Source organism: Nitrospirota bacterium (assembly GCA_004296885.1).
Classification (GTDB): Bacteria; Nitrospirota; Nitrospiria; order Nitrospirales; family Nitrospiraceae; genus SYGV01.
The window spans coordinates 1-56,461 of record SCVN01000014.1; the positions used below are offsets into that span (position 1 = coordinate 1).

At 62.7% G+C, this 56,461-nt stretch carries 56 protein-coding genes and 2 tRNA genes (1 of these 58 cut by a window edge); 46 read left to right on the forward strand and 12 right to left on the reverse strand.

All coding sequences use genetic code 11. The features are described from left to right. The coding region (locus EPO61_06880; protein ID TAJ09135.1) for a tryptophan--tRNA ligase at positions 1–312 on the reverse strand (312 nt) is incomplete at its 3' end. Between the two features lie 10 nt (positions 313–322). Continuing rightward, positions 323–2,326 (reverse strand): hypothetical protein, encoded by a 2,004-nt coding sequence (locus EPO61_06885; GenBank protein ID TAJ09078.1) that lies wholly within the window; start codon positions 2,324–2,326, stop codon positions 323–325. Positions 2,327–2,475: 149 nt separating this feature from the next. Between EPO61_06885 and xerD the strand changes: the two genes are divergently transcribed. From xerD to EPO61_06975, 18 genes are all read left to right on the forward strand, one after another. Then, complete coding sequence (xerD, locus tag EPO61_06890) at positions 2,476–3,396, forward strand: site-specific tyrosine recombinase XerD (GenBank protein ID TAJ09079.1); 921 nt, start codon at positions 2,476–2,478, stop codon at positions 3,394–3,396. A 169-nt stretch (positions 3,397–3,565) separates the two neighbouring features. After that, positions 3,566–3,641: transfer RNA gene (locus EPO61_06895), tRNA-Val, on the forward strand. A gap of 101 nt (positions 3,642–3,742) precedes the next feature. After that, positions 3,743–3,821: transfer RNA gene (locus EPO61_06900), tRNA-Asp, on the forward strand. A 72-nt stretch (positions 3,822–3,893) separates the two neighbouring features. Continuing rightward, positions 3,894–4,613: a hypothetical protein gene (locus tag EPO61_06905; protein ID TAJ09080.1), complete on the forward strand. Its 720-nt coding sequence runs from the start codon at positions 3,894–3,896 to the stop codon at positions 4,611–4,613. Then, positions 4,610–5,056: a protein TolR gene (gene tolR, locus EPO61_06910; protein TAJ09081.1), complete on the forward strand. Its 447-nt coding sequence runs from the start codon at positions 4,610–4,612 to the stop codon at positions 5,054–5,056. Before EPO61_06905 ends, tolR begins: the two co-directional genes overlap by 4 nt. 628 nt (positions 5,057–5,684) lie before the next feature. Further along, positions 5,685–6,152, forward strand: coding sequence for a TonB C-terminal domain-containing protein (locus EPO61_06915; GenBank protein TAJ09136.1), 468 nt, complete (start codon positions 5,685–5,687; stop codon positions 6,150–6,152). 4 nt (positions 6,153–6,156) lie between these two features. Then, entirely contained in the window at positions 6,157–7,458 is a 1,302-nt protein-coding gene (tolB, locus tag EPO61_06920) for a Tol-Pal system beta propeller repeat protein TolB (GenBank protein TAJ09082.1), read from the forward strand. Between the two features lie 68 nt (positions 7,459–7,526). Then, positions 7,527–8,180, forward strand: coding sequence for a peptidoglycan-associated lipoprotein Pal (gene pal, locus EPO61_06925; GenBank protein ID TAJ09083.1), 654 nt, complete (start codon positions 7,527–7,529; stop codon positions 8,178–8,180). A 42-nt stretch (positions 8,181–8,222) separates the two neighbouring features. Further along, positions 8,223–9,752 carry a tol-pal system protein YbgF gene (gene ybgF / locus EPO61_06930; GenBank protein TAJ09084.1) on the forward strand — a complete coding sequence of 510 codons (1,530 nt, stop codon included), beginning with the start codon at positions 8,223–8,225 and terminating at the stop codon, positions 9,750–9,752. 4 nt (positions 9,753–9,756) lie between these two features. Then, on the forward strand, positions 9,757–10,602 hold the full coding sequence (gene ybgF / locus EPO61_06935; protein ID TAJ09085.1) for a tol-pal system protein YbgF: 846 nt from the start codon (positions 9,757–9,759) through the stop codon (positions 10,600–10,602). After that, the gene (mutL, locus tag EPO61_06940; GenBank protein TAJ09086.1) at positions 10,538–12,526 is read left to right on the forward strand and encodes a DNA mismatch repair endonuclease MutL; all 1,989 of its coding nucleotides are present in this window, start codon (positions 10,538–10,540) and stop codon (positions 12,524–12,526) included. The genes ybgF (EPO61_06935) and mutL overlap by 65 nt, the downstream gene beginning before the upstream one ends. Before the next feature lie 49 nt (positions 12,527–12,575). Beyond that, positions 12,576–13,607, forward strand: coding sequence for a tRNA (adenosine(37)-N6)-dimethylallyltransferase MiaA (miaA, locus tag EPO61_06945; protein TAJ09087.1), 1,032 nt, complete (start codon positions 12,576–12,578; stop codon positions 13,605–13,607). An 83-nt stretch (positions 13,608–13,690) separates the two neighbouring features. Beyond that, positions 13,691–14,524, forward strand: a complete 834-nt coding sequence (gene mtnP / locus EPO61_06950; GenBank protein ID TAJ09137.1) for an S-methyl-5'-thioadenosine phosphorylase — start codon at positions 13,691–13,693, stop codon at positions 14,522–14,524. A gap of 1 nt (position 14,525) precedes the next feature. After that, complete coding sequence (locus tag EPO61_06955) at positions 14,526–15,440, forward strand: sugar kinase (protein ID TAJ09088.1); 915 nt, start codon at positions 14,526–14,528, stop codon at positions 15,438–15,440. A 20-nt stretch (positions 15,441–15,460) separates the two neighbouring features. After that, positions 15,461–16,111, forward strand: coding sequence for a tetratricopeptide repeat protein (locus EPO61_06960; protein ID TAJ09089.1), 651 nt, complete (start codon positions 15,461–15,463; stop codon positions 16,109–16,111). A 16-nt stretch (positions 16,112–16,127) separates the two neighbouring features. Continuing rightward, positions 16,128–17,045, forward strand: a complete 918-nt coding sequence (locus tag EPO61_06965; protein ID TAJ09090.1) for a helix-turn-helix domain-containing protein — start codon at positions 16,128–16,130, stop codon at positions 17,043–17,045. A gap of 60 nt (positions 17,046–17,105) precedes the next feature. Continuing rightward, entirely contained in the window at positions 17,106–17,936 is an 831-nt protein-coding gene (locus tag EPO61_06970; GenBank protein ID TAJ09091.1) for a purine-nucleoside phosphorylase, read from the forward strand. Between the two features lie 167 nt (positions 17,937–18,103). Continuing rightward, on the forward strand, positions 18,104–18,514 hold the full coding sequence (locus tag EPO61_06975) for a cytochrome c (GenBank protein TAJ09138.1): 411 nt from the start codon (positions 18,104–18,106) through the stop codon (positions 18,512–18,514). Positions 18,515–18,775: 261 nt separating this feature from the next. On the opposite strand, the gene EPO61_06980 is transcribed toward EPO61_06975, so the two are convergent. Further along, positions 18,776–20,107 carry a hypothetical protein gene (locus tag EPO61_06980; GenBank protein ID TAJ09092.1) on the reverse strand — a complete coding sequence of 444 codons (1,332 nt, stop codon included), beginning with the start codon at positions 20,105–20,107 and terminating at the stop codon, positions 18,776–18,778. Between the two features lie 9 nt (positions 20,108–20,116). Here EPO61_06980 and EPO61_06985 point away from each other — a divergent pair, with 9 nt between their 5' ends. The 3 genes from EPO61_06985 (at position 20,117) to EPO61_06995 (ending at position 25,798) form a co-directional block, all read left to right on the forward strand. Then, a complete protein-coding gene (locus tag EPO61_06985; protein ID TAJ09093.1) occupies positions 20,117–22,660 on the forward strand; it encodes a hypothetical protein in 2,544 nt (847 codons plus the stop codon). Continuing rightward, the gene (locus EPO61_06990; protein TAJ09094.1) at positions 22,657–24,204 is read left to right on the forward strand and encodes a hypothetical protein; all 1,548 of its coding nucleotides are present in this window, start codon (positions 22,657–22,659) and stop codon (positions 24,202–24,204) included. Before EPO61_06985 ends, EPO61_06990 begins: the two co-directional genes overlap by 4 nt. Before the next feature lie 103 nt (positions 24,205–24,307). Next, positions 24,308–25,798, forward strand: coding sequence for a pentapeptide repeat-containing protein (locus EPO61_06995; protein TAJ09095.1), 1,491 nt, complete (start codon positions 24,308–24,310; stop codon positions 25,796–25,798). A gap of 61 nt (positions 25,799–25,859) precedes the next feature. Here the strand turns inward: EPO61_06995 and EPO61_07000 are convergent, their stop codons facing one another. Continuing rightward, positions 25,860–26,591, reverse strand: coding sequence for a glycosyltransferase family 2 protein (locus EPO61_07000; GenBank protein TAJ09139.1), 732 nt, complete (start codon positions 26,589–26,591; stop codon positions 25,860–25,862). Positions 26,592–26,769: 178 nt separating this feature from the next. On the opposite strand from EPO61_07000, the gene EPO61_07005 reads away from it, so the two are divergent. From EPO61_07005 to EPO61_07050, 10 genes are all read left to right on the forward strand, one after another. Further along, a complete protein-coding gene (locus EPO61_07005) occupies positions 26,770–27,558 on the forward strand; it encodes a hypothetical protein (GenBank protein ID TAJ09096.1) in 789 nt (262 codons plus the stop codon). Between the two features lie 288 nt (positions 27,559–27,846). Continuing rightward, complete coding sequence (locus EPO61_07010) at positions 27,847–29,346, forward strand: Do family serine endopeptidase (GenBank protein TAJ09140.1); 1,500 nt, start codon at positions 27,847–27,849, stop codon at positions 29,344–29,346. Between the two features lie 52 nt (positions 29,347–29,398). Then, positions 29,399–30,337: a twin-arginine translocase subunit TatC gene (gene tatC, locus EPO61_07015; protein ID TAJ09097.1), complete on the forward strand. Its 939-nt coding sequence runs from the start codon at positions 29,399–29,401 to the stop codon at positions 30,335–30,337. Positions 30,338–30,595: 258 nt separating this feature from the next. Further along, positions 30,596–31,078: a MogA/MoaB family molybdenum cofactor biosynthesis protein gene (locus EPO61_07020; GenBank protein TAJ09098.1), complete on the forward strand. Its 483-nt coding sequence runs from the start codon at positions 30,596–30,598 to the stop codon at positions 31,076–31,078. A gap of 99 nt (positions 31,079–31,177) precedes the next feature. Beyond that, positions 31,178–32,050, forward strand: coding sequence for an ATP-binding protein (locus EPO61_07025; GenBank protein TAJ09141.1), 873 nt, complete (start codon positions 31,178–31,180; stop codon positions 32,048–32,050). A gap of 45 nt (positions 32,051–32,095) precedes the next feature. After that, positions 32,096–33,376, forward strand: coding sequence for a molybdopterin molybdenumtransferase MoeA (locus tag EPO61_07030; protein ID TAJ09099.1), 1,281 nt, complete (start codon positions 32,096–32,098; stop codon positions 33,374–33,376). A gap of 19 nt (positions 33,377–33,395) precedes the next feature. Continuing rightward, complete coding sequence (mobB, locus tag EPO61_07035) at positions 33,396–33,902, forward strand: molybdopterin-guanine dinucleotide biosynthesis protein B (GenBank protein TAJ09100.1); 507 nt, start codon at positions 33,396–33,398, stop codon at positions 33,900–33,902. Beyond that, positions 33,899–34,603, forward strand: coding sequence for a cytochrome C (locus EPO61_07040; protein ID TAJ09101.1), 705 nt, complete (start codon positions 33,899–33,901; stop codon positions 34,601–34,603). The genes mobB and EPO61_07040 overlap by 4 nt, the downstream gene beginning before the upstream one ends. Positions 34,604–34,610: 7 nt before the next feature. After that, positions 34,611–35,336: an ABC transporter ATP-binding protein gene (locus EPO61_07045; protein ID TAJ09102.1), complete on the forward strand. Its 726-nt coding sequence runs from the start codon at positions 34,611–34,613 to the stop codon at positions 35,334–35,336. A gap of 87 nt (positions 35,337–35,423) precedes the next feature. Continuing rightward, positions 35,424–36,215: an ABC transporter permease gene (locus EPO61_07050; GenBank protein ID TAJ09103.1), complete on the forward strand. Its 792-nt coding sequence runs from the start codon at positions 35,424–35,426 to the stop codon at positions 36,213–36,215. A 307-nt stretch (positions 36,216–36,522) separates the two neighbouring features. Here the strand turns inward: EPO61_07050 and EPO61_07055 are convergent, their stop codons facing one another. Continuing rightward, positions 36,523–37,416, reverse strand: a complete 894-nt coding sequence (locus EPO61_07055) for a DUF2806 domain-containing protein (protein ID TAJ09104.1) — start codon at positions 37,414–37,416, stop codon at positions 36,523–36,525. Positions 37,417–37,907: 491 nt separating this feature from the next. Between EPO61_07055 and EPO61_07060 the strand changes: the two genes are divergently transcribed. Beyond that, positions 37,908–38,378, forward strand: a complete 471-nt coding sequence (locus tag EPO61_07060; protein TAJ09105.1) for a hypothetical protein — start codon at positions 37,908–37,910, stop codon at positions 38,376–38,378. 67 nt (positions 38,379–38,445) lie between these two features. Continuing rightward, a complete protein-coding gene (locus tag EPO61_07065) occupies positions 38,446–39,429 on the forward strand; it encodes a class I SAM-dependent methyltransferase (GenBank protein ID TAJ09106.1) in 984 nt (327 codons plus the stop codon). A gap of 262 nt (positions 39,430–39,691) precedes the next feature. Here the strand turns inward: EPO61_07065 and EPO61_07070 are convergent, their stop codons facing one another. Further along, entirely contained in the window at positions 39,692–39,964 is a 273-nt protein-coding gene (locus tag EPO61_07070) for a hypothetical protein (protein TAJ09107.1), read from the reverse strand. Between the two features lie 229 nt (positions 39,965–40,193). On the opposite strand from EPO61_07070, the gene EPO61_07075 reads away from it, so the two are divergent. Next, on the forward strand, positions 40,194–41,609 hold the full coding sequence (locus tag EPO61_07075) for a TAXI family TRAP transporter solute-binding subunit (GenBank protein TAJ09108.1): 1,416 nt from the start codon (positions 40,194–40,196) through the stop codon (positions 41,607–41,609). Between the two features lie 80 nt (positions 41,610–41,689). Here EPO61_07075 and EPO61_07080 read toward each other — a convergent pair whose 3' ends face one another. Then, positions 41,690–43,147 (reverse strand): fibronectin-binding domain-containing protein, encoded by a 1,458-nt coding sequence (locus EPO61_07080; GenBank protein ID TAJ09109.1) that lies wholly within the window; start codon positions 43,145–43,147, stop codon positions 41,690–41,692. A 368-nt stretch (positions 43,148–43,515) separates the two neighbouring features. Here EPO61_07080 and EPO61_07085 point away from each other — a divergent pair, with 368 nt between their 5' ends. Both EPO61_07085 and EPO61_07090 read left to right on the forward strand, forming a co-directional pair. Next, positions 43,516–43,749 carry a hypothetical protein gene (locus EPO61_07085; protein ID TAJ09110.1) on the forward strand — a complete coding sequence of 78 codons (234 nt, stop codon included), beginning with the start codon at positions 43,516–43,518 and terminating at the stop codon, positions 43,747–43,749. Positions 43,750–43,893: 144 nt separating this feature from the next. Then, entirely contained in the window at positions 43,894–44,220 is a 327-nt protein-coding gene (locus tag EPO61_07090; GenBank protein TAJ09111.1) for a hypothetical protein, read from the forward strand. 21 nt (positions 44,221–44,241) lie between these two features. On the opposite strand, the gene EPO61_07095 is transcribed toward EPO61_07090, so the two are convergent. Continuing rightward, on the reverse strand, positions 44,242–44,544 hold the full coding sequence (locus EPO61_07095) for a hypothetical protein (GenBank protein TAJ09112.1): 303 nt from the start codon (positions 44,542–44,544) through the stop codon (positions 44,242–44,244). Positions 44,545–44,776: 232 nt separating this feature from the next. Here EPO61_07095 and EPO61_07100 point away from each other — a divergent pair, with 232 nt between their 5' ends. Then, on the forward strand, positions 44,777–45,676 hold the full coding sequence (locus EPO61_07100; GenBank protein TAJ09113.1) for a diguanylate cyclase: 900 nt from the start codon (positions 44,777–44,779) through the stop codon (positions 45,674–45,676). A 358-nt stretch (positions 45,677–46,034) separates the two neighbouring features. Then, complete coding sequence (locus tag EPO61_07105) at positions 46,035–48,485, forward strand: endonuclease MutS2 (protein TAJ09114.1); 2,451 nt, start codon at positions 46,035–46,037, stop codon at positions 48,483–48,485. Positions 48,486–48,488: 3 nt separating this feature from the next. Here EPO61_07105 and EPO61_07110 read toward each other — a convergent pair whose 3' ends face one another. Both EPO61_07110 and EPO61_07115 read right to left on the reverse strand, forming a co-directional pair. Next, a complete protein-coding gene (locus EPO61_07110; GenBank protein TAJ09115.1) occupies positions 48,489–49,379 on the reverse strand; it encodes a DMT family transporter in 891 nt (296 codons plus the stop codon). Between the two features lie 21 nt (positions 49,380–49,400). Further along, the gene (locus EPO61_07115) at positions 49,401–49,724 is read right to left on the reverse strand and encodes a PilZ domain-containing protein (GenBank protein ID TAJ09116.1); all 324 of its coding nucleotides are present in this window, start codon (positions 49,722–49,724) and stop codon (positions 49,401–49,403) included. Positions 49,725–50,092: 368 nt separating this feature from the next. Here EPO61_07115 and EPO61_07120 point away from each other — a divergent pair, with 368 nt between their 5' ends. The 8 genes from EPO61_07120 (at position 50,093) to EPO61_07155 (ending at position 55,612) form a co-directional block, all read left to right on the forward strand. After that, the gene (locus tag EPO61_07120) at positions 50,093–51,067 is read left to right on the forward strand and encodes a hypothetical protein (GenBank protein TAJ09117.1); all 975 of its coding nucleotides are present in this window, start codon (positions 50,093–50,095) and stop codon (positions 51,065–51,067) included. Positions 51,068–51,094: 27 nt separating this feature from the next. Then, positions 51,095–51,274, forward strand: a complete 180-nt coding sequence (locus EPO61_07125) for a hypothetical protein (protein ID TAJ09118.1) — start codon at positions 51,095–51,097, stop codon at positions 51,272–51,274. 99 nt (positions 51,275–51,373) lie between these two features. Next, complete coding sequence (locus EPO61_07130; GenBank protein ID TAJ09119.1) at positions 51,374–51,553, forward strand: hypothetical protein; 180 nt, start codon at positions 51,374–51,376, stop codon at positions 51,551–51,553. A gap of 89 nt (positions 51,554–51,642) precedes the next feature. Next, entirely contained in the window at positions 51,643–52,008 is a 366-nt protein-coding gene (locus EPO61_07135; GenBank protein TAJ09120.1) for a hypothetical protein, read from the forward strand. Between the two features lie 52 nt (positions 52,009–52,060). After that, complete coding sequence (locus EPO61_07140; protein ID TAJ09121.1) at positions 52,061–52,447, forward strand: hypothetical protein; 387 nt, start codon at positions 52,061–52,063, stop codon at positions 52,445–52,447. Positions 52,448–52,547: 100 nt separating this feature from the next. Then, entirely contained in the window at positions 52,548–53,057 is a 510-nt protein-coding gene (locus EPO61_07145) for a hypothetical protein (protein TAJ09122.1), read from the forward strand. Positions 53,058–53,201: 144 nt separating this feature from the next. Then, positions 53,202–53,990 carry a DUF3365 domain-containing protein gene (locus tag EPO61_07150; protein ID TAJ09123.1) on the forward strand — a complete coding sequence of 263 codons (789 nt, stop codon included), beginning with the start codon at positions 53,202–53,204 and terminating at the stop codon, positions 53,988–53,990. Beyond that, positions 53,987–55,612 carry a trypsin-like serine protease gene (locus tag EPO61_07155; GenBank protein ID TAJ09124.1) on the forward strand — a complete coding sequence of 542 codons (1,626 nt, stop codon included), beginning with the start codon at positions 53,987–53,989 and terminating at the stop codon, positions 55,610–55,612. The genes EPO61_07150 and EPO61_07155 overlap by 4 nt, the downstream gene beginning before the upstream one ends. 36 nt (positions 55,613–55,648) lie before the next feature. Here EPO61_07155 and EPO61_07160 read toward each other — a convergent pair whose 3' ends face one another. Continuing rightward, positions 55,649–56,338: a hypothetical protein gene (locus EPO61_07160; protein ID TAJ09125.1), complete on the reverse strand. Its 690-nt coding sequence runs from the start codon at positions 56,336–56,338 to the stop codon at positions 55,649–55,651. Positions 56,339–56,369: 31 nt separating this feature from the next. Continuing rightward, on the reverse strand, positions 56,370–56,461 hold the 3' portion of the coding sequence (locus EPO61_07165) for a response regulator (protein TAJ09126.1). 1,294 nt of this gene lie beyond the right edge of the window; the window shows 92 of its 1,386 coding nt (coding positions 1,295–1,386); its start codon lies off the right edge, out of view; the stop codon is at positions 56,370–56,372.

The window sequence follows — 56,461 nt, forward strand, 5'->3', positions numbered from 1 at the left end:
CACCATCATCGAGAGCAGCAGGTGCAGGATCGCATGGTCGGGGACGCGCGATTGGATGAAGACCGTGGCGCGCTGCGGATCGATGCCGGCGGCGAGCCAGTCGATGAGCAGCTCGCGCGAGAATTCCTTGATGCGGCTGGTGTCGGCATAGTTGGTGGAGAGGGCGTGCCAGTCGGCGACGAAAAAGAAGCAGTCGTACTGTTCCTGCAGCGCCTTCCAGTTTTCCAACGCGCCGAGCCAGTTGCCCAGGTGGAGGAGCCCGCTGGGCTGCATGCCGCTCAATACTCGTTTTTTTGCGTGGTGGGTCGTCATCATGCTCCTGTTATTCGAGCTGGATCAGTTTGCCCTGTTTGACCTGAATGAGAAAAATCCGCCGCTCCAGTGTGCCGCCGGGACCGAAGGACGCCAGCCCGCCCAGCGAGGGCAGGTCCTGGCCTTTTAAGAGCTGCTCGCGCAGGCCTTTCCCGTTCGTGGCGCCCCTGCGAATGGCCTCCAGGGCCAGCCGCGCCGCGTCGTAGGCCTGGGCGGCGAACAGGGTCGGATTGTTCTGGTACTTCCGCCGGTACTGCTCCACGAAGTCACGCATCGCCTGGTCCTGGCTCTCTTGAAACCAGCCGTCCACGAAGACGCTGCCGTCGATCGAGCGGTCCGCCAGGCGCAGCAAGTCCGGCGTATTCCAGGCATTGCTGCCCAACAGCGGGACCTTGATGTCGTAGAAGCGCAGTTGCGGGGCCAGCAGGGAGACCTCGCCGGCGCTGCCGGGCAGGAAGAGGGCGTCGAAGCCGGCCGTGTAGGTGATCTTGGTGGCGCCTTTGCTCGTCTGGCTCGTCGTGGCGGTCCCGTGCCGTTTCAGGTCTTCGGCTTTCAGATGCTTGATCTGCGGGCCGAAGTCCGTGGTGTTTTCCGGATAGGATTCGATGGCGATGATCTCGCCGCCTCGCTGGCGGACCTCCTGGCTGAACAGACGGGCCAATTCCTGTCCGTACGCGGTCTCCGGGTGGAGGATGCAGAGGCGTTTGTATCCCAGTCGCCCGACCGCATAGTCCGCCAGGCGGCGGGCTTGCTGCGGATAGGTGAGCGCGGTCGTGAACAGGTAGGTTCCCAGGCGACGCACGTCGGACGTCGTGGCCGCGGGGGTCAGAAAGGGCGTGTCGGTTTCCTCGGCTACGGCGGCGGCCGTCGGCAGGTGGCGCGAGAGGAGGGGGCCGATCACCGCCTGCGGGTGATATTCCGAGACCAACTCGAGCAGTTCGGTACGGAGCGTCGCCTTTTCCAGGCCGGTTGTGTCTTTGACGACGAGCCCGACGGAGGTCAACCCGGTCTCCTTGGCTTTCTCGATGGCCAGCCGAATGCCGTTCAGCGCCTCGGTTCCGAAGGGGCTCAGACGTCCCGAGGTCGGCACCGCCGCCGCCAGCACGTACTGGCTGGTCTTGAGCTTCGTCTTGTGTACGCGCAATTGCTCCGCGGCGGACTGGGCATAGTCGTGGGAAGGAAAATGCGTGAGGAAGAGGCGCAGATTACGCTCGGCCAGATGCTCTTCCCCCCGCGCCTGGTGCATCTCGATCAACCGAATCAAGACGAGGTCGCCGGGAAATGTCGTCGGGTAGGCGTCACGCAGATGTGCCAGCGCCGTGCGATCGGCTTGTTCCTGCACGAGGCGCCTGATGCGCTCGCGCGCCTCGGCGGTGCGCTCGGCCGGGCCGATGGACATCTCCTCCAGCCAGGTTTGAGCGGCCCGCACGTAATCCTTCTTGATGGCCTGGACTTCTCCGATCGCCTTGAGGACGTCGCGCTTGGTCTCGATGTCCTCCGCCTGCGCGCGCACGTCGGACAGGAGGGAGAACGCCTGGTCCGTCTTGCCCAGGTGTGCCTGCACGGTGGCGAACAGCATGCGGCTCCGGACGGCCACCTCGGCCTTCGGGAATTCGGTCAGGAGGCGGTCTAAGTAATCGGCCGCCGCGGCATAGTCTTTCTTGTCGTTGAGCGCGCCGGCCATGAGGAAATAGACCTGGGCTAACGAGTCGCCCTTGGCCGAGGCCAGGAGCGGCTTGAGGGTTTCGATGGCTTCGTCGTCTTGTTGGGCGTCGAGCAGGGCTTTGGCTTTTGCCAGGGGCCCGTCATCCGGCTTCTGCGGAGGAGCGTTCTTGATATGGGGGGGCGGCGGAGCGTCGGCGTCGGCGCCGTAAATGGTCGGGGGTTGGCTCAGCGAGGCGAGCAGCAGAATGGACAGAGACAGACCGGCGGCCAGGCCGCGCACAGAGAGGGAGCGGACCAAAGGGCACGTGGGGGAAGGGGGGTGTTGTTGTGAAGGACTTGAAACGACCATCGGCTCCTAAGTATTGCGCCGGTTTGTGCGCGAAGGCTTCTGTACTATAGGGGGCAGGTGCGGGGCTGTCAAGGCAACGACGAAGCGTATCATGTTGTTTTCACAGATGTTCATGCGTATAGTCGGAAAATGTCCAGCAGGGTGGGCTGATGGAAAGACTTGACGGGTTGGTGGATCGCTACCTCGCCGATTTGCGGGTCGAAGCGGGACTGGCCGGCAACACCCTCGAGGCCTACCGGCGCGATCTGCAGAAGCTGCAAGATTTTTTCGCCGCCCGCGCGATCCGTGATCCGGCGGGCGCGACCCGTCCGGTCATGTCCGAATTTCTGGCGCATTTGCGGCGCACGAATCTCTCGCCTGCGTCCGCCGCCCGATGCATGGCCGCGTTGCGGGGCTTCTTTCGCTTCCTCTGCCGCGAGCGGTTTGTTCAGGAGAACCCGCTGCTCAACTTCAAAACTCCGCGCCCCTGGGTGAGGCTGCCCAAGGTGCTCTCGCAAGCCGAGGTCTCCAAGCTGCTCGAGCTTCCGGCGGAGACGCAGCCGGAAGGCAAGCGCGACGCGGCGATGGTGGAATTATTGTATGCGACGGGGTTGCGGGTTTCGGAATTGGTGAATCTGGAAGTGGCGCATCTGAACATGAGCGTCGGGTATGTGCTGGCGTCGGGCAAGGGGGCGAAGCAACGGGTCGTGCCGATCGGCGAAGTGGCCCGGCAGAGACTGGAGGCCTATCTGGAGCAAGCCCGTTCGGCCATGGTCAAGGGCCGTCAGGTGCGGCACCTGTTTGTGACCCGGCGCGGCACCAAACTCACGCGCCAGGGGTTTTGGAAAGCGCTCAAGGCGCGGGCGCGGCGCGCCGGGATCACGAAACCCATCTCGCCCCATATGCTCCGCCACTCCTTCGCGACCCACTTGCTGGATCGCGGGGCCGATTTGCGCTCGGTCCAGACGATGTTGGGCCATGCCCGGATCACCACGACCCAGATTTATACGCATGTCGAGCGCGAGCGGCTGAAGCGCGTGCATACGAACCTGTTCCCGCGGAAGCAGCGACGCGGCGTCAAGGCGAAATGATGAATGCTGAACGATGAACGGATGACGGGACATGCAGCAACTCCGCGGCCAGGTCGTTCATCATTTATCATTTATACTTCATCGTTGCTTGTCGCGCGGTTGACAACCAGCGGCAGACTTGATACCATCCGAACACTCTCGCGCAACTGCTCGGCAAGCTTAAGAATTCGGGCGGATAGCTCAGTTGGGAGAGCGCTGCCCTTACAAGGCAGAGGTCACAGGTTCGATCCCTGTTCCGCCTACCAAACCTGTGACGCGATCGAAGAGTGGGCATCTCACGGAGTCGAACGGTAGTATCGAGGTGCCGGGCACAGAATTTTATCTGCACATCATCTATCCGAACTATGGGGCCGTCGTTCAGCTTGGTTTAGGACGCCAGATTGTCAATCTGGAGGTCGCGGGTTCAAATCCCGTCGGCCCCGCCAATTTCCCCCAATGGGTTGAGTGGTTTCGGTATTGTAAGCCCTGCATGATGCGGGAGGAGATGTACTAGCCTGATGATGTCTCAGACCGGTCCTCTTGGGCTCGTCGGTTCGCTTGGGACGGTATCGAAAGTCGTTCTGCTGGTGCTCTTCCTCTTCTCCGTCGTTTCCTGGACCATCATTCTGCTCAAATGGCGGACCTTCCGCGCCGGAGACCGGGACGACCGGCGCTTCATGAACGCCTTCGCCAAGACGCAGGACCAGGAGGACCTCCGCCGGCAGGCGCGTCGATTGCCGGCCAGTCCGACGGCCATGCTTTTTCTCGGGGTCACGGATCGGCTGCAGGGGGAGTCCCGTGAAGGTCGAGATGGACTGACGGTCGGCTCCGCCGATCCGGTCGAGGAGCAGTCGCCCGCGGACCGCCAATATATGGATCGGGTCGTGGCGCATCTGGTGCAAGACCAGATTGCCAAGCAGGAGACATACCTGCCGTTCCTGGCCACGACGGGCAATATCACGCCGTTCGTCGGGCTTCTGGGCACGGTAATGGGGATCATCGACGCCTTCGGGGAAATCGGCAAGCAGGGAACCGCCAGCATCTCGGCGGTGGCTCCCGGCGTAGCGGAAGCTTTGGTCGCCACTGCCGCCGGTCTCTTTACGGCGATTCCGGCGGTCATCGCCTACAATTACTTCCTGAATCGGATCCGCAAGTCTTCGTTCCGGGCAGAGGCGTTCAGCATCGAGCTGATGCACCGGCTGCAGGCCAAGCCCAAGGCCGCGGGGGTGCGCGGGTGATCTTCGAAAGCCGGCGCCGCCGGTTCATGGCCGAGATCAACGTGGTCCCGCTCGTGGATGTGGTGCTGGTGCTGCTGATCATTTTCATGGTGACGGCGCCGATGCTCTACCGCGGCATGGACATCAAACTGCCGACCTCCGCCAGCAATACGATCAAGCCCGAGGAACGGCTCGTGCTCACGATCGAACGGGATCAGAAGCTCTATCTCGACAAGGACCGGGTTTCTCCGGCTCAGCTGGAGACCCGTCTGCGGGCGGCGAAGCAACGGAATCGCGAGGTGTCGGTGTTCCTGCGGGCCGACCGCGAGGTGCCCTACGGCACCGTCGTGCAGGTGATGGACGGGGTCAAGCAGGCGGGGATCGACAAGCTGGGCATGGTGACGGACCCCGTCGGGCCGGAGCGTGTGACGGACGGGCTCGCGAAGGAGCCGGGCAGGCCATGAGCGTCGGGGAGGGCGCGCGCGCATCTGAGGTGGCGCGACGGCGGACATGACGGCGGACGCCTGTTCAGATTCGTCGCTCTGGTGGCAGGGGACGGCGCCGCAGCCCTCGCGTCCGGGCGCGATGCTCGTCCTGTCGCTGCTGCTGCACCTGGCGGTGCTGATCATCGCCGGCGGATTCAAGTTGCCGAGCAAGATGGACCGGCCGCTGGCTTCGTATCAGGTCTCGCTGGTCACCTTGCCTCCGGCGCCGCCACCGGCTCCGGTGCAGCGGGCCGTGGAGGCGGAGGTTCCGGTCTCCCCGCCTCCGGCGCCGGCCGCGCCGCCACCGGCTCCGGTGCCGCACGTGGTCAAGCCGGCGGTCGCGCCGCCCGTCACGGTGCCCAAACCGCCGCCGGCTCCTGCGCCCTCCAAGTCGGAGGCGCAGCTCAAGGATCTTTTGCGCGGGATCAAGTTGCCGCCGCAGGCGCCCGCGTTGGGCGATGTGGCGCCTGCGCCGAAATCGGCGCCGGTCCAGCGGGTGCAACCGGCCAAGACCGACGCGTCGCAGCAGAAGTTCAAGCGGGAGATCGACGACCTGCTCAAGAACGTGGCGGTGCCCGAGTCCCAGCCGGTGGCCGTCGGACCCACCATGCCCAAGGAGAACCAGGCCAAGCAAACCTTGACCCAGCAGATGCAGAACCTGGAGCCGCAGACGTTGAAGCCCGCTCCGGAAGAAGCCATTCTGAAGCGGCCGGCGCCGACGCAGCAGGCCAAAGCGGCGGCCAAGATTCCCGCCACCAGGATGCAGGTGCTCGGCGTCGCAACGGGATTCAACTGGTATCTTGCGCAAGTCCAGCGGTTGATCAGCGCGCAGTGGGTGGCTCCGCCGGTGGACTTGACCGGCAGGATGTACAGAGTCGTGATCAAATTCCGGCTGGACCAGTCCGGGGGCGTGAGCGCGGTGGCGGTGGAGACTTCGTCCGGCAACGGCTATTTCGACGATGCGGCCACCCGCGCGGTGCTGAAGGCCGACCCGCTCCCGCCGTTCCCGAAGGATTTGGCCGAGTCGTCCTTGGACGCGCATTTCAGTTTCGTGGTGGGTGAGGGGGTTGGGTAGGCGGATGCGATACCTGCTCGTCATAACGTTGCTCCTGGGGGCCGGGCTCGGGGCGATCCTGGAATCCGGCGCGGCGGACGTGTTCCTGGAAGCGACGCGGCCGGACTTTCAGAAAATTCCGATCGCCGTGCTCGGGTTTCGCGACGGACAGCTGCCGGACAACCCCGGGTCGAGGCTGACGCAAGTGCTCAAGGACGACCTCCGCCGCTCGCTGATTTTTTCGGTGACGGATCCGGCGAAGCTGGGCCTGACGCTGGACGGGGCCTACGGGGCCCAAAACGTGCTGTTCAAGCAGGCGGTGGACAACGGGATTGCGGTGTTGGTCTGGGGGCAGGTTGCGGCCCGCCAGCCGGATTTGGTGTTGGACGGGTTGATCTACGACGGCGTGAAGCAGGAAGCCATCGCCAGCAAGCGCTATGTCGGGGCGCCGCCGGTGCTGCGTCAGATGGCGCACCGTCTGGCCGACGAGCTGGTGTACCGTTATACGGGGGAGCCGGGAATCGCCAAGACCAAGATCGCGTTCGTGTCGGAGCAGGGGGGTAGCCGCGAACTCTACGTCATGGACTACGATGGCTACGGCCCGCGTCAGGTGACGGCCGATGGGTTTCTGAGTCTCATGCCGCGCTGGTCGCTGGATCGGCGGCACATCGTCTTTACCACCTACCGGAGCCGGACCAAGCAGGATATCGACGCGATTGAGTTGGCCACGGGGAAACGGGCGACCCTGGTGTCTATGCCCGGGCTGAACATCACCCCGGCCTTCTCGCCTGATGGGACGGATCTGGCCTTCGCCTCCAGCAACGAGGGGAATGCCGAGATCTATAAACTGAGCTTGCGCACCAAGACGCTGACCCGGCTGACGGTCAACAACGGCGGAGACTTGTCCCCTGCCTGGGCGCCGTCCGGCCGTGAACTGGCCTTCGTGTCCGACCGGGGCGGCAGCCCGCAGATCTACTTGATGAGCGTCGACGGTTCCAATGTGCGCCGTCTGACCTTCGAGGGCGATCACAATGCCGCCCCGGCCTGGTCCCCGCGCGGCAATTGGATCGCCTACGTTTGCCGCGGCCAGGACCGGCAGTATAAGCTGTGCCTGATCAGTCCGGACGGGCAGAAGCGGATTCAGATCACGTCAGGCCAGGGAGTGGACGACTCGCCTTCCTGGTCGCCGGACGGTCGGCATCTGGTATTCAGCTCGACCGCGGAAGGGAAGAGCCACATCTACATGATCAACAGCGACGGAACCGATCTCGAACGGCTGACGTCGGGCGGAGTTCACCACAGCGCTCCTGCCTGGTCGCCGGCGTAGAAGACGGGGCCGTCTCGGTTTATGCCGAGGAAGCAGAGAAGGTGTTAACCTCAGGAGGAGACAAGCCTATGCATACATGCACGCGAACCGTGACGATGGTGGGTTTGCTGGGGCTGGTGGCATTGGTCGGTGCCGGCTGCAGCAAGTCCATCCAATCGGATGTCGGATCCAAATCGTTCGAGCCGGCGCCCAGCCAGTCGAAATCCGCCGGACAGGATGCGCCCGTCAGCCAGTTCGGCTCGTTGCCCGGCGACAGCAACGGAAAGTCTTCGGGGAAGGGGTCCGGCGAAGAGCGGGTATCGGAAGGGGTTGCCGTCGCCAAGGCGGAGTCCTCCGGATCGTCCAGGCAACAGGAGATGCAGCAGGAGGCGGCGGCGACGGCCGAGGCGGGACTCGACGACGTGTTCTTCGCCTACGACTCGTGGAAGCTGAGCGAGGACGGCAAACAAGCGCTGTCCAAAGACGCGGAGTGGCTCAAGACCAATGGATCGCAGAAGCTGGCCGTCGAAGGTCATTGCGACGAGCGCGGCACCCAGGCGTACAATCTGGTCCTGGGGCAGAAGCGGGCCAAAGCGGTCCGCAATTACCTGGTCGAACTCGGCGTGGCCGGCAATCGCATCACGATCGTGTCGTATGGCAAGGACCGGCCATTCTGCAAGGAGTCCAATGAGTCTTGTTATCAACGGAACCGGCGCGGCCACCTGGTCGTCAGCGGCAAGTAAGCGGCGCGTCCGGTCCGCGCCGCGCGCGGGTGAGGTCCGGCGGTGAGGGTGCAGGTCCAGGTCGGGCGGTTCCGGTCCGGTCCGGCGGGCAGGACCGCCGCGGCCTGTGCCGGTCTCTGTCTGTTGTTGACCGGCTGTCTCGCGCAAAAGTCCGAGCTGGTCAAGGTCAGCCAGGACTTGGACAAGAAAATCTCCCTGCTGGATCAGCGGGAGAAAGACATCGAGGCGAAGAACAAGAATCTCGACGAGCGGATCGCGCAGACCAACACCCTCATCAATGAGGCTCGGGCGAGGGCCCTCAGCGCGATCCGTGAAATCCGCGAGGAAGACCAGCCGAAAATCCAGGGCAAGATCGATGAGAGCGATTACAAGGTCAAAGCCCTGGAAGCGCGGGTGGAGGACCGGGCCACCAAAATCGAGCAGTTGATCGCCAAACGCGACGCCGAATCGGAGAAGCGCGCGGCTTCGCTGGAAAAGACCGTGAGCAGTCAAACGGTGGCGCTGGCTTCCATGGCCAAGACGGTCGATGGGCGTCTGGAAGAGCATGACAAGGCCGCCGCCGCGGCTCAGGCGCAGACCCGCGCGCTCAACGAGCAGATCGTCCAGTTGAACCGGGCTCTGACCGATTTCCGACAGGCGCTGTCCGGCTTGGGCGACAAGCTGGTCCAACAGGAGCAACGGACCAACGATGTGTCGGCCAGGCTCCAGGCCGATGCCAAGGCCACGAACGACCATTTGGACAAGGTGACCAAGAGCGTGGGCACCGTGGCCAAAACGCTGGAGGCGGTCGGCGCCAAATTCGTGGCGCAGGAAGAGGCGCAGGATCGACGCTTGGACGACATGGCCAAGTCGCTCCATGCAGCCACCGCCCAGATGCAAGCTCTGACCCATACCGTCGCCAAGCTGCAAGGGCAGGGGAAGGGCGCCAAGGGAAAACCGGACGGAAAGGCAAGTCACCCGGCGACCGGCCAGGCTCCCGCAGCGGCGGAATCCAGGCCCGAGCCTCAGGCGGCCCCCGTAATGTCCGAGTCCGAAGCGGGGGCGTCGGAACCGGCGCCAGCGGCATCGGCTGACGAACCGGCCAATGCCGGGGCGGCGGCTGCTTCGGCTGCAGCCGAAGACGGCGCTATGCAGGTCGCCGGGCCGCTGGCCGGCGAGGCGCTCCTGACAGGTGACGGAGACCGGGCCGGCGGAGCCAAAGCGGCCTATGATCGGTCGTTCCAGCGGTTCAAACAAAAAGATTTCGACGGGGCGCTGGAACGGTTTTCGGAGTTTCTGACCCAGTACCCGACGAGCAAGCTGGCGCCGAACGCGCAGTATTGGATCGGAGAATGTTACTTCGGCAAGAATGAATACGGCCGGGCCATTGCCGCCTATGAGCAGGTGAAAGCCATTGATCCGGCCAGCGAGAAGGTGCCGGCCGCGCTGTTCAAGAAGGGGCTGGCCTACCTCGCGCTCAAGGATCGCAAGAAAGCGTCGCTGGCGTTGACGCAAGTGGTCGAGGTGTTTCCCAAGAGCCCCGAAGCGGGCAAGGCCCGCGAAAAATTAGTCCAACTCAACCAAGGCCGATAACATCATGCGAATGTGTCATGTGCCGTCCGGACTATCCGTCAGGTTGCTGGCCGTCATGGCCTGGGGTTGGCTCACCCTCGCCGGCTGTGCCAGCCACGCCGACTTCGTGAAGACCCAGGAGCAAGTCCGGGCCGTCGCCAAATTGCAGGAGCAGGACCGGCAACGCGACGAAGAGATCCAAAAACGGCTCCAAACCCTGGAGTCGAAAGGCGGCAAGACTCCGCCGGCGGACCAGGCGGTCAAGGGGCGGACGAAGGACGTGGAGGCGCTCCGGCAGCAGATGGAAGAACTGACGGACCGGTTGAACGACCTGGACCGCCGGGTCGCCCGGCTGCAAGACAGCCAGTACGCCTCACCGACGCCGGCCCCGGCCAAGCCGGATGCGACGCCCGCCCAGCCGCCCAACGAACCGTCCCGACAGTCCAAACCGGCCAAGCTGCCGGAGCCTCCGGCCGTCCTTCCCGGCACCCCGGACATTTCACCCACCAGTGCGTTCAACTTGGCGCAGAACGACTATCTCAACGGGCGGTATGAGTTGGCCATCCGGGGCTTCGAGCGGTTCTTGAAAGATTTTCCCTCGACGTCGAAAACCCCCGATGCCCATTATTTCATCGGCGAATCGTACTACAGCCTGAAAGACTACCCGCATGCGATGCAAGCCTTCGACGTGGTCATCCAGGAATATCCGAAGAGCGAAAAAGTGCCTCCCGCTCTGTTCAAGCTGGGGCTGTCCTCGGCGGAAACCGGCGATCCCCTGAAAGCGCGTAGTTACCTGAAGCGGGTGCTTGAGGAGTTTTCCTCCTCCAACGAAGCCAAGCTCGCCAAGAACAAACTGGCCGAACTCCGATGAGTCGCTCCCCACAGTCCGCCCCGCCGCCGGCGCGGTGCCGTCCGGCTCGCGTTGTGAGCCGCGCGTCCGCCGCCCGCAACAATTTTGGCAACCAGAGGAGGCCAGGTCGGTGACCCTCGTGAGCCGTACTGGAAAAATTCAGGTGTTGCCCGGCGACGTGGTCAGCAAGATCGCCGCCGGCGAAGTGGTGGAACGGCCGGCGTCCGTCGTGCGGGAGTTGGTGGATAACAGCCTGGATGCCGGCGCGACGAAAATTACGGTGGAGGTGCGGGACGGCGGGCGTACGCTGATCAAAGTGACCGACGACGGGGAAGGGATGAGCCCGGAGGACGCCCCGCTGGCTCTGCAACGCCATGCGACCAGCAAGGTTCGCTCGGAACAGGACCTCTGGTTCATCCAGACGCTAGGGTTTCGAGGAGAAGCCCTGCCCAGCATCGCCTCCGTGTCCCGGCTGACGCTGATCACGGCCCGGCGGGATGAGCCGGTGGGCACCAGATTGGTCCTCACGGGCGGGGTGACGGAGCAGCGGGAGGACGTGGCCGCGTCACCCGGCACCCAGATCGAGGCGACGGACCTGTTCTTCAATACGCCGGCGAGAAAAAAGTTCTTGAAAGCCACGCCGACGGAGTTGTCGCACATCTGCCAGGTGATGCAACAAGCGGCGCTGGCCTGGCCGCAGGTCCGGTTTCGGTTGCTGCACAACGGGCAGGAGGTGTTGGACTATCCGGCTGCCGCGTCCCTGCGCGACCGGCTGCTGCAACTCTACGGCCAGCGCTGGCTGGAGCAGGTGGTGGATGTGCGGGGCGAGGGCCCTGGCCTGCGTCTGACCGGCGTGACCGTACACGGAGCTCAGGTGAGGGCCGGACGCACCCCGCAGGAACTGTTCGTCAACCGCCGCGCCGTCAAGAGTCCGACCGTGGCTCATGCGATCGCCGACGGGTACGGCTCCTTCCTGGCCAAGGGGCGATATCCTCAATATGTCTTGTTCCTGGAGGTGGAGCCGGCGCGGGTGGATGTGAACGTGCATCCGGCGAAGCGCGAGGTGCGGTTTGCCGATCAGGACCTGGTCCATCAAACGGTCCGGCGTTCGGTCCGGACGGCCCTGGGCGGCAGTCCGGAGAGCATTCAGCTTGACGGGCAGTCTCAGCAACCGACCGACCGGGCCGCGGGCGGATCAGCCGGCTGGCAGACTCAGCCGGCTCTGCTCCTGCGAAGGGAAGGTCTGCAGACGACGACGGGCCGGGCGAACCCAGCCGGACGGGATGCAGCGTCCTCCTTCTCGGGAGACGAGCAGCTGGCCGTCCCGGGGATCGGGGAGGCCTCGCCCGGCTATCTAATTGAGGCGGCGAGCGAGGTGACTCCGCTGGGCCAGGTCAGCGGGACGTTTTTGGTCGCCCAGGTCGGCACGGAGCTGCAGGTGATCGATCAGCATACGGCGCATGAACGGGTGCTGTTCGAGCGTTTGTGGCGGGCCTGGCTGGAACATCGCGTGCCGTCCCAGCCCTTGCTCATTTCGGAGCCGATCGAGGTGCCGCTCCAGGGTGCCGCGTTGCTCACGCGTCACCTGCCGGAGTTGGACAAACTCGGGCTCTCCATCGAGCCTTTCGGGGCCGGCGCCTTCGTGGTGCGGGCGGTTCCGGCCCAGCTGGCGCATCTGGACTATGTCGCGCTCGTGCACGACTTGATCGAAGACCTGTCGGAATGGAACGCCGCCTCGTCGCTGGAGGCCAAGGTGCGGCCCATCCTGGCGACGCTGGCCTGTCACAGCGCGGTGCGGGCCGGTCGGGCGATGGAACCGTCCGAGAGCAAGCAGCTGATCGAAGACTGGGTGCGCGAGGGGTTGCCGATGACCTGCCCGCACGGGCGGCGGGTGGCGCTCCGCTTTCCCGCGGCGGAATTGGGTAAAATCTTTGGCCGCGCCTAACGCAGCAATGCTTAATGTTGCATTGTTAATGTTCAATTAAAAACCGGTTATGACTTCCATTCAACATTCAACATTGAACATTGAGAATTCTCTTAAGGCGAAGCCCCTCGTCGCCCTGGTCGGGCCGACCGCCGTGGGCAAGAGCCGCGTCGGGATTCTGTTGGCCAAGGCGTTGGGCACGGAGGTCCTCACGGCCGATTCGCGCCAGGTCTTTTGCGGCATGGATATCGGTATGGACAAACCGACGGTGGCGGAGCGGCAAGGGGTGCCGCACCGGCTGATCGATCTGGTCGAGCCGGACCAGCCGTTCAACGTGGGGCTCTATCGCCGGCACGCGCTGGAGGAGATCGGGCGTTTGCATGGAGCGGGGAAGCTCCCTCTGCTGGTCGGCGGAACGGGCCTTTACGTGCGCGCGCTGCTGCGGGGCTTGTGGGACGGGCCGGCGGCCGATTGGGCTTTGCGCGGGAGGCTGGAAGCCGAGGCGCGCGACCAGGGGATCGGGGTGCTCTACCAGGAACTGTCCCGTGTGGACCCGGCCTCGGCGCAGCGGCTGCATCCGCACGACCAGGTGAAGATCATCCGGGCCTTGGAGGTCTACCGGTTGTCCGGGCGTCCGCTCTCCGCCGCGATTCACGAACATGCCTTCGGCGAATCGCCGTTCTCGTCGCTCGTGATCGGCCTGACGCGCGACCGGGAGGCGCTCTATCGAAGGGTTGATGCCAGGGTTGACGAGCAGTTGGCCAAGGGCTTGCTGGAGGAAACCCGGAGCTTGTTGGCCGAGGGGTATCGTCGCGAACTGGGCTCCATGAAGGGGCTCGGGTACCGGCAGATGGCCGGGTACCTGGCCGGCGAATATCCTTATGCCGAGGCGGTGCGCCTGCTCAAGCGGGACACGCGGCATTTCGCCAAACGGCAACTGACTTGGTTCCGCAAAGAGCCGGGGCTGATCTGGCTGACGATCGGAGAGCAGGACAGGTTCGAAGACGTGTCGGCTCGCATCGTGGAACTGGTCCATCGGTTCCTGGCCGACCTGGCCGGGGCGGCGAGAAAAGAAATACGGAAGACGGTCGTGGCAACCTAGGAGGAGAGCAAAGAGTGGCACGCAAGCAGGCAGCGCAAGCGAGAGCAACCATCGGTATTATCGGAGGCAGCGGCCTCTATGAAATGGACGGGTTGGAGCAAGTCCGCGAGGTGAAGGTCAACACGCCGTTCGGCAAGCCGTCCGACGCCATCATCCTCGGCCGGATCGACGGGCGTTCCGTGGCCTTTCTCTCCCGGCATGGCCGGGGACACCGCATCAGCCCGAGCGAGATCAACTACCGGGCCAACATCTATGCCATGAAATCGCTGGGGGTCACCCGAGTGATCGCCGTCAGCGCGGTGGGCAGCATGAAGGAATCGGTGCGGCCGGGCGACGTGCTGTTGCCGGATCAGTTCATCGACTTCACGAAACGCCGGATCGGCACCTTTTTCGATCGGGGCATCGTGGCCCACGTGGCGTTCGCCGACCCGATCTGCCCGCATCTCTCGGGCGCGATGGCCGAGGCCGCCCAGGGGGCCGGCGCCACCGTGCATCGGGGGGGGACCTATCTCTGCATCGAGGGACCTCAGTTCTCCACGCGGAGCGAGTCCTTCCTCTACCGGCAGTGGGGCGTGGATGTGATCGGGATGACCAACCTGCCCGAAGCCAAGCTGGCGCGGGAAGCCGAGATCTGCTACGCCACGTTGGCGCTGCCGACCGACTACGATTGCTGGCATTCCAGCGAGGAGTCCGTGACGGTCGAGGCGATCCTGGCGACCCTCCACAAGAACGTGGCGATGGCCAAACGCATCCTGCGCGCCACGTTGCCGGTTGCCGAGGAGCCGCGGACCTGCGCTTGCGGGACGGCATTGGAGTACGCGGTGCTGACGGCGCCGGACAAGATCACCAAGGAGGCGCGCAAGCGTCTCGGCTTATTGCTGGGCCGGCGCTATGCGCCGGCGAAAGGAGGCCGCTGAGATGGGCAAGCTGTTGGTCGTCGGCTCGGTCGCGTTGGATACGGTCCGAACTCCGTTTGGCGAAGGCACCGAGGTATTGGGCGGGTCGGCGACCTATTTTGCAACCGCGGCCAGTTATTTCACCGGCGTGGATCTCATCGCCGTGGTGGGGGAGGATTTTCCGGAGGCCCACCTGAAGTTCCTCAAGAGCCGCGGCATCGACCTGGCGGGATTGGAACGGCGGCCCGGCCAGACCTTTCGCTGGAAAGGCGAGTATACTCACCAGCTGAACGAAGCCCATACCCTGGACACCAAGCTGAACGTCTTCGAAACGTTCCGGCCCAAGATTCCCGAGGCGTACCGGTCGCCGGACTTGCTGTTTCTCGGCAATATCGACCCGGAGCTCCAGTTGGACGTGCTGCAGCAGGTCAAGCGGCCCACGCTGGTGGCCTGCGACACGATGAATTTTTGGATCAACGGCAAGCGGGACGCGCTCTGGCGCACGTTGGCCCAGGTGGACGTGCTGGTGATCAACGACGGCGAGGCCAGGGCGCTGGGCGAGTCGCCGAACCTCGTGCAAGTGGCGCAAAAGATTCTCGCCAAGGGGCCCAAGCATCTGATCATCAAGCGGGGGGAGTACGGGGTCTTGTTCTTCAACCAGAAGCAGATGTTCGGGGCCCCCGCCTATCCGCTCGAACAGGTCCGCGATCCGACCGGGGCCGGGGACACGTTTGCGGGAGGCTTCATGGGATACCTGGCGGCGACCGGCAATCTGTCGGAGCAGGCCATCCGGCAGGCGATCATCTTCGGCAGCGTCATGGCTTCCTTTACGGTTGAGGCCTTCAGTCTTGACCGATTGCGCGCGCTGGATTACAAAGAGATCGAAGCCCGGTTTCGGGAATTCAAGCGGCTCACCCATTTTGACGATTTGCCGTGAGGTCGCCATTGCTTCAGCGCGTGAGTGGAACCGTTCTGGCCTGTCTCCTCTGCTGGATGGGCGGGTGGCTGGGCTGCGGCTCGGAGGAAGCGGTCAAGCGGGCCGACGGCTATTACAAAGAAGGGATGGCCAATCTGGAGAACAATCGCCAGAAGGCCTTTGTCTCCTTCCAGAAGGCGATCCAGGAAAATCCCAAGCATCGGGACGCGCATTATTATGCGGGGCATATCTATGCCGAACAGCAGAAATATCCGCAGGCCGAGGAGGAGTTCCGCGAAGCGTTACGGATCGACCCTGAGTACTCCGAGGCACGCAATTACCTGGGCAACGTGCTCAAGGAGCAGGACCGCTGGCAGGAGGCGATCAGCGCCTATCGTCGCGCGTTGAGCAACCCCTTGTACGCGACGCCGGACGTGGCCTGGTACAATCTGGGCCTGGCCCTCGCCCATGAAGGCGATATGCCGGGGGCGGCGCGGGCCTTCGAAGACGCCCTGTTGGTAACGCCTCCAAACGCCCCTTCGGCGCAGGTGCAGTTGGAGTTGGGGCGGGTCTATTACCGTCTTGGTTATGATACGAAGGCGCGCGAGTTTCTGATGCGCGTGGCCACGTTGGATAAGGGCGGACGGTTCGCCGCCGAGGCGAACCAATTACTGGAGCGGCTCAGGCCGTAGCGGACGACGGAGTCATATGGAATCGATCGGGGATTTTTTCAGGCAGGTCCGCGAAACCAAGGGGCTGACGCTCGACGATGTCGCCTCGAAGACCCGCATTCATCCGGAATTCCTGATGGCGCTCGAGGAGGGCAATTATGCCCGGTTGCCGGATCAGGTGTTCGCCAAGGGGTTCGTCCGATCCTATGCCCGTTCCCTGGGACTGGACGAGGAGGACGCCATGCGGCGGTTCGCCGATTCCGCGGGGTCCTTCTACAACAAGCAATCGGAGCTCGAACTGCTGCGGGTGCGGCAGGTGGCGGATGAACGTCAGCGGCAGGCAAACCGCAAGGTGATCTTTGCCGCCGCCGCCGTGGCGGTGCTGGCGTTGGTCCTGTTGCTCGGTCGCGAGCAATCCACGATGACCAAGCACCGCCCGGCTGTCGACGCGGAGCCGCCCGCCGCCCCTGCGGGGCCGGCGACGGGCGCATCGCGCGCCCAGGCCGAGCGCAAGCCTTCCGACAGCGCGCCGGTTCGCCGCGGGCCGGAGCGGCCCGAGACCGGGCCCTCTGCCGCAACAGAGCCGAAGCCCCAGGAGGCGGTGCCGGGGCCCGGCCAGTCGGCCGCGGAGCAGGAGGCGATATTGCCCCTGCCGACGGTATCCACCTCCCCCCTGGCGGGCCTGCCGGGCCAGGCCGACCCGACGCATTCGGCCCCGCTGGTGCTTGACCTGGAGGCGCTGGAACTCAGTTGGGTCGTCATACAGATAGACGGGGCCAGCCCCCACGAGGCCTTGATGCGGCCCGGCGACCGGGTACAATGGAAGGCCTCGGACCGGTTTTCCCTGACCCTGGGCAATGCCGGCGGCGTCCGTGTCTCGCTCAACGGCAAACAACAGGGCCCCTTCGGCCCGCGCGGCCGAGTGGCTCGGGACATCGTGCTCAAACGGCCGTGATGCGTCATTCCTGAAGCATGAAGCGCGAGATGGTTCGACGCTGCATGCGCGACGGTTTTCATGGCGGTTGACGATCCTGCCTCCTCTTCCGTGCAACCGGCGGTCGAATTCCTCCGTTCCCGCTTGCCCGGCCGGCCCTCCGTCGGCATCATCCTCGGGTCCGGGTTGGGGGGCTATGCCGACGAGGCGCAGGCCTTGGCCGCAATTCCTTATCAGGAGATCCCCGGTTTTCCCCGTTGCTCGGTCGAAGGCCACGCGGGGCGTTTGGTCCTCACGGAGCGCGGCGGGGCCTGCGTTGCCATTCTGCAAGGCCGGGTCCATCGCTACGAGGGCTATGCGCTCGATACGGTCATCCGCCCCGTGCGGGTGCTGGCCGCGTTGGGCGTCCAGACGCTGATCGTGACCTGCGCTGCCGGGGCCTTGGATGATGCGCCGCCCGGCACCTGTATGTTGATCGAGGACCATCTCAATCTCATGGGCGATAACCCTCTGATGGGGGCGGCTCCCGGCGGAGGTGGGTTCGGCGGATTCGTCGAAATGGCCGGTGCCTATGACCGGGCCTTGTTGGCCCTGGGCGAGCGGGCGGCCCTGGCTGCAGGCCTGCCGGTTCGGCGGGGTATCCTCGCGGCAGTGACCGGGCCGACCTACGAAACGGGAGCGGAGGCGGCGATGCTCGGGCGGTTGGGGGCTCAGGCGGTCAGCATGTCCACGGTGCCCGAAGTCATCATCGCACGGGCGTTGGGTTTGCGGGTCTTGGGGCTGGCGCTGATCACCAACCAGGCCGGAGCCCCGTTGGACTGCCAGGTCGGGCACCGGCAGGTGGTGGCGATGGCGACCAGCAAGGCGGCGGCGATCGGAATCTGGCTGGATGGGGTGCTGGACGGGTTGTAGCCGGTCCTCGTTCGGCGGCGTGTCGCTTGACAAGCAGGGGGCGCATTGTTATATTTCGCCCGTTTTGCCGGGGCCACAGTCTTCATTCGGACTTGTGGGTGATTCAACAAAAAGGAGGAGTCGAGATGCGGTACGTGTCGAAGTCTCTGGGTCTGTTGACTGCCCTGATGTTTGTCGCCGCCACGGCGGCTGTGGCCGAGGAGCGGGATCCGCTGAAGCCTCGGGTGCCGGCGGATCAGATCGCCGAGGCGAAGGGCTTGAAGAATCCGGTGGCGAATACGCCGGAGAATATCGCCAAGGGGAAGGCGCTGTTCGAGGGCAAGGGCACCTGCTTCAACTGCCATGGCAAGGAAGGCAAGGGCGATGGTCCTGCCGGCGCGATCCTGAACCCGAGCCCGCGGAACTTCACGAACTGCAAGTTCCACAAGAAGCGGAAGGACGGGGAGCTCTTCTGGGTGATCAAGAACGGGAGCGCGGGAACCGGCATGGTGCCTCTGATCCCGGCCGCGATCAACGAAGAAGAAGCCTGGACGATCATCAATTACGAGCGGAGCTTCTGCAAGAAAGACGCTGAATAAGTTTTTCAGCGGGTGTGAGTAGAAGGGCGGAGGGTGATTCCCTCCGCCCTTTTTTTATTCAGGACGGTGGAAAAGACCGCCAGCGGTGCGTTCAGTCGCTCGGCCGCTCAACGTACTTCTCCAATGCGCCTCGATGCCTCGCTCCTTGCGGCCGTAACTGTGGGAGAGGCGTGTCGTGGTGCGCCGGGGTGGGGCGGGTGAGACGGTGGTCTTTTGGATCATCCTGTAGGGCGAAACTATCGCGGGTTGCGACAACAGGATTCAGGGACGAGGGGCGGTTCTGGCCAATGGCAGCGCTGCCGCTTTGCTGGTCGGAGGCAGGGCGGGGAAGACGGCCGGACGTTGATCCTGCTTGAATTGGGACTTGGCCGTGGCCGGGACCGTCTGGCGCACGAAGGTCGCCAGTTCGCCCAGCGTGACCTCGCCGTCATGGTTGGCATCCGCGTCGCCTTTCAGCCCGCGCAGCACGTAATAGGTGAACAGACCGTGCTTAAGCTGGTCCGGTTCGAGGCCGGACTGCAGGCCGGTCGTTCCGATCAACCGCACGAGTGTCCCGCCTCCGACATCCCATTGGGGCGCCTTGGCGTCCTTCCCGAGCCGCAACAGAGCCCCGTCGAAGATCAGCACCACTTGCTGGGCGTTTAACTTTGCCAGGGCGGCCTGCAGGTCCTTGAGCGGATAGAGTCTGGCTCGGGATGTTGTGCTGCCTTCATAGGGGAGCAGGAAGGTCTCGCCGGTGGGGGACACGAGCGCCTGGCCGGCAAAGTAGACGATCACGATGGAATCCGGCGTCAGCCGGGGCGGCAGCCAGTCCAGAATGGCTTCTTCGATATCCGGTCGCAGGGCCTTGCGGTCCTGCAAGACCCGAACGTTGGCGGCCGGCACTCCGCCGATGGTTTTGAAGTACGAGGCGACCAACTCCGCGTCCTGCGCGGCGAATTTCCTGGTCGGGACCGCCGGATCCCGGTAGTCGCCGATTCCGACCGCGAGTAGGTGGGTCTGGGGACGTTGAAAGCCGGCCACGGCGCCGGGCACCTGGTCCACATTCGTAAAGATCATGCCGGCGCCGGCGGCGGCTGCTGCGGCTCCTGCGCCGGCGGCCCGCAAGGCGGTCGTGAAGGACTGGGGCGGGGGGCCGGCGCCGGCTGCGTCCGCGACTGAAACCTGCAACTGGGCCTGCTGCGCCGGCAGCGAGGGAGGAATCGTCGCCACGAATTCGATCGAGCGGGACTCGCCTGGCTGGAGGGGGCCGACCGGCAGGGTCGTGGCCGGAAACTGTCCGAGCAATGCCGGGGTGCCGGTCAAGGTGACCGCCACATCCCGGGTCGGCATCCGTCCCGCGTTGACCAGGTCCACCCGGACTTTCACCCGCTCGCCGCCTTCCAGGATCGAGTTGCTGTTCTCGTCCAGGACCGTGGCTTTAAAGGACAGACCCGTGGGCATTGCCGGAGGCGCGACAGGCGCAACCGGAGCGGGAGCCGGCATCGCCTCCGGCGCGGCTCCTGCAGTCTGGCCGGTCGGCGCGGCGGCATACTGGCCGTCCGGATCCAGAAGGGCCCGAGAGTGTTTGATGAACTGAACCGCGAGGGCCACGGCGCTGTCATGGATCAGGGAATAGGAGTTGGTATACATGCATCGGTGTTGGGTCGGCTCCAGGACGAGCCTGTCCTTCCGTCGGACCGAAAAGTTTTTTTCCGACAGGACTTTGCCGGCCGGATCGCGAAAGACCGTCCCGAGTTCCAAATTCAAATCGGCCGGCAAGCGGTCGTAGATTCCGTCGGTCTGAATTTCCAAGCCGGACTGCAGCAGCCCGATCCGCACAGTCAAATCCGGTGTGGTTCCGGCCGGCGGGGTCTTGGTGTCGAAGTACACCGTTTTGAAGGTCTGATGGGAGGCTTGGAGCAGGGTGGACTCCAAATCTTCCCCCACCCGCAGTTCCTGGGGCGAGTTGCAGGCGTTGGTATATTGCAGCTTGGCCTTGCTCAAGGTGGGGTCGAATTCCAGTTTGATCGTGTGGGGGAGCGGGGGGCCCAGGCTGGGAATGGTGGACCGGGTGAAGGTTTTGGTGACTTTCTCGCAGCCCGCCGAAGCGGCCAGCAGGCACAGGATAAGGGGCAGCAGTGTAGCCATACGGCTGCCGGCCACGGACATTCGGATGGTCCGATGATGGCGGGTCGTTGGGGTGCGCTGCGTCACCGAGTTGAGCCCTCCGGAGAACATGCTCCGCACCGACGTCTAGGATACGACATTCGGCACCGTACCGAAACCCAGACCGAAATGCAACAGGCGATCACGAAGGCGGAGACGCTTGCCTGTCCCCTCCGTCTCGTCTATTCTAGCGGCGACTCATCTAGGCGTACTGGCGGCAAGGTACTTATCCGCCCGTATCTGATCGAAGCGGGCGGCTCAAGCAGGGCTTGTATGTTGGTCCTGGGCCTGTTGAATTTGCGGGATGCGGCGGCGGCGCTGCTCCAGGATGGACACATTCTGGCGGCGGCCGAGGAAGAACGGTTCGTCCGGACCAAGCATGTGACGGCGCTGCCCCTCCAGGCCATCCGCTACTGTTTGCAGGAAGCCGGGGCGAGGCTGGATGATCTCGATGCGATCGCCGTCCCCTGGAAGTACTGGGTCGTGGGGCGACGCGCGGCGCTCGCCCTCGGGGCGATGGTCCGTTCGCCCGCGTTGTTTCGGGTCAAAGGCCGGCGGAGCGCCGAGCGGCTGAGCCACGAATGGACCGAGCAAGTGTTGCTCACGTCCAAACTCCGGGACACGTTCGGGCCCAGCCGGACGAAGCCGGTTTTCCTGGACCATCACCTCTGCCACGCAGCCAGCACCTTTCTCGTCTCTCCCTTCGAGCGGGCCGCCATCCTGGTGGTAGATGGCGCGTCCGAAGCCCACACCTCGATGCTGGGATTGGGCGAGGGCCGTCAGATCACCGCCTTGAAGCGCACCAACTTGCCCCATTCGCTCGGCCAGTTCTATGCCGCGATCACGGCCTATCTCGGATTCACGCCGGATCAGGATGAATACATTGTCATGGGCCTGGCCGCATACGGGGAGCCTCGGTATGCCGAAACGCTGCGCCGACAGATTCTCACGCTCGCGCCGGAGGGAGCGTTCCGCCTCAATACGAGACTGTTGGATTTCCACCTAGCTCGGGTCGGACTTTTCGTGCCCGAGCTGCTTCGTCTCCTGGGGCCGAACCGGAAGGCCGACGAGGAGATCACCCAACGCCATCGCGACGTGGCCGCCAGTGCCCAACTGGTGTTGGAGGAGACCTTGCTGCATCTGGCCCGGTATCTCAAGGACGCGACCGGCGCGGAGAACTTGTGTCTGGCCGGAGGCGTGGCCTTCAACTGCGTCGCGAACAGCCGGCTCCGGCAGGAGGTTGGCTTCCGGCAGGTCTATGTGCAGCCGGCGGCCGGCGATGCAGGTGCGGCGCTTGGCTCCGCCCTCTGGCTTGCCGCCCGCCGCGGCGAGCTGCGCCAGCGGGAGGTGATGACCAGCGCCTACCTCGGGCCTCAGTTCAGCGAAGACGAATGTCGGCAGGCAGTGGAACGAGCCGGGTTGTCCGCTCAAACCTTGGCCGAGGAAGCCCTCTGCGATCGCGTGGCCACGGAACTGGCCCATGGCCGGCTGGTGTTCTGGTTCCAGGGCCGGATGGAATGGGGGCCTCGGGCCTTGGGTAACCGCAGCCTCCTGGCCGATCCCCGCCGGGAGGACATGCGCGAGCTCATCAACAGCAAGGTGAAGTTGAGGCAGCCGTTTCGGCCCTTCGCCCCTTCGGTGCTGGAAGAGCGGGCGGCAGAGTATTTCGAATTGACTGAGTCGTCGCCGTTCATGCTGTTCACCCACAAGGCCCGTCCCGCCGCCAAGGGCGTGATCCCCGCCGTGATCCACGTGGACGGCACGGCGCGCGTCCAAACCGTGGATCGCGAGGCCAACCCGCGCTATCGCAAGTTGATTGAAGCCTTCACGCAAAAAACCGGCGTGCCGGTCCTCCTGAACACCTCCTTCAACGTGAACGAACCCATCGTCTGCACTCCGGACGAGGCGGTGCAGTGCTTCCTCCGGACCGAGGTGGACTGGCTGGTAATGGGGAACTTGCTGGTGAGCAGGCCGGAAGCCGTCAGGCGTGCAACGTGAAGCGTGAGGCGTCGGACAAGCCTCACGCCGACTCTCCCGCCCTCGACGCGCTGCTGCTTTTCTTTCTGCTGAACCTGTCATTGCAACCCTTGGTCGAGCCGGATTTCGGCTGGCACCTGCGGACCGGCCTCGATCTCTTGCAGAACGGCTGGCGGATGCCGGCCACCGATCCCTATTCCCACACCATGCCCGACTGGCCCTGGGTGGACCATGCCTGGCTGACCGACGGGTTCCTGGCGCTGCTCTATCAGGGGATGGGGACTGTTGGTCCCATGGCCGTGATTGGTCTGTTTGCGGCCGTGACCCTGGGCGCCTTCTGGATCGTCGTTGGTCTGGCGCAGGCAAGCCGGACGTTCAAGTTACTGGCCCTCTCCGGTTCGTTGTGGGTGGCGCTGCCGTTCCTGGGCGCAAGAACCCAATTGGTGACCTTGCTGGGCTTGGCCCTGCTGCTCCGCTGGTTCGGTCTGTATCGAGCGGGGAAGCTGGCCCATCTCTGGATGGTGCCTGGGCTGTTCCTCCTCTGGGCCAACCTCCACGGAGGGTTCACGGCCGGGCTCTTTGTCTTGGGACTGTTGCTCGCTGCCTCTGCTGTGGTGCGTGTGGCGAAGGATCGCGGGCTGTCGTTCACCGATCACCTGTATGAGCCGGTCCTGACCTGGCAACAGATCGCTCACCTGGGGTTGGTGATCCTGCTGGCCTTCGGCGCGACCTTTCTCAATCCCTATGGCTGGCATCTCTATGGGGAAATCATCGCCTCGCTGAACGATACCTTCATGATCCAGACCCTGGATGAATGGCATCCGGTCTCGCTGGAGAAGCAAGCGGGCCTGACCTATGTGGTCTACCTGATCGCGTTGGGGTTGGCGGTCCTGGCCGGCTATCGCCGTCTCGAGCCGGTTCGCTGGACCATCCTGTTCGTCTTTCTGGTCTTGTCCTTAAGACATTGGCGCAATGTCCTGTTTTTTCTCCTGCTGAGCCTGCCCCTCTGGGCCGAGCTGTTGGATGGGGCCTGGGGGAAATTCTGTGCGCGGTTCCAGCTGAGTCCTGCCTGGCAGAAGCGGTGTCTGTTCGCTGCCACCCTGGCCGCGGCCCTGTGGGTTGGGTCGCTAGGGAGCGACCATCTCCAGCATGTCGCCCAGTCCGGCCTGGCACCGCAGAGGTTCTTCCGCCGGACCGAATATCCGATCGAAGCGGTCGAATGGATCAAGGGGCATCGTGCACAGCTCGGCCAACGGATGTACAACGATTATGGTCATGGCGGGTTTCTGCTCTGGTGGCTGCCGGGGGAGAAGATATTTATTGATGGCCGCATGCCAGCCTTTCGGATCGGCGACCGGTGGATATTCAAAGACTACATGGTGCTGACGAACAACAACCCGCCGGACTTGGCGGTGCTGGAGAAATATCACGTGGACTGGGCCATCGTGTCGGTCGGCACGCCGCTCAGTCAGGCGCTGGCGAAACAGCCGGACTGGCGCGAAGTCTATCTGGATGCGAAGGTGGCGATTTATGTGAAACGCGGAGAGGCTGGACAGCAGGGCTGAGCCCTGTGATTGCACAACGCACATTGACAGGGATGTTTGCGGTTGGGCGGTAAACCATTAGTTCTTTTGAGCATGGTGTCAAATTAAGTAGGAGGGGTGGCATATGCCTCTGTCTTGTTTAGTTACCTCAAAATGCCCTTGGGCTGGGTTCTATCCCCGCCAGCCTAAGTGCCCTCTTCACGATCCATCTGGACGAAGTTTGGATGAATTCAACGCTGCGTTGAATGAAGTATTCAGCCGAACAACTCGCGGGACATCAATTGGCCTGTTGAATATCCAATTCCCCAATAACTTTCGGGCGTCAGAAGTGCAACTTCTTTGGCCGGGACCGATTGATTTTACAGATTCCACTTTTGAGAACGCCGACTTTAGCGCAATTGAATTCGAGAGTGGGGTCAAATTTGAAAAGTCGATATTCCGAAAACAGTCCACTTTTGAAGAGGCAAAGTTCAAGGGGATCGCCTCGTTTGCTGAAGCCTATTTTGCATCAGGCATCGACTTTTCAGTGGCTCATTTTATAGAAGAGACATCCTTTAAAGGAACTCGCTTTGAGGGCCTTCCACTTTTTGAGTCGACTCAGTTTGGTCAGAAAGCCACCTTTATTTCTGCGAAATTTAAGATGGGCGCGACGTTTGATAAAGTCATCTTCGAAGCCGATGTTAATTTCTCCCTTGCTGTTTTTTCTGGGTATGCCAAGTTTTCGGACAAAGTGCAATTCAAGAAGTCTGCTGGGTTCTGGCAAGTCGAGTTTGCCGAGGCGGCGTTTTTAAATACCACTTGTGCTGAAAAAATGGATTTCACCGGGGCTGTATTTAATGGAAGGTTTTCCTACTGGGAGTGTTTACAGCAAGAGATGTTGTTCGTTGCGAGTAGATTTCAAGCTGGCGCACTTTTCGTTGGCAAACGCGAGAGCCTTTTATTTTCAGATTCCAAATATGTAAACTTCGACGAAACATTCTTCGGACAGCCCAATCTTGTTCATTTTCAACACGTCGACCTTAGCCGGTGCAGTCTGTTGGGGGTTGATCTAAGAGAAATAGACTTCAGCCTTGGCGTTTGGAGACGGCCAGGTCGCATGGGTACGTGGAGGCGAAATGTGTTATTTACTATCCGTCCTGAAAAAACTGTTCGTGCTGAGCTGGAGGTTGCATATAGACAAATACGACAAAGTTTTGAAGATAGACGTAACTACCCTCAAGCAGGTGATTTTTATTACGGGGAAATGGAGCAACGAAGAAAGCGCAGCTTGGAGCAGGGACATTTGCCGCTGCTTACCATTTTGTATATGGGATTGAGTGGCTATGGGCAAAAGCCGGCAAGAGCGCTTCTGGTCCTGCTTGGGTACTTGGTTTCAATAACACTCCTGTATTCTTATCTGGGCATGGAGCTTTCCGAGGCTTCGCCATACAATCTGCCAAATTCTAACTTGAACGTATTCTTGTATTACACGCTTCCTTCAGTACTCCTGCTTTTTCCGACGTACTTCGAACCTACAACAAGTCACCAAGTACTGATAACATTGTTTTCAAAAGTATTCGTTCCGTTACAGGTTGCTTTTCTAGTTCTTGCTGTCAAACGATCCTTTAAGCGATAACGGTTGGGCAGTGTGTGCAGTTATCTACTCATCTAAAGAAAAATAAAGTCAGGTCTTGCAGTCAAGCTTTGTTATACCGTCCTGCCTTGTCGTTTCGTCTCACCGCCAGCAGCTCGCAGAACATCCGCAGCCCATCTCGCAGCACCAGCACTTTCGAGCCTGGTTGGTCGGACCAGTTGATCGGCACTTCGGCGATCTGATAGCCGCGCCGTTGCGCGATGTAGAGCAGTTCCAGGTCGAAGCCGTAGCCGTCGATTTGGGAGACACCGAACAGGTCCTGGGCTACGGCCGCGCGGAAGAGTTTGAAGCCGCATTGCGTATCTCTGATGCCGGGAATGCCGAGACGTTGCACGCACCAGTTGAAGAGGTTCCCCGAAACGGACCTGTGCCAGCGGACCTGGACCTTGTAGCGGGCATCGCGATAGGCCAGGGGACGGGAGCCGATCGCCAGATCGGCGCCATTGTGAATGGCCGCTTCCAGCCGTTCTACTTCCTGAATCGGCGTGGCTCCGTCCGCGTCGGCCATGAGGCGAAGTTCGCCGCGGGCCTGCTGCATGCCGGTCCTCACTGCCTGGCCCTTGCCTCTGTTCGTCGGGAGCCGGATGAGCCGTACCGCCTGATGCTGAGCCTGGAACTGCTCCACAACCGAAACCGTTTCGTCCCGACTGCCGTCATCCACGACTAGGATTTCATAAGGCTGGCCCTTCTGCCCCAGATAGGCAGTGATGTGCTGCAAGTAGGGCAGAATCCGCTTGGCCTCGTTATAGGCAGGAATGACGATGGAGAGTGGGATCGCCTGGTTCTGGGGGGATGCCGTCACGCGGACTCCGGAATTGGCGTCAGCCTACCCGGCAACCGGGTGGATTGCAAGACGATTTGCAAGGGATGCGAGGCTTGACAAGCCTACCCCTCAGGCCTGATCGTAAGAGCTGATAGGCGAGGGGTAATCCCTGTTGACCGGGAGATTGGGCATGTGGAATCGTCGAGCGACTGCCTGGCTCTTGTGCGCGGCTTCTGTCCTCTCTCTAACCGGTCTGTCTGCCTGCGCCACGGTCGTGCCCCCCAATCGGTTGGCCGACTATGTCGGGCAGCAGGCGGTGCGCGAGACCCCGCCGGATGTGGTTTTGCCGGACCGGCGGCCGCTGAAGGCCGGGTTGTTGTTGATTGACGACACCACGGCGCCCGACGCCTCGCCCAGCCTGCCGGACCAAGCCCTGGTCCAGATGGCCGAGCAGTTGCAGCAGCAATTTACCCAGTTCCTACCGCTGAGCATCGAAAAAATCGTCCCGGCCGATGGAGCCCGCCTTGGCAGCGATCCAGCGCCGTTCGTCGAGATCGGGCGAAAGCACGGCCTGGACTACCTGGTTCTGGTCATCGCTTCTGCAACCGAGGTGGAATATCCCATCTATGTGGCGGTTGGAGGGACGACCAATGTTGTGCCGGGATTGCGGCGGGACAACTGGTCTTTGGTCGAAGTGGCCTTGCTGGATGTGCGCGGCAGCCAGGTCCTGGTCCATGCAGAAGGGCGGGGCTGGGCCACGCTGGATCGCGCGACGACACCTGACGTCAATCAATGGTATCCGGTCATCTGGAAGCGCCCGCTGGAGCCGAACTGGCGCTGGTGGCCGCCGACCTACGAAAGCGCGCCCCATACCTTGCGGGTGATCGCGATGCACGAGGCGGTCAAGCGGCTGGTCATCAATTTCCAGGATGCCTGGCTCAAGAAGCGGGAAGCGGAATTCGCGGCGCTCCGAGGGTGAGCGTTGCGTGTGTCGCCGCCCTTGAGGCGGCGCGGTCCCGCCCGATCCCGCCCCTCCCTTCCTTCCCGTCAAATGCGTTAAATGGGCTCTGATTGGGACGTTTTTGTCTTTGAAGCAGCGCAAGTGGATAGTGTAGAATGACCGAACCATGCGCCTGGCTTCGGTGTCACGGCACTGAGCCGGAATAATCAGCAACCGCAAGGAGAATTGAGGGCAATTATGCAGATTCGGGAGCAAGGTGGTCTGTTCCATCGAGGTCGGCGGGCGGGCGGCTATGCCCTGAGCGCGATGATTTTCGGCGCCGGCATGATCGGGCTGGTCGGAGGGGTGCTGCCATCCCACCAGGCGATCAGCGAGGCGGCGGTCCCAGCGGGGATGGCGCAGGGCTTTTCCGAGATCGTGAAAAAAGTCACACCGGCCGTGGTCAATATTGCGGTGGTCGGCGGAGAAGGGGGCGGCCGCGAGCGGGGCCCGCGCCGTCGTCCGCTGCCTCCCGGTCCGTTCGGTGGACCGCCCGGCGGCGGGCCTCCCGGCGAAGAACCGCCCGGCATGGAGCCGCCCGGCATGGAGCCGCCGATTCCTCCGCCGCCCGGACCTCCGGGTCGGCCGGACCAGAGCGCCGGCTCCGGGGTCATCATCGACTCCGCCGGGCACATCGTGACGAACAACCACGTGGTGGAGAATGCGTCCTCGATCACCGTCACGTTGAGCGACAAGCGTGAATTCCAGGCGAAAGTGGTCGGGGCCGACCCCAAGACCGACCTGGCCGTGATCAAGATCGAAGCCAAGGACCTGCCCGCGATCAAGTGGGCCGATTACGACCGGCTGCAGGTGGGCGATCTCGTCCTGGCGGTGGGCAGCCCCTTCGGGCTCAGTTCGACCGTGACGCTCGGCATCATCAGCGCGCTGGGCCGCGGCAACGTGGGGATCGCGGACTACGAGGACTTTATCCAGACCGACGCGGCGATCAACCCCGGCAACTCGGGCGGGGCGCTGGTGAACATGAACGGCGAGCTGATCGGCATCAATACCGCCATCTTCTCCCGCACCGGCGGGTCGGAAGGAATCGGGTTCGCGATTCCCAGCAGCATCGCGGTGGACATCGTCGAGAGCCTGCGCAAGTCCGGCAAGGTCGTGCGGGGCTGGATGGGCATCGCCATCCAGGAAGTCACGCCGGCGTTGGCCAAGTCCTTCAAGCTGCCGGAAGCGCGCAAGGGCGTGCTCATCAGCGATGTCAACGAAAACGGACCCTCCGCCGCCGCCGGTCTCAAGCGGGGCGACGTGATCGTCGGATACGACGACAAGGAGATCCAGAACGTCAGCCAATTGCGCAACATGGTGGCGCGCACGGGCGTCGGCCGCAACGCCAGGGTGAAGGTCCTGCGGGACGGGAGAGAGCAGGTCATTTCGGTCAAGGTGGCCGAGCGGCCGTCGGACGAAATGCTGGCCAAGAAGGAGGCCGCGCCGGCCGCGCCGGGCGAATCCGTCAAGCCGCCGGACAATGTGCTGGCGTCCCTGCGGGTGCAGTCGCTGGATCAGGACACGATGAGCCGGCTGAACATTCCCGCCAAGACGACGGGCGTGGTCATCAACCAGGTCGAGCCGGGGAGCCCGGCGGAATCCGCGGGCATCCAGCGCGGGGACGTCGTCCAGGAAGTGAACCACGAGGTCATCAAGAGCCTGGACGACTATCACAAGGCCGCCGCCAAGATTAAGAAAGACGAGATGGCGGTGCTGCTGCTGAGCCGGCAGGGCAACAACCTGTTCGTCGCGGTGAATCCCAAGTAAAGCCGAGAGGGCGCGGGGCGTGATGCCCCGCGCCGTAGGAAGTCGCGCCAGCATGTCCGACCGGGGCCAGTTCACACAGTGGCTGCAAGACACGATCTTCACGCCGCTGGAAGACAAGAAAATGCCGGTCATGGAGCACCTCGTGGAGCTCCAGGTCCGGCTGACGCGGGCGGTCATCATCGTCGGGATCCTATTCGTCGGCACCTTTTTCTTCGCCGATCAATTGGTCCAGTGGCTCCGGGTTCCGCTGCAGAATGCGTTCATTCCGGGCAAGCTGGAATGGGTGCCGACGGACCTGCCCTCTGTTCCCTTCGTGTTTTTGGCGCCGGCCGAGGCGCTCTGGCAGAACGTCAAGGTGGCCGGGCTGTTTGCGTTGGTCCTGTCCACCCCCTACGTGCTCTGGGAAATCTGGCAGTTCGTGGTGCCGGGTCTCCACGTCCATGAGAGGCGGTTCGTCGGGCCCTTCGTCCTGATCAGCACCGTCGCGTTCTATGCCGGCATCTTGTTTTCCTTCTTCTTCGTCTTGCCCTTCGCCCTGAATTTTCTGGTGTCCTACGGTGTCAACGCCGGGTTCATTCCCCAGATTTCCATCGAAGCCTATGTCGGCTTCGCCTTGTGGTTCCTGCTGGTCTTCGGGGTGATCTTCGAGGTCCCGTTGGCGATCACGTTGATGGCCAAGATCGGCTGGGTGGACGCGCCGTTTCTGAAGAAGTACCGCAAGTGGGCGTTCCTGGGCGCATTCGTCTTCGCCGCCTTGCTGACGCCGACACCCGATCCCTTCAACCAGTGTTTGATGGCCCTCCCGATGTACGTGTTCTATGAAGTGGGCATCGTGAGCGCCGGGTTCTTTGGGAAAAAGCGCAAGCCGGCCGAAGCCAAGGCCGAGGCTGCCGTGCCGGCCAGAACGGGCGCGGTGCCGACGATGGCGCCCAAGCCGGCCATGGCTGCCGAGAGCGAGTATGTAGGGGTGCCGCAAGGCCGTCCCCGCTAGCAGGATGTTGAAAAAGTCCGCCAGCTTTGTTCTCGCGTCGCTCGGAGGCTCAACGTACCGCAAAGAGTACGCGTCGCCTCCTCGCTCGCTGCGGCCGAGCCACGGGAACAGCGTGCGCTTGGCGCACGCGGGGTGGGCGGGTGAGAAGGTGGCCTTTTTGAACATCCTGGATGGACGTAGTGGTTGCTCTTAACTATGCTGCGGGATGAGCCTTACTAGGGTTGTTCAGTAACCTGATAAGATCATCAGCGGGACCTCATAATGCGCGTGGCCGTGGTCGTCATCAGCAGCAAGATTCTGTCCGGGCTCGCACCGGACGAGGTCCGGACGCCGATCGAGCAGATGGTCGCCGAGTTGCCGGGCACCCTGGTGTCCTACGAGGTGATCGCGGACGAGCGCGAAGCCATCCGCGACCGGTTGCTCTTTCTGTGCGGGATCGAGTCGCCCGATGTGATCCTGACGCTGGGCGGGACGGGGATGCGGCCCACCGACTGGGCGCCCGAAGCCACCCGCGACGTGATCGAAAAGGAAGTGCCGGGCATCGGCGAGGCCATGCGGCAGGAGAGTCTCAAGAAAGTCCGGACCGCAATGCTGTCGCGCGGGACGGCGGGGTTGCGGGGCGGCACGTTGATCGTGAACCTGCCCGGCAGTCCGAAGGGGGCCAAGGAAAACTTGGCGGTGCTGGCTCCGATCCTGGAGCACACGGTGGAGAAAATACGGCCGGGCCGGAAACCGGTCTAGAAGGAGCCGATATCCGTTATGCCGAAAGAACTGAACATCATTCAGCAACCGTCCGGGTCCGGAAGCGGGGACGCCTGCACCTACATGTGGGCTTGCGCGATCTGCGACGAAAACGAAACCTGTCAGAAGGACAAGGAGGGCCACAGCCGCTGGCTGGTCAACAAGCGGATGGAGCGGATCGAGTACAAGGTCCTCGTGATGAGCAACAAGGGCGGGGTGGGCAAGAGCACCGTCACCACCAACCTGGCCGCCAGCCTGGCCTTGAAGGGCTACGAAGTCGGCATCTGCGACATGGACATCCACGGCCCCAACATTCCCAAGATGGTGGGGGCCGAGGGGCAGAAGCTCAAGATCAGCACGGGCGGCGGCATCATCCCGTTCCAGGCCTACAATCTCAAGATCGCCTCCATGTCGTTCCTGCTCCAGAACCCGGACGACCCGATCATTTGGCGCGACGCCTATAAATACGAATTCATCAATCAGCTTCTGGGCGGGGTGGAGTGGGCGGACCTGAATTTCCTGCTCGTGGATCTGCCGCCGGGGACCGGCAACGAGTCGGTGACTACGATCGACCTGATCGGGAACGTGAGCGGCTGCGTGATCGTCACGACGCCGCAGGAAGTGGCGTTGCTGGACTCGCGCAAGTCGGTGACCTTCGCCAAGGACAGCGAAATTCCGATCATCGGCATCGTGGAGAATATGAGCGGGCTGGAATGTCCCCACTGCCACCAGTCCATCGAGGTCTTCCGCAAGGGCGGCGGCGAAGCCTCCGCGGGCGACATGGGCGTGCCGTTCCTCGGACGCATCCCGCTGGACCCGGACGTGGTCACCCAGTGCGACGCGGGCGAGCCCTTTGCCATGTTCTATTCGGATTCGCCCACGGCTGAGGCCTACCACCAGATTGCCAACAAAGTGGAGGCCTTCTGCAAGAAGAGCGGGTCGCTGCTCAAAATCGGCCCCAAGCGGCACTAGAAGAAGCTCTCGGGTATCAGCCATCAGCTATCAGTCTGGAGAACGATGCAAAGATTAACGCCACTCCACGAAGCGCAGAAGATCGTCCTGGACGCCACGCAGGTGTTGGGCCTGGAGAAAGTCGGGCTGGTGGAATCCCTCGGCCGCGTGATCGGCGAGGATCTGATTGCGCTCCGGGACAATCCCCCCTGGGACAACTCGGCGATGGACGGCTTCGCCGTGCGCCATGAGGACATCAAACAAGAGCATGCGATCACCAAGCCGGTCGTGCTGAAGGTGGTCGAGGACGTGCCGGCGGGCAAGGTGGCAACCAAGTCGGTGGGGCCGGGCGAGGCGATCCGGATCATGACCGGCGCGCCGGTGCCCAAGGGGGCCAATGTCGTCATCAAGGTGGAAGACACGGAACATACCCCGGACTCGGTGAAGGTGTTCAAGCCGGAGCCGTCGGGCTCCAACATCCGCCCGCAGGGCGAGGACGTGCGCAAGGGCGACTGCATTATCCCCAAGGGCACGCAGCTCCGGCCGGGCGAAGTGGGGATGCTGGCCATCCTGGCCAAGCCCTTCGTCTTCGTCCATCAACGCCCCCGGGTCGCCATCCTCTCCACCGGCGACGAGTTGGCCGATTTGGACGAACGGTTCGACGAAGACAAGATCATCAATTCCAACAGCTACGGGATTGCCGCGGCGGTGCAGGAGGCGGGCGGCATTCCGATCCTGCTGGGCATCGCCAAGGATCAGCCGGCCGCGCTGAAGGAGAAGATTTCGCACGGCCTGAACGCCGACATTCTCGTCCTGTCCGGCGGCGTCTCGATGGGCGACTACGATTTCACCAAGGCCGTGTTCAAGGAGCTGGGTGCGGAGATGAATTTCTGGAAGCTGGCGATCCGGCCCGGCCAGCCCCTGGCCTTCGGGAAGATCCAGGGCAAGCTGGCCTTCGGGCTGCCCGGCAATCCGGTCTCCTCCATGGTGACCTTCGAGCAGCTCGTGCGGCCGGCCATGTTAAAGATGTCCGGCCACCGCAGCTACGGCAGGCCGGTGGTGCAGGCGGCCTTTCAGGAAACCTTTTCCAAGCGCACCGACCGGCGTCATTTCCTGCGCGGCATCCTGACGCGCGACGCGGGGGGCTTTACGGTGCGGACCACGGGCGATCAGGGGTCCGGCATCCTGACCTCGATGGTCAAGGCCAATTGCCTGATCGACATTCCGCAGGAAACGGAACGACTGAAGCCGGGCGATCCGGTGACCGTGCAGGTCTTGGGCGAGCCCCTGTGGGACCGCGACGCAGGCGCGCTACCCTCGACCGGCCACCGGCAGTCCTGTTGTTGACGCACAAGGATTCATCGGCATGCCTATCCCCATCCTCTGTTTCGTCGGACGGTCCAACAGCGGGAAAACGACGCTCATCGAGCGGTTGATTCCCGAACTGGTCCTGGCCGGGTACCGCGTGGCCACCGTCAAGCATACGGGGCATGGGTTCGATCTGGACACGGAGGGCAAGGACAGTTGGAGACACAAGCGGGCCGGTGCCAGCACGGTGATGGTGCTCTCCAAGGGCAGCCTGGCCATGTTCTCGGACGTGTCGGATGAGATCAAGGTGGAAGAGCTGCGGGATCGGTTTCTGGACCGATCCATCGATCTGATCATTGCGGAAGGCTGGAAGAACGAAGGCTATCCGAAGGTCGTCGTCTTACGGGACGAGTTGGGGGAAGTGCCCCTGTCGCTGGAGGGCCTGCTGGCGGTGGTGTCCAACAAGCCGGTGACCCTCCCGGTGCCCTGCATCGATCCCGACGACATCAAGGGGTTGAGCGACCTCATCGTCACGCATTTTCCCAAGCGGCGCATGGAGGCATGAAGAAGCCCAAAGCCATCGTCTTGGTGGCGATTTTTCTCGGGGCTGCGGCCCTGGGCGGGGCCGCCGTGCCGCTCACCAACCATCCCCAGTTCTGCGCCAGCTGCCACAACATCCGCCCGTCCTATGAGTCGTGGGTGAAGTCCTCGCACAAGGAGGTGGAATGCGTTACTTGCCACGTGCGGCCCGGCGTGGAAGGGTTCATCCACGACAAGGCCTATGCGGGCCTCAAAGACGTGGCCATCTACCTGTTCGGGACTCCGACGGATGCCCACAACCTGCAAGCCACCGTGTCCTCGGAGGTCTGCATCGGCTGCCACCGGGCGATCTTGCGCGTGTCCGAAGTGTCCACGCGGGACCTGCCGCCGCCGGTGAAGGACGTGGGCTTGGTCATGGGCCATCGGAAGCACATGGAGGCGTTTGCCAAGCGGGGCCAAGGGGAAGGCTGCACGACCTGCCATGCGCGCGTCGTGCATGAGCAGCCGATCAAGGGCTACCCGGTCGTGATCCCGCGCGGCCACGTGGCGGTGGACGGGAAACCCTACTACCCAGACCATCCGGAAGGCACCAAGCTGCGCGCCTCGGCCATGAACGACTGTTTCCGCTGCCACGACGGCAAGACGGAGCATGAAGGGAAACTTCTCAGTAAAAAGTGCGAAACCTGTCACCTGCCTGATAAGATCGGCGACTTCCTCTTCAACTGATAGCTCTATGCTTCCTATAGTCGAAGTCAAAGGTCTCACCAAGAAGTTCGGCGACTTTACCGCCGTGGATGGAGTCTCGTTCGAGATCAAGCAGGGCGAGATTCTCGGGCTGTTGGGGCCGAACGGGGCGGGCAAGACCACCACGTTTCAGATGCTGCTGGGGCTGGTCACGCCGACGGCCGGTTCGATCCGCATGTTCGGCAAGGACCTGGCGCAGCATCGGGAAGAAATCCTGAGCCAGGTCAACTTTTCCTCCACCTACATTTCCATGCCCTATTCGCTGACGGCGGAGGAAAATCTCTGGGTGGCGGCGAAGCTCTACGGCCTCTCGGACATTGCGCGGCGCATCGACGAGGTGGTGAAGAAGCTGGAGATGGAGGAGTTCCGTCACAAACTCACGCGCAAGTTGTCATCGGGACAGATGACCAGGCTGACGCTGGCCAAAGCGATTCTGACGGAGCCGAAGATCCTGTTCCTGGACGAGCCCACGGCCAGCCTGGACCCGGACATTGCGCACAAGATTCGTGCGCTCCTGAAGGAGGTGCGCCAGTCGGCCGGGCTGAGCGTGCTCTATACGTCGCACAACATGCGTGAGATGGAAGAGATGTCCGACCGCATCATCTTTCTCCAAAAGGGCAAGGTTGTGGCTCAGGGCACGGCCCAGGAGATTACGGAGCGGTTCGGCCAACGGGACCTCGAAGAAGTGTTTCTCAAATTGGCAAGGGAGTCATAAAGTCCATCAAGTTACAAAGTCATCAAGTCCAAGAAGCCGCTGGGCGGGGACTTGCCGGCTTTTCGACTTTTCAACTTTGAGACCATCGTGAAACTGCACCGCATCCAGGCCCTGATCACGCGACATCTGTTTCTCTATAAGCGGAGCCTGCCGCGGCTGATGGAGATTTTCTATTGGCCGTTTCTGGATCTCGTCGTCTGGGGCTTCATCACGGTCTATCTGATGAAGTTCCAGGGTCAGTTGCCCGGCGTCGTGACCTTTTTTCTCGGCGCCCTGATCCTCTGGGACGTCCTGTTCCGCGCCCAGCAGGGGATCACGATCTCGTTTCTGGAGGAAATCTGGTCCCGGAACCTGATGAACCTCTTCGCCAGTCCCTTGAAACCCAGCGAGTTTCTCGCGGCGACCATGGCCTTGAGTGTCTTCAAGGTGGCGATGGTCTCCTGCGTGATGGTGGCCGCGGCCTATTTCTTCTATTCCTATAACGTGTTCATGATCGGGCTCTCGCTGATCCCCTTCGTGTTGAACCTGATCGTCACCGGCTGGATCATCGGGGTGCTCACGACGTCGCTGATCATGCGCTTCGGCCAGGAGGCGGAAGTGCTGGCCTGGGGCATGGTGTTTCTCTTCCAGCCGATCTCCTGCGTGTTCTATCCCATCGACATCCTCCCCAAGTGGCTGCAAGCCATCGCCTGGGCCAATCCGGCGACCCATGTGTTTGAGGGCATGCGCGGGGTGCTGAGCGGGGGATCGCTCCCGGTCGCGCATCTCGGCTGGGCGGCGGGTCTGAACCTGCTCTACCTCGTGACCATCATCGGCGTCTTTCACTGGACGTTTAACATCTGCAAAGAAAAGGGGTTGCTGGTGCGGGTGGGGGAGTAGGAGAGCCGAAGGGTTCGCTGCTTCCGCTCAAAGGCCAGAGCCGTTTTGGCCATCCGTAAGCCTCTCCTTCGCTTGGCTGCGGAACTCGGTCCGTCCTGAGCGGCGCTCGAACGGACCTCAAACAGTCCTCGCCACCCTCCTTCGTCGGGACGCTCCGGTTCGGCAACGACTGAACACAAAACGGCTCTGATGCACGCGTCAGCAGTTCAGCCCTTCACCCGCACCAGTTGAGAGGGGGGAGGAGCGGTGAAGGGCCGTGGTTCGGCATCACCAGCCTGCTACACATGTGGTGGAGAGAGTTAAACTTTTAGGAGGAAGAGTGCTCTGATGTAGGGATATCTTTTGACGATGAGACTTTCAGCCCTTGTTCGGTCCATTTGGAAAACACAAAGCTGGGAAATTCTTTCACGCCCGTCGCACCGGAAATGGGAGACAATTCATCTCCGACCTTTGTCAGGAGCACCTCTCCAACCTTAAGTGCATTGTCAGAGTCATTAGGGAACTCAAGATTTGCAGGCATTCCGTAGTAATAGACGGTGAGTTGTTTTGGAAGCTTAAAGAGGCCAAATGGAGCAGTAGGGTTAAACGTGATCAGGCCAATGTCATCGAGATGTGTAAGTACATTAAAGTTGATACCATGATGATTGTAAATGTCGGCCTTATTGCTATAGATAAACAACTCTGTTCCGTCTCCAATAGACCAACCGAAACGACATAGGTTAGTGAAAAGCTGTGCATCCTCTTTGTCCAGAGTCGCAACAAACTCAACGGTTCGTCTTGAAAATGCTCCAGGCTTATTGGCTTCGCCAGCGAGGAGCCGTGCCCATAGGCTTTGCATCTCGGTATCTGAAACGATCCTGCACTTCTCGAAAAAGTGAGCGAGCCAGTCATTCTCGATATTTTCCGGTTTAGCGTCTGCTTTTAGGTCTGGCAATGCTAGCGCGGTAATCCTCTCAATGTTTGCCTGTTTTTTCCCCTCCTCCTGAATGAGTCTTGCCAGACCTCGTTGCTGAATCCTGGTAATCTTAATGTCTGACAAGGCGCGAATTTCTGCGGCTTCGGCCTCGGCTTTTGCGACCCTTTTGATCTGGCCGGGACGCAAGATTTCGCCGACCGCGTCTGATATCTTCTCAATCAGGACGGTCGCAGGCTTGGAAAGGTCACCCAAATTGACGTTAATCAGCCGGCCGCCTTCGCTCATAATACGGACAGGCTACTTTTTCAGGGGGACTGTGTCAACACACCAATTGCCTGAATCAGTAGAGAGAGAAATGATGTCAGGAAACGCTTCGGGTCGTATTCCAGCGTGTAGCCCTATCGTGCATCCTCCGCTCTTGATCCCATCTGAATTGGTGAGCGTATCTCTGGCCAGATCGGTGTGCGGCGCTGTGGTTGTACCGTGGACCTATCGGTGGGGAGTCTGCGGAATCTGCCTGGGCTGCTGTCGCTAGGCAGGAATGGTCATGCGCTTGGCGGGCTGCTCTGGCATAACAGGTCAAGCCGAACGGCGCTGTACAGAAAAATCACGAGGTTGGCTCGTGGCACGTGGATTGCTCAAGTCTTATGGGGCGGCAGCCGACAGTCCTAGTAGAAGGACAAGCGGTTGGGATCATGTCGATCAGTCAAGACGGAAGGACCTATGGACAACTGATGACCTGAGTGGCGAGGCCGAAAGCCACCCAGGAGGTGGGTATGCGCCTCCTTGTGTCGATCATGGCTGTGCTGGTCACCCTGATGCAGGCTCCATCCCTGCGCGCCGACGAAACCGTGCCCGATCCTGCTGCCTATTCCCTGGACACCACCACGGAGATTCGTATCCTCCCCAACAGTCTGTTGCTCATCATCTATGCCGACCGGCAGACGGGGCGGTCCACCTATGCGACCTTGCACCGGGTCTATGCAGTGATGCCGGCGCCGGCCGATTCTGATTTTTCGGCGTTGGGTGTGTCGGTGACACTCTATACGACGGGCGGAGCCGAGGGGCTGGTCACCTATGCGGTCGGAACGTATCCCTTGTTCTACGGGGACCGGCTGGCGGACGACGGGTTCCCGGACCGTCTCTGGGAAGACCCTCTGGAGGACGGCTTGAACGGGAACGAGGTCAGTCTGGCGGATGGCTTCCGGCCGGCCGATCACCTGCAGGTGGCCGATCTGGATCTGTGAGGTTCCTGCCGAGCCGGCTTTGGTCCCTGCCTGGCTGATTCTGCCCCGCCGGCTCATGGCGTGATCAATGTGGCGGCTCTTCCCGTGCGGCTGGTGCAATCCTCGCGCATTTCCACTACAATGCGTCCCCATATGCGTGATTGGAGCAGGCGGCCGCTTGGCGCCCTCCTTGTGGTGTTCCTTCAACTCCAGCCAAAGGTCGAACGTCCCGCCTTGTCGTAGCACACTCATGGCGAACATAGATTTTAACCAGGCGCTTGCCGCCGGCGTGCGGTCCTATGACCGGCACGTTGGGCGATGGTGGGTGCAACGGACCACCAGCGCAGCCCACGCAGAGGCGTATGCCAACATTTCGAGCTATGTGGCTCGGCAGGCTCGGAAGCGGAGCGGTTTGATCGTCGACTACGCATGCGGCGCGGGTCTTCTGACGAAGCAGCTGGCCCAGTTACTTCCCCGCTGGAGGGTGCTTGGCATTGATGGGTCCAGGACCATGCTGCGCCACGCTGAGACGTGGGCCGGCCGAATGCGCAAGGACCGCCCGGGGTCCCTTGAGTGGCTCTATGCCAAGCTGCCGCACTTCTCGTTGCCTGTGCAGGCGGCAGACATCGTGGTCTTTGCGTTTCCGAATATCATTACCGGGGACATAGAGCGGCGTCATTTTGAGTGGCTGTATAGAGCGGACAGCGACGAGGCTCGGTTCATTGCCGCGAAACAGGGGAAGACGGGAACGGATACCCTCTACGACCAATTGTTCATGAACCGAGTGATTGCACGCAATCTACGAGGCCTGCTTCGAAAGGGAGGTCTGTGCGTGCGTGTCGACTATAGTCAGGGTGACAGGCATGAGTTGACCCGACAAGACCGGTTGGCGACGTTGTTTGAAGAAGGTTCGCTCAACGTAGGCCCGCCTCGTCTGAGGTCGGAGCCATTCTTTACTCTTGTCCGTTCATGCTATTACCCGTCGGAGGTCATTCGAGATGTCTATGAGCAGACCGAGGACGAGGATTTTTTGGAAGGTGGCTATTCCGTCAGCCTGCTCAAAGCCCTGTAGGTCGACGATGCTGGACGTTCTCCTGTCCCGGTCAAGGCCAGGAACCGGCTTGGCCGGTGGGGGCCGTTGCTTCGGTTTTCCCTTCAGTCGGCCACGCGCTCAACCTCTGGCGGTAAACAGAAAGTCAGCGAGGCTCAAGCGGTGCCAGAGTGGTGGCGCCGTTCCAGATGTGTCCTCTGGCGTAAGTCGCCACGACCCCGTCGGAGAATCTCTCCGGGGGGCGTGGCGATAGGCCCTGGAGCCCCTTATCGTGGGCATGGACTTACTTGCCGTCTGCCGGCATCGTGTCCGTCGACCAGATGGGGCCGCTGTAGGGCTTGGCCTTGGGAGCCGGAGCCGCGACCTTCTTGGGCGGCTCAGGGGCCACTGTGTCGCTCGCCCAGATCTGATCCGGGTACGCCTTCTTGGCGCCATCTTTCTTGTCCGCGACCCTCTTGGGCGGATCGGCGTCCGGCACCCCGGCGAGTGAGGTCATGGGCAGGCCGGCGGTGCCCAGCACCGCCATGCACACCAACATACCAATGGTCCGTTTCATACTATCCCTCCCTGGTTCCCGCCGTAGGCTGCTCCTCGGCGTGCTAAAGGTTGCTGGCTGGTTTCCTTATCGGATAAATACTCGCGGGACCTGAGTACCCTGGAGAAATGAAGGGGCAGGGGGGGCGGTTGGGATGGCGGCCTGCAGTAATGTCCCTCTCTAACTCGTGCAATCTCCGCGCATTTGCACTACAATCCTGACCCAGTCGGCCTTGTGAGGATTGTAGCCTATGGCGTTCCAGATACCTTCAGTCGGATGGTTGGTCAGTTATCGCCGGATTAGACGTTCGGCGCTGATCTATCGCCGGTTTACGCGGCGGTCCGTCCTCGGCGGCTTCCTTCTCGGTAATCGGTGGCTGTTGACCCTGATTCTGCTCCTGGCGCCCCTGGTTGTCGCAGGGCTCGAGCTGACCCACCGCGCGAAGATGGACTACTATCTGCTCACCGGCCCCAAGGGCGGGACCTACGATGTCGTCGCGCCCCGTCTCGCCGAGGTCTTGAACCGGCCGGACAAGCTGGAGCGCTTTCTGCACCTCAACATCGTGCCGGACTTCACGTTCCGGGAAACCTGCGGGTCGTTGGAGAATCTCTTTTACATCGACCATGGGTTGGGGCAACTGGCCTTTGCCGAAGACGGCTTGCCCTTGCATTTCACCAGGACCAGCGAGTGCAAGCTGCCGATCGGATCCGAGCCGGTAAAAGAGGAGGGCATGCACAAGGAAATCCGTATGCGCGCGCTCATGCCGCTCTACAAGTCGCCGCTCCACATCGTGGCCAGGAATAGCCTCGGGATCGCCGACGCAGACGATATTCCGCCCAAGACCAGGACGTACCTGGGCCCGGAAGGCAGCGCGACGGCATACCTCGCCCATCTGGTGCTGGACCACTATGGGATCGCCGTGGAGCGGGTGGGAGACGATCTGGATTACGAGCAGGCGGCGCAGCAGATGAAAGAGGGGAAAATCGACGTGGGCTTCTTCCTCTCGGGTCTGAAAGCCGGCGTGGGGAGCACGCTGGCGCGCCACGAGGGGGAATTCCATCTGTTGCGGGTGCAGCATGCGCAGGGGCTGACGATGCTCCATCCCTTCCTCGTGGAGGTCAAGATTCCCGGCGCCGCGTTTCAGGACGCGTCCCAGGAAATCTCGACCATCGGGACCAACACGATTCTGGCGGCGTCCACCGACCTGAGCGATCTCGAAGCTTATGAAATCGCCGCGAAGATCGACCGCAACGTGCAGGACATTCTACAGGGCATCCCGCTCAACTACGCCAAACTGGCGGACATGGACCCGCGGAAGGGGCTCTACTACACGCTCCACGAAGGGGCGTTGCGGTTCTACGATCACGATCCGCCGTTTTTCATGGATCCGCGCACGCTGGCCGGCATCGGAACGTATCTGTCGCTGCTGTTCGCCATTTTTACCCTCTCGTCGCAGTTCGTCCGGGACTACCTGGTGCATCGTTTCTTGTATTCGGTGGATCGGGCGGTGAAAGCCTTCAAGGTGATGCCCAACCAGCCGGCCTCGAAGCGGTACGACCATTACATGCACCGGCTCAAGTACCGGGCGTTGAACTTGTTGAAGGACGAGCGGATCAGGTTGGAGGATTACAAGCGGATTGACGAGTACATCAAGGGCCATTCCTGACAGGATGTTGAAGGCATTTTCAGCAATCAGCGTTCAGCCGTCAGCTCCGGAAACGGAGAACTGTTCACTGAAAACTCTTCTTAGAGAGGTTTGCCGGATCGTTCCTTCATCCGGTCCAGGCGGACTTTGTCAAGCTGCACGAAGAGGGCCTTTTCCTGGGTGACTGTTACCGTGCCGGGCGGCTGGCCCTTGGCCTTGCGGACCCATTTCCGGCGCGTGTAGATCACTTCTCCCTTCCCGCTCTTCTTTAAATCGCTATAGAGCAGCGCGAGCGTGGCCGCGTCCCGGATCGTCTCCTGGGGCGGATCGGCGCCTTTCTCGAGTCGCACGACCACGTGAGAACCGGGCGTGCCGTGGGCATGGAGCCACAAGTCGTCGCTGTGGGCGAACTTGAAGGTCAGCTCGTCGTTCTCCCGCGCATTGCGGCCCACATAGATAGGCAGCCCGTCCGTCGAGATGAAGCGGCGGAAGGGGCCGGAATGTTTTGCATGCTGAACGCTGAATGCTGAACGCTGAGCGGGGGGAGGCAACAGGGATTGCTTGGACGACCTGGGCTCCGCCGGTGCCGGCTGCCAGGTATCCAGCTCAAGCGCCTTCCGTTCGGCCTGCAGGCCTTGCAGGTCCTTTTCCGCCTTGGCCAGCCTGGGTTTGATCTCCTTGTCTGCCGCCAGGTATTTGCGGTGCTTCTTGAAATAGTCGTCCATATTGGCTTGGGGTCCTTTCGCTGGGTCCAGCGGCAAGGTCAACTCCGGCATGGCCGGATCGAAATAGTCTGTCACCACCACCTGTTCCTGGCCTTTTTTGATCAGCCCCAGATTTGCCTTCAGGAGCTCTCCATAGCGGGCATACTCGCGGTACCGTTCGGTCTTCTCCAAATCCTCGCGCAGGGCTTCGATGCGCCTGGCGGTTTTCTTGATGCTTTTTCTGAGTTCGGCCCCGCGTTTCTGCCTGAGGCTTGCGAGAGCCAGTGCCTCTTCCTTCGCCTGGTACCGTTGCTCCAAGGCATAGGACCAGGGAAAAGGCTGGTTCTGGTCAGGCGGAAGACCGACCGCCGGCACGGCATCGCGCGATTGGGGGCTTCTGGTTGGCGCCCGATAGGGTTGCCCCGCTTTCTGCTGGCCCTCCTCCAGGGTTGTCAGGATCTTGTCCTCCGCATCCAGCAGGAGGAGGTCGGCGCTGCGGCCGGTCAACAAGGCCAGCAACGAGCAGGGACCTTCCCGCGTGGTCAGCCTGAGGCGCACGATCCGGTCGCCCGGCACCTGTTCGAGTCCGTCAATGTGGGCGCCGTGGATGTGGGCTCGCAGGAATTGGCAGAAAGGCGGAGGGCTGGCCGGGTTGGGCGGACGGTGGCCGAGCAGGTGCACACGCGCGGTTTCAGGATCGGCCGAGCAGAGTAGCAGCAGGGTGCGTCCGGGGGTGCGGATCTCCAGGGTGACGGTGCGGGGTGTCGGCTGAAAAACCTTCTGAACCCAACCGTCGGCTAATGCGGGCGCGATCTCTTCGACCACGGACGCCAGTTCTTGCGCTGTCAGGCCCACGGTCTCCTCCCGCCGTTCGTTGCGGCAGAGTCTGACCGTCCGCCGGTTCAAAATCAAGCACGGTCCGATCCCCCCCGCAGCCGATGCCGCTCACCCGGCGGTTTCTTCCCAACCCCGGCCCCACCCGTCAGTCCGCTGACGGAACTTTCGTCAGGTCTGTCTCACGTCAATGGAAAGCGGGCCGTATATCGCTGACTTTTCGTGTGGCATGGCAGTTGCTCCACCAGGTGATCTCGAGTGGGACATCAAGTGGGGAAAGGAGGGAGCCGATAATATCGATGAAAGCGCGGACAAGGGTACCAGGCAGGACGATCAGGATCGTGCCGACTTGCGGCCAGCCGAAAAGCCGGCAGGAAGGAGAGCCCACGATGAAATGCCAACGGTGCCACGGGCTGATGGTGGTCGATCACTACATTGACATGGAAGACGACAGCGGGCACCTCTGGTTGCGTGCCTGGCGTTGCATCACCTGCGGGGAAGTGCTGGACCCACGGATCTACCGGCACCGGCTGATCCAGAGCTCGATTCGCGATCGCGTGACCAAGGTGGTAGCGGAAAAGAAAGCCAAGAAGGCCAGAGAAGTGGTCACCATCAGCGCCTGAGCCGTTCGTACAGGGAAGACGCAACGAGGTCCGGCCGTTCGAAGTCCGGCGGTCCGTCCTGCCGAGCGGTCAAACTCGCCGGCTTGTATCCCCTCCCTTGCCAGAATCCCTGGCTTGGCCTACAGTGGTCTTGCCTTGGGTACCATGGATTCCCCCGACAGCATCCAACCGGTCGAGATCGCCGTGACCTATCGCTTTGCCCAACAGCATGGGTGGGTGGTGACGGCGATCACGGGATTTCTCTCCGCCTATTTCATGGAGGATGCCCGGTTTCGCTGCTGCCGGCAGATCCATGAACTGGAGTCCGGCGTCCATCTCTGGCTCTGCGAGATCGTCGGGGCGATGCCGGTGCCGCGGTTGGTCAAACGGCTGCAGGCCGATCTGCCGCCCAGCCAAATGCATCTGCGGCCCGCCTCTGAGGGCGCTCCCGCCCGGTACCTGCTGGATCTGCCGGATCCCTCTGCGTCCTGACCTGGTGCGGCTGAGCGACGGCTACTTCATCACCTCGGCGTTGCAGTGCCAGCCGTCCCCCTTCACCCCGTTGACGGCGGCGGTGAGTTGATCCGGCTTCATCGCGCCGTCTCCGGTCACGACGGCATGGCCCTTCATGCTCTTCAGGTCCACGGCTTTTACGCCGGGGACTTTCTTGAGGGCGGTTTGAATGGCATCCGGGTACATCTCGCAAAACTTCCCGCCCAGCATGAGCATAATCTTCTGATCCGCCGCCCAAGCCGGGTTGGCCATGGCGAAGAAGGTGACCAATCCTGCGAGAACAAGCCCCTGTTTCCTCGGCATCTGTGATCTCCTTTGTCGTTAGGTTCAGTACGATTCGGTGAGTCTACCCGTCGCGGCAGCGCAGAGGCAAGGGGCTGTGGAATATGCTGTGGGATACAGTGGCATGTTCAAGAGAGGGTGAAACAGGGCGCCGGCGCACCTTCGTGCACTCAAGTCCTGCGTACAAACCACCGACAAGGCTCGTACCATTGGATTAGGGTTGGGTCTCGTATCGTATATTGAGGAGGGGGAGATGAAATCGAGTCTGTTGGCAAAAGGATTCAACATCCAGGAGTTGATGGACTCAAGCCCGGCTATTATTTCGGTGATCGACACGGATGCCTGGGAAGTCCAGTACCAGAATCAAAGCGGTCAAGCGTTGCTCGGGCAAATCGACGGAAAGACCTGCTATACGAACATCCCTAAACAGCCGACCCACTGCGCCTTTTGCCGGGCTACGGAGGCGCTGCGCACCGGCAAGACCACGTCGGCAGAGGTCCCCATGCCGGATGGGCAGTGGCTGCTGGTGCAGTGGGCCCCGATTCGTTCGAAAGACAATGTGCTCTCGGTGGTGGAAACCATCACAGACGTGACGGAAACGAAGAAGCGCGAAGAGGAGTATCGCGGGCTCAAAGACCGGTTCGAACACCTGGCCTCCATCGACCCCATGACGGGGCTGCTGAACCGTCGGGGCTGGATGGAGAAGGCTGAGCGAGTGTGCCGGCGGGCGGCCCACGACAAGGCGGCCGTGGGAGTCCTGATCGTGGACGTGGATCATTTCAAGCGTGTCAACGATACCTGGGGCCATGCCATCGGCGACCAGGTTTTGCAAGCCGTGAGCGCGTTGCTCCTCGACAAATTCCGTCCCTGCGATGTGGTCGGACGGTGGGGAGGAGAAGAGTTCATCGTGCTGCTGCCGCCGCCCATGCAGGACCTGGCAGCGGCGGCAGAACGGGTTCGGCAGGAGATGGAATCCAAGTCAATCCAGCCTCCCGGGCATCCGGATCGAGTGCCGGTCACGATCAGCATGGGCGGTACGACCTCGACGCTCGCTCGCGGGGAGGTCCAGGAACTGGAAGCGCTCATTCGGGTTGCCGACAAGACGCTCTATACAGCCAAGGAGAGCGGCCGCAACCGAGTCTGCCTGGCCTGACAGGCTGTTGAAAAAATCCGCCAGTCCTCCCGTGAAGCGTCAAAAAGAAGGCTGTCCTACGAACAACGGATACGCTTCATGGGTACGGAAAAGCCTTTTTGACCATCCTGTGAGGTCTGCTGGCATCGTCTGGGGCATCCCAGAGGGCGCGCATTTGCCCGACCAAAACGTTTTTTGAACAGTCCGCCAAGGTTCTCTGTCGATATCGGCGCCGGCGCATACCGACGCCTTTCCCTGCTGTCTCACGTCCACCCAACGTCACCGAACGGCCGTATCTGTTCCTCGCCCGCATGCCAAAGCCCACACCCTCGGTCGAGGTCTGCCCGCAGGCTTGACGGTGGCGACCACGGTCGATAGCATGCAGCGACGGGAGATCCGGACAAGCATGGACGAACCATCGTTGCTACAGCAAGCTGAGCGGGTCCTGGAATGGGATCGGCTGCTTGAGGTGTTGGCCAAAGAGGCGCGTTCGGTTATGGGAGCCGAGCGATGCCGCGCCCTCACCCTGGAAACCGATCTCGAAGCGGCCAGGCTGCGGCTCCGGGAGACGGAAGAGATGGCGGCCTTGAGGGAAAGCGAGGCGCCCTTCCCGTCGCTGTCGTTTGCCGACTTGCGGGAGGTTCTGGGCCGGGCCGAGAAAGGCGCAGCCCTGGAGTCCCATGAGTTCCGGGACCTGTCCGTCGCGCTGGGGCTGAGCCTGGAGGTCCTCCGGTATTTGCATCCCCGCCGGGAACAGGCGCCGTCCCTCTGGGCCGTGGCCGCCGGGCTGGAGGCGATCCAGGCCTTGCGCACCATCCAAGCCTCGATCGACCGGTGTGTGGACCAGGACGGCAGCATCCGCGAATCGGCCACCCCGGAACTGCGCCGGTTGACGCGCCACACGCAGGACTTCAAACAACAGATGCGGCACAGGTTGGAGGTGATTCTGGCCTCCACCCGCTACGCCGACGTGTTGCAGGAACAGTATTTCGCGCAAAGGCAGGGACGCTATGTGGTCCCGGTCAAGTCCGAGATGCGGTCGAAAATTCCCGGCATCGTCCATGACGTGTCGGGGAGCGGGGCCACGGTGTTTCTGGAGCCCCGCGAGCTGGTGGAGTTGAACAACTCCATCAAAGTGGCGGAACTGGAAATCGAACGCGAGGTGCGGCGCATTCTTCAGGAGCTGTCCGCGGAGGTGGCGGCCCACGTGCCGGCATTGGTCTGCGGCCTGGAGATCCTGGCGACGCTGGACTGCATTGCGGCGAAGGCGGCCTTCAGCCACTTGATTCACGCCCATCCGGTGGCGATCAACGATTGCGGCCGCGTCCGGCTTCGACAGGCGCGCCATCCCTTGCTGGTGCTGGCGCGCGGAGGGGTGGTGGCCAACGACGTCGTCCTGGACGAGACGGTGCGGGTGTTGATTATTTCCGGACCGAATACCGGCGGGAAGACCGTCACCTTGAAGATCGTCGGGTTGTTCGCCCTGATGGTCCGAGCCGGCTTGCCGCTGCCCTGCGATGCGGATTCGGACATGGCTCTTTTTCCGGAGGTCTATGCCGATATCGGGGACGCCCAGGACTTGACCAAGGATCTGTCCAGCTTTTCCGCCCATATGACGCAAATGATTCGCCTGCTGGCACAGGCCTCCGCCACGAGAACCGGCCCCGCGGGGGAGGTCACGGCCTTGCAAGCCCTCGTGCTGCTGGACGAGCCGGCCACTTCGACCGATCCGGCCGAAGGGGCGGCCTTGGCGGAAGCGCTCCTGTTGCACCTGGCCGGGCTGGGGATGAAGGTGGTCGCCACGACGCACTACAACCAGCTCAAAGCCTTGGCCCACACGACTCCGGGCTTCGTGAATGCCAGCGTCGAGTTCGACGTGAGCCGGTTGGCGCCCACGTACCGGCTGATCATGAATCTGCCGGGCGGATCATCCGCGATCGACATTGCCGGGCGTCTCGGGATGGATGAAGCGATTCTGGAACAGGCGCTGCAGTTGCTTCGCCGCGAGGACCGGGTCTTGGAACAGATGCTCGGCGATCTCCAGGAGACGCAGCGGCGGCTGTCCGAGGATCTGGCCAAGGCCGCGACCCTCAAAGCGGAGGCGGAGCGGGCGGCGCAGGAAGCGTCGGAGATCGCGGAGCGTCTGCGCGATTCCGAGCGGGATGAACGGAAGAACGTGAAGAAAAAGCTGACGCAGGATCTGCTGCAGGCCAGGGCCCAGGTGCAGGGAATTATCGAGGGGCTGAAGAAGGAAGACAAGACGCTGAGCAAGGCCAAGGAGGCCAAGGAGAAACTGGCCGGCATCGAGGCGCAGGCTCGGGAGCACCTGGGCGCCGGGGCTGAGACGGTTCCGCTCGATCAATTGACGGCCGGCGATTCGGTCGAAGTCGTGGGCTTGGGCGTCGTCGGAACCCTGCTGGAAGAGGCGAAGGGGAAAAAGCGGGTACGGGTCCGCATCGGCGACCGGGAGGCCTCGGTTGAGGCGTCGGGACTCGCGGGGGTTGCCCGGGGAAAGGGGCCTGAGCCGCAGAAGGGCAAGAGCTGGCCCCAGCCGCGGATATCACAGGCCACGTCATCCGGCACGGAAACGTCGTCGACGGTGGATCTGCGCGGACAGGCCGCCGATGAAGCGTTGGATCTGACCGTCGCGGCGCTGGACCGGGCGGTCTTGGCCGGCGAACCTTTCCTCCGAATCATCCACGGGCATGGAACCGGCCGGTTGAAAACGGTCCTCCGAGATTATTTGAAGTCTTCGCCCTACGTGGCGACGTTCAGGGCCGGGGAGCGGGCGGAAGGGGGCGATGGAGTGACGGTCGTGACGTTGCAGTAGCCGTCAGCCCCGCCGGACCAGTTCGACGCCGGCGAGGGTGGCCGCTCCGCCGATGATCATGTTGGCGGTGATGGGTTCGTCGAGAAACAGGGAGGCCATGAGGATTCCGAACACCGGCACGAGATTGTGAAAGGCTCCCACCGTGGCCGGAGTCAGAAATTGGAGCGAGAGGTTACGCAAGAAAAAAACGGCGGCCGTGGCGATTCCGATATAGGCGATGAGGAGCCCGCTCGATAGGGTCACGTGGAGGCGGGAGGGAATCGACCAAAACATGGCTCCCAGCAGCAGAAAGAACAAGCTTGTCCCGAACATCACCGTGGTGGCGGCGGCGGCGCCGTAGCGTTTCACCATGCCGGTGCTGAGCACGACGCAGGTGGCCGCGGACAGGGTGAACAGCAGGACCAGCAAGTCTCCGAATCCCACCGCCTGATCGTGCAGCCCTTCGGGAATGGCGTACAGGCAGCCACAGAGCGAAAGCGCGATGCCGGCGATCTTGACGCCGCTGGCCCGGTCCTTCCTCAGCAAGAGGCTCAACAGAGCGGTCAAGGTCGGGTGCAGGCTGTAGATCAGGCTGTAGTGGCTGACGCTGGTGTAGGCCAAGGCCCAGCCGGCGAAGCCGTACGCGACCCCCACCCCCAGAATGCCCAATAGGGTCAAGCGGACGACATCGCTCCCGGTCATCTGCCGCAGTTCCTGCCAAGGCCCCGTCAGGGTGATCACGACCAGACAGGAGAATGCGATGAGGACCCTGAGGCACACCAGGTCGAAGGGGGCGATCTCGTTTTGCCGCAGGACGCTCTTCATGACAGGCGTGATGGTGCTGAGTGTCAGAACCGCTGCCGTGACATAGAGCAACGGGCTGCTTCCCTGGGTCTGTTCTGCGTGGCTGGTCATGGTGACGCTCTGTGCCGAAGATCAGAAGACCGTGAGATTGATGGCCGCATGGGCTTCGATGTAGCGCGTGAGCTGCTGTTGATGTTCGGTTGAGATGGCCGCAATGCATCCTCCCAGGCGGGGAGTGGCGACATGGGTGACGAGCAGGGTGCAGGTGATCCGGTGCCGGTCGGTGAGGTCGAAGGTCAGGTCGAGCCGGTCTCCTTGAACCGCTCGGAGGTCGGTGCTGAGGCCGATCCCTTGGGACGTCAGTTCGGTAATGGCGCAGGTCGCGGTTTCCGATCCGTTCCGGACGATTCCCTTGCGAACGATATGAACGCGGAAGAGTTCCCGTTTCCTCCCCATTACGGAAGTCCCCTTATTGCGGCCTGTTACTGTGTCTGTCCAGGCGCCTGCCTCTGCGACTGACTCGATTGTCTTATCGGACGAGGAGCCTGCAAGCTTTACGTGTGGCCCTGCTGCTGCGAAGTCCCGAAACGGGATGGCGCGCTGGCGCTGTCGGTCGATTGGTGGATTTCCCGCCGTCCTGGTGGAACCCAGCCAGCCCCGGATTGGCTGGGGCCGCGCGGGGCATGAAATTTCAGATACTTACGCATCGACCTGCTGGCATCCTGCTTGCGTGGCCTCTGCTCGTCGGGTCGAGTGCGGTCTAAAGAGAGCGGCGGCGGGTCGCCACACTTCCGCCGGGACATGGGGTCATCAAGGAGGCCACCATGAAGAGGAAGAGTATGACGAGACAGTTGGAGCCGATTGACTTGATGGTTGCCGTGGGCCTGTTTGCCACGGTACTCGGAGGTTTGGGCCTGTTCGCCGTCACGAACGGCGGTATGGAGGCCGGTTTGTCCGGAGCGTGGGGAGTGGAGCGATCGGCAGGCGAAGCGGGCCAGGTGGACCCGATGCAATGGGTCCAGCCGGCGTTAGGCGCCGCCATCGTGAACGTCTCGCGGTTGGAGCGGGAGGCCTACCAGGAGATGGTCGCCGCTTCGGCGGATCTGCAACGTGCGCGCGTGGTCGACGTATACCTGCAATCCGCCCCCTCGGACTATATCGGGCGGATCGGCGCCTATGCCCGTCTTGCGGAGGCCGATCACGCGGCCAGGCTGCAATTTGTCATGGGCCGTCGCATCGTGGACACCACGGCACGGGGGATGCGAGCCGGAGTCTATCAGCTGCCGATGCTGGGAGAGCGGCACAACCGCCGCATGATTCGCACCACGGAGTTGTCCGCCATCCGTCTGGATGAACAGTACCGGTCAGCCCATGAACCGTTGCTGGGCGCGGAAATTGTGGCGGCGACACAGGCGCGCCGCCAGATGGAGGGCCGCATCCAGCAACGGCTCGGACAGGCCATCGTTCGGATGGTCAAGAGGGAGGAGGATTACCGAGAGGCCCTGGCCGGCGCTCAGGAGCAACTGGCAACCCTGGTCCTGGCGTCGATGCACCAGGAATTGATCGCCGACCGCTTTGCCAGGCTGGCCGCAGCGGACGCCGAGCCCGTGAGTCAGGCTGCCGTTGTGGCCGGCCCCCGGTCCTGGCCGGAGATTCCCATGGGGATCATGGTGGCTTCCTTCTTCGGATTGATCGGGATCTTTTGCATCGGTCTGTCGACGCCGAGCGATCGTCGGAGGGCCATTCCGCCGGACGCTGCCACGGAGCCGGCTGCGGTGTCTCGCAAGACCGCGGCATAGGCATAGCAGAAACAGGGGAGGTGACCCATGTCGTGGGGCTATTGGGGCATCTTGGCGGGAGTCGTAACCCTGCTCGGGGTCTTGTTCGTCTGCATGGAGTTGCTCTATGCCGGCGCCAGAGGGGCGGCAAGGGAGAACGGCTCCGGGGCGGACGAGAGTCGGGGCGGGAGTCAGACGGCCGCCTCCGACGCGAAGCACGCAGCCTAGCCGGATGCGAGCCTGATGGTCGGTTAACGGAGGCGCAACCCGGCGCCGGCGCAAACCAGGCCCAAGCCGAGCGTGCGGCGCGCGGGGCGCGAGAGGTTGATGATGGTGGAGTTGATCGGGCTGGTCACCATGAGCGCGCTCGTGTGGGTGCTGCATGGCAGCATGGCCAACGAAAGCGACGCGGAGCGGCGCCGGCTCACGAGGCTGGGCACGTCTCCTTTTGCCGAGATGGCCGGGCAACAAGAGGAGACCGCCGCAGGTACACGCGTTGCCGCCTGACGGCTGGGCGCCGAGGCGCCTGTGCGGGTCGCGAGCCGGGAAGCGACTCTCTCTCGGCCAATATTCACCGTGTGGAAGGGGAGGGAAGCATGATGCGAGTCGTTCTGACCATAGGGAACGTGATTGCCCTGTCCATGCTGGCCGCGACGCTGCCGTGCGTGTCGGTTGCGGCCGCCGGTGAACAGCCGATGGATATTATGGGCACGCAAGGGTCTTTGCAGACCGACACCCAGCCGATGAACCTGGAAACCCAGTCGGCGCCCTCTCGCGATGTTCGGACCAGAGGCGAGCTGGGCAAGGGGCAGGAGATTCCCATGCGTGTGCCGGAAGGAGAGGGCGCGCATCTGCTCGCGCCGGAGTCCAAGCATTTCCTGTTCATGGGGGATGCCTCGGTGAACGCCGAGTTGTTGGAGCAGTTCAGGATCCAGGACGAAATTTCCAGCTATGCATTCTGAGGCGGGCAGAGGCGGGTCAGCCCGCCGAGGAAGGCGAGGGAGGGAGGACACCATGCGAACCAGGATGCGCGCGACGTGTTCGATGACGCTCGGCCTCGCGGTGGTGTTGGGCATGTTGGCAGGGGGTATTGCGCTGGCGCAAGCGACCTGGGTGGATGAGATCGTCAACTCGGTCGCCTTCTACAAGACCAACTATCCCGGTTCCAATTGGGAGCCCTATCAGCAGTCGCTTACGCGTGTTCGTGAGGCGGTGGGCCGCGGGGATCAACCGGTCGTTCGGAATGAGATGGGGAAGTTCTTCAAGATGCTGCAGGGGCGGGCCCATGGAATCAACGATGTCGCGGCGGACGAGCTCTTCAACTTTGCGGTTATGGTGACGCCCATCCAGGAGTTCAATATTGCCGTCCCGGCTCCTGCGGGATCGGGCGGGGGATTCTAACCACGTGCGGCGCAGGCCGCGAGCGGGTGGCCGACGGATGGCGCGGCCATGCGTCGGCTGCTCGCTCGGGGATGGAAAGGGTTCAGGGAGGAGGTGCCCAATGGTGACAATCGGGCATCGAGTCGTGTTGGCGTCCGCGGTCATGGTGGCGCTCGTCTTTTCCGCCGCTGTCGGGCAAGCCGACGAGTCGATGATGGGAATCCATTACGGCTTCAGCGGAGTGATCTCGAAGATCCAGTCCGGCGTGCTGTTCGTGCAGACTCCCGGGAGTCTGCAGCCTCGCACCATCAGCCCCAACAAAGCCGATCGCGTCGGCTTGCATGAAGCGAACGTTGGGGACTCAGTCCTCATGGTGGTGGATTCCGGAAACGTGTTGCTGGACGTGACGACGGCCGGACGTTCCTTCGCCGATCATCGCCTCATTGTCGGCACGCTCCACTACGCCGATCCCTATTGGGGAGAGATTCAGCTGTCGACGCCCGAGGGATTCGAGCGTTTCGAAGTGGATGCGCTCGCGGGCAGTAAGCTCTCCGTGTTTCAGCCCGGGTCTCCCGTAGCGGTCGAGCTTGATGCCGATAACGTTATGATCGACATCCATCGGTCCCGGTAAGTGAAGGTGCCGGCCCGCGCGTCTTGACTTCACCGGTGGCCGACCGTACGATCCGCCTGTGCGCATTCCCGCGGCCGCGCAACGCGTCCACGGGGATGCGTCGGTGGAGGCCTTCCCACAAGACAGAGGCGCAGGAACGACATCATGGCTGGTTGCCTGCGGTGGATTGTCGCATCGTGGCTGGTCATCGCCGTGGCCGGCTGGGCATGCAGCGATGTTGTCCGAGCGAAGGACCAGCGGCCGGAGCTCGGCGTTCCCCTTCAAACCATCCTTGAACTCGAAACGACGGCCCGCCTCCTCGCGGTTCTGCTGAATGCGGGGCGGGCCGTCGTCAACGACAATCAAGAACTGCTCGACGATCCGACCAAAGGCAACAAAGGCTTTACGCCGGAGGTGTTCGAGCATCAGTTGATGGACATGTTTCGCGCCCATGCGTTGATTGATCTGCGGGAGTTGTCGGCGGCCCGGCTGCCTCAGCGGACCAAGGATCTCTTGCTGGCCTTGGTCGAGGTCAGCACACAGGTCGTCGCCGAGTCGCAAGATGCGATCAATCGCCGGGGCGTGGGGTTCAAGGGATTCATTCCCGCCGTCTTCGGCACCCGCGTGGCCGGGCGGTTTGCCGAACGCACGGGGGTTCGGCTGAAGCAGACCTCGCTGCAACCGCGCAACCCCGCCAATGCGCCGGATGCGTTTGAGCAGGCGGCCCTGGAACAATTCGCCGACCCCTCCCATCCTCGTGAGCGAGTGATCAGCGAAGTGGCGGCCAGGGACAAGGCGCTGCGACTCCTGTTTCCCCTGTACGCGACGCGGGGCTGTCTGGTTTGTCACGGAGAGCCGAAAGGCGAGCCAGATCAAACCGGCAATCCCAAAGAAGGGTGGCGGTTGGGGCAGAACGCCGGTGCCATCAGCGTCACCTTGCCGGTCCACCGATGAAGCCCCTCGCGATTCTCTTGGGATTGTCGGTACTGTGCGGGACGGGCCACGCGGCCGCCGAGAGTCCCGGCCAACCGGCGGAAAAGCCGGCCGGCACGGGCGTGATCGTGCATTCCGAAGGCTACATCCTGACGGCGCATCACGTCATCGCCAGTGCGCGCCGCATCGTGGTCGTGACCTCCGGAGAAGTCCGCAATCCCGCCGTCGTCGTCAGCGCGGATCGAGACCAGGATCTGGCCTTGCTCAAGATCGAATCCGTCGGGCTCTCGGAGGCCTCGCTGGGCTACGCGGGCGCGGTTCGGCTCGACCAGGAAGTCATCGTCGCCGGGTTTTCATTCGGCCTCCGGGAACTGTCCGTCTCCCGCGGACGGATCGCCGCCGTCCGCACCAAGGGGGTGAGGCGGGTCTTCCAGATCGATGCGGCCATCAATCCCGGCAACAGCGGCGGAGCGGTCTACAATCGCCGGGGCGAGGTCATTGGGATCGTGACGACCAAGTTCAACCATCCCTCGGGGATCGTTCCTGAAGGGATGGCCTTTGCCGTGCCGATCAGCTACGCGACCCCCTTGTTGGCCAACATTCCGGAGTTCGACTTCGGCGCGATCGGCGCGGTGACCAGGAACAGCAAGAAGCGGACGGACAAGGCGCGCGAGGGCGAGAAGCTGGTGCATGAGCTGGCTCGGACCGCCGTGCGTATCGAAACGGCGGTCGTTCCCGAGCCTGCCGTCTCCGCGCCGAGTCCCGTCGGGCCCATCGCCGGCCGGGTCGGCGCCGAACCGAAGCGGGAGCCGAGTCCGGCCGCCAGGCCGGGGACTGGGCGGGAACCGGTGCCGGATGGGGCGGCCGATGGGGGCGCGATCGCCGCCGTCAATCAACAGCTGGCGATGCTCCAGCAGGAGGAACTGCGCGCCCTTGCGCAGCGGGGCCTGACCCCGCCGGACGGCATGGCCTTGGTGCCGGCGGGAGCCTTCATCATGGGGGGCGAGGATGGACCGTCGGATGCGAGACCGGTGCGGCACCCCCATCTCAGCTCGTACTGGCTCGATACCTATGAAGTGACCAACCGCCGGTATGCGCAATGCGTGCAAAGCGGCATCTGCACGAAACCCAAAGATCCCAAACCCTTCGAGGATCCGCAGCGAGCGGAACACCCGGTGACGAATGTGACCTGGATGCAGGCGAGAACCTATTGCCACTGGAACGGTCGGCGGCTGCCGACCGAAGCGGAGTGGGAAAAAGCGGCCCGAGGAACAGACGGACGTCACTATCCCTGGGGCAATTCCTTCGAGGTCCTGAAGCATCGGGTGAAAGAGAGCGCGCTCAAGGTCGGCGCCAATGGAACGGAGCCGGTGGGAAGCCAGCCCTGGACCAGGTCTCCGTATGGAGTGCATGATCTGGTCGGCAATGTCTGGGAATGGGTCCAGGACTGGTATGCGGAGGATTCGTATGCCTCCGCGTCCTCGCTGGATCCGCAAGGTCCCTTGCGGGGCTCGTTCCGCGTCCTGCGGGGCGGGGATTGGAGCCAGGGGCCGCTCGAATTGCGGGCCAGTTATCGCGGGTGGGACGAGATGACCTATTGGGGGCCGGCGCTGGGCTTTCGTTGCGCGGACGACGTGTCCTGACAACCATCTCTCATGCCCTCATGGCCGGCCATGGGGTTAATTGGTGAAGGGCGTGATGATGGCCGAGACCTCGTTGCGCAACACGAGGGTCAAGGCTTGCGGGGCCGACTGATCGCCGTGCGCCAAGGCCAGGAGAGAGCAAAGTTGCGGCACGGCGTCCGGGGGGAATGCCAGCAGAACCGGGAATTCGAAGAGCGGGAGCAGGGGCTGGGCGGTGGCCAGGCGAAGCCTGAGGGCCATCAGAATGTCCCGGAGGCGCATCGCTTGCTGGTCTTCCGGTGCCTCCTGGGTTGTGGCCACGGCCAGGTCCCAGAGGGCTTTGGTGAAGCCCACCGGAAGGGACAAGCCCAGCGCCTGAGCCTGCGCCGTCACATCCACGAGCAGACCCGCTTGCACCGCTTCCTCACGGGACTGCAGCAGGGTGCGTAAATCCGTCCGTCCCGCCTCCGATGCGTCTGCGTGACGCTCCGTGAGCGATGTCGGGGACAGTCCTGCCTCCGACAGCCGCTCGTCCGGGAGGGCTGCCGATTCGGCCGCACCGGCCGGCGCAAGATTCACAGCCTCTCCCTGATCCTCACCCTGCTTGCGCAGGACGCTTATGAGGCCTTCATACACGGAGCGGGCCGCCTGCGACCATTCGGGGTTGGACGGAAGCCCTCGAAAAGCCGCTTCCGCCGCTTTTCGCTCGTCATGGGTCAAGGTGCGAGGTGGTATACCGTATGACATGGATAGGGAGATAAAGCCCGGCCCGGGGATGTCAAGAGGGGGGGGAGGCGGGACCGCCCTTCAGCGTGGCACCCGTCTGCCGCTGGAGGAGACGATCCAGCGCGGTGAGCCTTGCCAGGGGAT

Excerpts from the sequence above, each read along its gene's own strand:
- EPO61_07100 (TAJ09113.1), top strand. The coding sequence starts at position 44,777 with ATGAAATCGAGTCTGTTGGCAAAAGGATTCAACATCCAGGAGTTGATG.
- EPO61_07115 (TAJ09116.1), bottom strand. The coding sequence starts at position 49,724 with ATGGGGAGGAAACGGGAACTCTTCCGCGTTCATATCGTTCGCAAGGGA.
- EPO61_07145 (TAJ09122.1), top strand. The coding sequence starts at position 52,548 with ATGGTGACAATCGGGCATCGAGTCGTGTTGGCGTCCGCGGTCATGGTG.
- ybgF (TAJ09085.1), top strand. The coding sequence starts at position 9,757 with ATGCGAATGTGTCATGTGCCGTCCGGACTATCCGTCAGGTTGCTGGCC.
- EPO61_06985 (TAJ09093.1), top strand. The coding sequence starts at position 20,117 with ATGGATCAGGGAATAGGAGTTGGTATACATGCATCGGTGTTGGGTCGG.
- EPO61_07010 (TAJ09140.1), top strand. The coding sequence starts at position 27,847 with ATGATTTTCGGCGCCGGCATGATCGGGCTGGTCGGAGGGGTGCTGCCA.
- EPO61_07005 (TAJ09096.1), top strand. The coding sequence starts at position 26,770 with ATGTGGAATCGTCGAGCGACTGCCTGGCTCTTGTGCGCGGCTTCTGTC.
- EPO61_07060 (TAJ09105.1), top strand. The coding sequence starts at position 37,908 with ATGCGCCTCCTTGTGTCGATCATGGCTGTGCTGGTCACCCTGATGCAG.
- EPO61_07055 (TAJ09104.1), bottom strand. The coding sequence starts at position 37,416 with ATGAGCGAAGGCGGCCGGCTGATTAACGTCAATTTGGGTGACCTTTCC.
- mobB (TAJ09100.1), top strand. The coding sequence starts at position 33,396 with ATGCCTATCCCCATCCTCTGTTTCGTCGGACGGTCCAACAGCGGGAAA.
- EPO61_07045 (TAJ09102.1), top strand. The coding sequence starts at position 34,611 with ATGCTTCCTATAGTCGAAGTCAAAGGTCTCACCAAGAAGTTCGGCGAC.
- tolB (TAJ09082.1), top strand. The coding sequence starts at position 6,157 with ATGCGATACCTGCTCGTCATAACGTTGCTCCTGGGGGCCGGGCTCGGG.
- EPO61_06915 (TAJ09136.1), top strand. The coding sequence starts at position 5,685 with ATGCCCAAGGAGAACCAGGCCAAGCAAACCTTGACCCAGCAGATGCAG.
- EPO61_07150 (TAJ09123.1), top strand. The coding sequence starts at position 53,202 with ATGGCTGGTTGCCTGCGGTGGATTGTCGCATCGTGGCTGGTCATCGCC.
- EPO61_07070 (TAJ09107.1), bottom strand. The coding sequence starts at position 39,964 with ATGAAACGGACCATTGGTATGTTGGTGTGCATGGCGGTGCTGGGCACC.
- EPO61_07030 (TAJ09099.1), top strand. The coding sequence starts at position 32,096 with ATGCAAAGATTAACGCCACTCCACGAAGCGCAGAAGATCGTCCTGGAC.
- EPO61_07105 (TAJ09114.1), top strand. The coding sequence starts at position 46,035 with ATGCAGCGACGGGAGATCCGGACAAGCATGGACGAACCATCGTTGCTA.
- EPO61_06885 (TAJ09078.1), bottom strand. The coding sequence starts at position 2,326 with ATGGTCGTTTCAAGTCCTTCACAACAACACCCCCCTTCCCCCACGTGC.
- EPO61_07160 (TAJ09125.1), bottom strand. The coding sequence starts at position 56,338 with ATGTCATACGGTATACCACCTCGCACCTTGACCCATGACGAGCGAAAA.
- EPO61_07065 (TAJ09106.1), top strand. The coding sequence starts at position 38,446 with ATGTGGCGGCTCTTCCCGTGCGGCTGGTGCAATCCTCGCGCATTTCCA.
- miaA (TAJ09087.1), top strand. The coding sequence starts at position 12,576 with ATGACTTCCATTCAACATTCAACATTGAACATTGAGAATTCTCTTAAG.
- EPO61_06995 (TAJ09095.1), top strand. The coding sequence starts at position 24,308 with ATGCCTCTGTCTTGTTTAGTTACCTCAAAATGCCCTTGGGCTGGGTTC.
- xerD (TAJ09079.1), top strand. The coding sequence starts at position 2,476 with ATGGAAAGACTTGACGGGTTGGTGGATCGCTACCTCGCCGATTTGCGG.
- EPO61_07075 (TAJ09108.1), top strand. The coding sequence starts at position 40,194 with ATGGCGTTCCAGATACCTTCAGTCGGATGGTTGGTCAGTTATCGCCGG.
- EPO61_07135 (TAJ09120.1), top strand. The coding sequence starts at position 51,643 with ATGATGCGAGTCGTTCTGACCATAGGGAACGTGATTGCCCTGTCCATG.
- pal (TAJ09083.1), top strand. The coding sequence starts at position 7,527 with ATGCATACATGCACGCGAACCGTGACGATGGTGGGTTTGCTGGGGCTG.
- EPO61_07155 (TAJ09124.1), top strand. The coding sequence starts at position 53,987 with ATGAAGCCCCTCGCGATTCTCTTGGGATTGTCGGTACTGTGCGGGACG.
- EPO61_07130 (TAJ09119.1), top strand. The coding sequence starts at position 51,374 with ATGATGGTGGAGTTGATCGGGCTGGTCACCATGAGCGCGCTCGTGTGG.
- EPO61_07090 (TAJ09111.1), top strand. The coding sequence starts at position 43,894 with ATGGATTCCCCCGACAGCATCCAACCGGTCGAGATCGCCGTGACCTAT.
- EPO61_07095 (TAJ09112.1), bottom strand. The coding sequence starts at position 44,544 with ATGCCGAGGAAACAGGGGCTTGTTCTCGCAGGATTGGTCACCTTCTTC.
- EPO61_07110 (TAJ09115.1), bottom strand. The coding sequence starts at position 49,379 with ATGACCAGCCACGCAGAACAGACCCAGGGAAGCAGCCCGTTGCTCTAT.
- EPO61_07125 (TAJ09118.1), top strand. The coding sequence starts at position 51,095 with ATGTCGTGGGGCTATTGGGGCATCTTGGCGGGAGTCGTAACCCTGCTC.
- EPO61_06975 (TAJ09138.1), top strand. The coding sequence starts at position 18,104 with ATGTTTGTCGCCGCCACGGCGGCTGTGGCCGAGGAGCGGGATCCGCTG.
- EPO61_07085 (TAJ09110.1), top strand. The coding sequence starts at position 43,516 with ATGAAATGCCAACGGTGCCACGGGCTGATGGTGGTCGATCACTACATT.
- EPO61_06955 (TAJ09088.1), top strand. The coding sequence starts at position 14,526 with ATGGGCAAGCTGTTGGTCGTCGGCTCGGTCGCGTTGGATACGGTCCGA.
- mtnP (TAJ09137.1), top strand. The coding sequence starts at position 13,691 with ATGGACGGGTTGGAGCAAGTCCGCGAGGTGAAGGTCAACACGCCGTTC.
- EPO61_07040 (TAJ09101.1), top strand. The coding sequence starts at position 33,899 with ATGAAGAAGCCCAAAGCCATCGTCTTGGTGGCGATTTTTCTCGGGGCT.
- EPO61_06905 (TAJ09080.1), top strand. The coding sequence starts at position 3,894 with ATGATGTCTCAGACCGGTCCTCTTGGGCTCGTCGGTTCGCTTGGGACG.
- tatC (TAJ09097.1), top strand. The coding sequence starts at position 29,399 with ATGTCCGACCGGGGCCAGTTCACACAGTGGCTGCAAGACACGATCTTC.
- EPO61_07120 (TAJ09117.1), top strand. The coding sequence starts at position 50,093 with ATGAAGAGGAAGAGTATGACGAGACAGTTGGAGCCGATTGACTTGATG.
- EPO61_07140 (TAJ09121.1), top strand. The coding sequence starts at position 52,061 with ATGCGAACCAGGATGCGCGCGACGTGTTCGATGACGCTCGGCCTCGCG.
- EPO61_06965 (TAJ09090.1), top strand. The coding sequence starts at position 16,128 with ATGGAATCGATCGGGGATTTTTTCAGGCAGGTCCGCGAAACCAAGGGG.
- EPO61_06970 (TAJ09091.1), top strand. The coding sequence starts at position 17,106 with ATGGCGGTTGACGATCCTGCCTCCTCTTCCGTGCAACCGGCGGTCGAA.